Annotated in this window: 48 protein-coding genes, 2 tRNA genes and 1 pseudogene; 26 read left to right on the top strand and 25 right to left on the bottom strand. The window is 61.0% G+C overall.

Going from position 1 to position 44,677, the window contains the following annotated elements:
- Nucleotides 1-98: 98 nt before the first annotated feature.
- Complete coding sequence (locus tag AC0L3L_RS15060) at nt 99-221, bottom strand: hypothetical protein (RefSeq protein ID WP_473638155.1); 123 nt, start codon at nt 219-221, stop codon at nt 99-101.
- 432 nt (nt 222-653) lie between these two features.
- Complete coding sequence (locus AC0L3L_RS15055; protein ID WP_473487213.1) at nt 654-1,043, bottom strand: hypothetical protein; 390 nt, start codon at nt 1,041-1,043, stop codon at nt 654-656.
- A gap of 282 nt (nt 1,044-1,325) precedes the next feature.
- Here AC0L3L_RS15055 and AC0L3L_RS15050 point away from each other — a divergent pair.
- The 7 genes and pseudogenes from AC0L3L_RS15050 (at nt 1,326) to AC0L3L_RS15020 (ending at nt 4,118) form a co-directional block, all read left to right on the top strand.
- Nucleotides 1,326-1,415 (top strand) — tRNA-Ser (locus tag AC0L3L_RS15050).
- Nucleotides 1,416-1,620: 205 nt separating this feature from the next.
- A pseudogene (locus AC0L3L_RS15045) lies at nt 1,621-1,752 on the top strand (haloacid dehalogenase-like hydrolase); the annotation flags it as partial.
- An 81-nt stretch (nt 1,753-1,833) separates the two neighbouring features.
- Nucleotides 1,834-2,604 (top strand): hypothetical protein, encoded by a 771-nt coding sequence (locus AC0L3L_RS15040; protein ID WP_473638154.1) that lies wholly within the window; start codon nt 1,834-1,836, stop codon nt 2,602-2,604.
- Between the two features lie 79 nt (nt 2,605-2,683).
- Nucleotides 2,684-3,160 carry a DUF992 domain-containing protein gene (locus AC0L3L_RS15035; protein WP_473638153.1) on the top strand — a complete coding sequence of 159 codons (477 nt, stop codon included), beginning with the start codon at nt 2,684-2,686 and terminating at the stop codon, nt 3,158-3,160.
- Between the two features lie 134 nt (nt 3,161-3,294).
- Nucleotides 3,295-3,465 (top strand): hypothetical protein, encoded by a 171-nt coding sequence (locus AC0L3L_RS15030; protein ID WP_473638152.1) that lies wholly within the window; start codon nt 3,295-3,297, stop codon nt 3,463-3,465.
- Nucleotides 3,455-3,670 (top strand): hypothetical protein, encoded by a 216-nt coding sequence (locus AC0L3L_RS15025; RefSeq protein ID WP_473487210.1) that lies wholly within the window; start codon nt 3,455-3,457, stop codon nt 3,668-3,670. The genes AC0L3L_RS15030 and AC0L3L_RS15025 overlap by 11 nt, the downstream gene beginning before the upstream one ends.
- Nucleotides 3,671-3,839: 169 nt before the next feature.
- Nucleotides 3,840-4,118, top strand: a complete 279-nt coding sequence (locus tag AC0L3L_RS15020; RefSeq protein ID WP_473638151.1) for a hypothetical protein — start codon at nt 3,840-3,842, stop codon at nt 4,116-4,118.
- Between the two features lie 370 nt (nt 4,119-4,488).
- On the opposite strand, the gene AC0L3L_RS15015 is transcribed toward AC0L3L_RS15020, so the two are convergent.
- Together AC0L3L_RS15015 and AC0L3L_RS15010 are read right to left on the bottom strand one after the other, a co-directional pair.
- Nucleotides 4,489-4,899 carry a DUF1214 domain-containing protein gene (locus AC0L3L_RS15015; protein WP_473638150.1) on the bottom strand — a complete coding sequence of 137 codons (411 nt, stop codon included), beginning with the start codon at nt 4,897-4,899 and terminating at the stop codon, nt 4,489-4,491.
- A gap of 234 nt (nt 4,900-5,133) precedes the next feature.
- Nucleotides 5,134-5,409: a hypothetical protein gene (locus tag AC0L3L_RS15010; RefSeq protein WP_473487207.1), complete on the bottom strand. Its 276-nt coding sequence runs from the start codon at nt 5,407-5,409 to the stop codon at nt 5,134-5,136.
- 83 nt (nt 5,410-5,492) lie between these two features.
- On the opposite strand from AC0L3L_RS15010, the gene AC0L3L_RS15005 reads away from it, so the two are divergent.
- Complete coding sequence (locus AC0L3L_RS15005) at nt 5,493-5,747, top strand: hypothetical protein (protein WP_473487206.1); 255 nt, start codon at nt 5,493-5,495, stop codon at nt 5,745-5,747.
- Between the two features lie 15 nt (nt 5,748-5,762).
- On the opposite strand, the gene AC0L3L_RS15000 is transcribed toward AC0L3L_RS15005, so the two are convergent.
- The 3 genes from AC0L3L_RS15000 to AC0L3L_RS14990 form a co-directional block, all read right to left on the bottom strand.
- Nucleotides 5,763-6,071, bottom strand: a complete 309-nt coding sequence (locus tag AC0L3L_RS15000) for a hypothetical protein (RefSeq protein ID WP_473638149.1) — start codon at nt 6,069-6,071, stop codon at nt 5,763-5,765.
- 1,759 nt (nt 6,072-7,830) lie between these two features.
- Complete coding sequence (locus AC0L3L_RS14995) at nt 7,831-8,490, bottom strand: DUF2161 domain-containing phosphodiesterase (protein ID WP_258116636.1); 660 nt, start codon at nt 8,488-8,490, stop codon at nt 7,831-7,833.
- Between the two features lie 116 nt (nt 8,491-8,606).
- Nucleotides 8,607-8,903 (bottom strand): DUF982 domain-containing protein, encoded by a 297-nt coding sequence (locus AC0L3L_RS14990; RefSeq protein ID WP_473489595.1) that lies wholly within the window; start codon nt 8,901-8,903, stop codon nt 8,607-8,609.
- Nucleotides 8,904-9,190: 287 nt separating this feature from the next.
- Here AC0L3L_RS14990 and map point away from each other — a divergent pair, with 287 nt between their 5' ends.
- Nucleotides 9,191-10,018 (top strand): type I methionyl aminopeptidase, encoded by an 828-nt coding sequence (map, locus tag AC0L3L_RS14985; RefSeq protein ID WP_473638148.1) that lies wholly within the window; start codon nt 9,191-9,193, stop codon nt 10,016-10,018.
- 48 nt (nt 10,019-10,066) lie between these two features.
- The gene (gene radC / locus AC0L3L_RS14980; RefSeq protein WP_473489594.1) at nt 10,067-10,822 is read left to right on the top strand and encodes a RadC family protein; all 756 of its coding nucleotides are present in this window, start codon (nt 10,067-10,069) and stop codon (nt 10,820-10,822) included.
- Nucleotides 10,823-10,873: 51 nt separating this feature from the next.
- Here radC and AC0L3L_RS14975 read toward each other — a convergent pair whose 3' ends face one another.
- Nucleotides 10,874-12,325 carry an MFS transporter gene (locus AC0L3L_RS14975; protein ID WP_473638147.1) on the bottom strand — a complete coding sequence of 484 codons (1,452 nt, stop codon included), beginning with the start codon at nt 12,323-12,325 and terminating at the stop codon, nt 10,874-10,876.
- A gap of 142 nt (nt 12,326-12,467) precedes the next feature.
- On the opposite strand from AC0L3L_RS14975, the gene AC0L3L_RS14970 reads away from it, so the two are divergent.
- The 7 genes from AC0L3L_RS14970 to AC0L3L_RS14940 all read left to right on the top strand — a co-directional run bounded on the left by AC0L3L_RS14970 (nt 12,468) and on the right by AC0L3L_RS14940 (nt 19,093).
- A complete protein-coding gene (locus tag AC0L3L_RS14970) occupies nt 12,468-13,376 on the top strand; it encodes a LysR family transcriptional regulator (protein WP_473638146.1) in 909 nt (302 codons plus the stop codon).
- Nucleotides 13,377-13,907: 531 nt separating this feature from the next.
- Nucleotides 13,908-14,723, top strand: a complete 816-nt coding sequence (gene coxB / locus AC0L3L_RS14965; RefSeq protein WP_473638145.1) for a cytochrome c oxidase subunit II — start codon at nt 13,908-13,910, stop codon at nt 14,721-14,723.
- Between the two features lie 87 nt (nt 14,724-14,810).
- Nucleotides 14,811-16,580: a cytochrome c oxidase subunit I gene (gene ctaD / locus AC0L3L_RS14960; RefSeq protein WP_473638144.1), complete on the top strand. Its 1,770-nt coding sequence runs from the start codon at nt 14,811-14,813 to the stop codon at nt 16,578-16,580.
- Nucleotides 16,577-17,281 (top strand): cytochrome c oxidase subunit 3, encoded by a 705-nt coding sequence (locus tag AC0L3L_RS14955; protein WP_473489588.1) that lies wholly within the window; start codon nt 16,577-16,579, stop codon nt 17,279-17,281. The genes ctaD and AC0L3L_RS14955 overlap by 4 nt, the downstream gene beginning before the upstream one ends.
- A gap of 13 nt (nt 17,282-17,294) precedes the next feature.
- Nucleotides 17,295-18,017: a heme-copper oxidase subunit III family protein gene (locus tag AC0L3L_RS14950; RefSeq protein WP_473489587.1), complete on the top strand. Its 723-nt coding sequence runs from the start codon at nt 17,295-17,297 to the stop codon at nt 18,015-18,017.
- Between the two features lie 9 nt (nt 18,018-18,026).
- Nucleotides 18,027-18,431 (top strand): cytochrome C oxidase subunit IV family protein, encoded by a 405-nt coding sequence (locus AC0L3L_RS14945; protein WP_473638143.1) that lies wholly within the window; start codon nt 18,027-18,029, stop codon nt 18,429-18,431.
- A 188-nt stretch (nt 18,432-18,619) separates the two neighbouring features.
- Nucleotides 18,620-19,093 (top strand): aminoacyl-tRNA deacylase, encoded by a 474-nt coding sequence (locus tag AC0L3L_RS14940; RefSeq protein WP_473638142.1) that lies wholly within the window; start codon nt 18,620-18,622, stop codon nt 19,091-19,093.
- 57 nt (nt 19,094-19,150) lie between these two features.
- On the opposite strand, the gene AC0L3L_RS14935 is transcribed toward AC0L3L_RS14940, so the two are convergent.
- The 3 genes from AC0L3L_RS14935 to AC0L3L_RS14925 form a co-directional block, all read right to left on the bottom strand.
- A complete protein-coding gene (locus tag AC0L3L_RS14935; RefSeq protein ID WP_473638141.1) occupies nt 19,151-19,969 on the bottom strand; it encodes a DUF2189 domain-containing protein in 819 nt (272 codons plus the stop codon).
- Nucleotides 19,970-20,376: 407 nt separating this feature from the next.
- Nucleotides 20,377-21,324, bottom strand: coding sequence for a heme o synthase (locus AC0L3L_RS14930; RefSeq protein ID WP_473638140.1), 948 nt, complete (start codon nt 21,322-21,324; stop codon nt 20,377-20,379).
- Nucleotides 21,325-21,411: 87 nt separating this feature from the next.
- Entirely contained in the window at nt 21,412-21,792 is a 381-nt protein-coding gene (locus tag AC0L3L_RS14925) for a c-type cytochrome (protein WP_473638139.1), read from the bottom strand.
- Nucleotides 21,793-22,095: 303 nt separating this feature from the next.
- On the opposite strand from AC0L3L_RS14925, the gene AC0L3L_RS14920 reads away from it, so the two are divergent.
- Both AC0L3L_RS14920 and AC0L3L_RS14915 read left to right on the top strand, forming a co-directional pair.
- Nucleotides 22,096-23,091 (top strand): alpha/beta fold hydrolase, encoded by a 996-nt coding sequence (locus tag AC0L3L_RS14920; RefSeq protein ID WP_473638138.1) that lies wholly within the window; start codon nt 22,096-22,098, stop codon nt 23,089-23,091.
- Nucleotides 23,039-23,365 carry an antibiotic biosynthesis monooxygenase family protein gene (locus tag AC0L3L_RS14915; RefSeq protein WP_473638137.1) on the top strand — a complete coding sequence of 109 codons (327 nt, stop codon included), beginning with the start codon at nt 23,039-23,041 and terminating at the stop codon, nt 23,363-23,365. Before AC0L3L_RS14920 ends, AC0L3L_RS14915 begins: the two co-directional genes overlap by 53 nt.
- An 81-nt stretch (nt 23,366-23,446) precedes the next feature.
- Here the strand turns inward: AC0L3L_RS14915 and tig are convergent, their stop codons facing one another.
- Both tig and AC0L3L_RS14905 read right to left on the bottom strand, forming a co-directional pair.
- The gene (gene tig, locus AC0L3L_RS14910) at nt 23,447-24,919 is read right to left on the bottom strand and encodes a trigger factor (RefSeq protein ID WP_473638158.1); all 1,473 of its coding nucleotides are present in this window, start codon (nt 24,917-24,919) and stop codon (nt 23,447-23,449) included.
- A 543-nt stretch (nt 24,920-25,462) separates the two neighbouring features.
- The gene (locus AC0L3L_RS14905; protein ID WP_473638136.1) at nt 25,463-26,164 is read right to left on the bottom strand and encodes a hypothetical protein; all 702 of its coding nucleotides are present in this window, start codon (nt 26,162-26,164) and stop codon (nt 25,463-25,465) included.
- Between the two features lie 522 nt (nt 26,165-26,686).
- Between AC0L3L_RS14905 and AC0L3L_RS14900 the strand changes: the two genes are divergently transcribed.
- A tRNA-Leu gene (locus AC0L3L_RS14900) sits at nt 26,687-26,769 on the top strand.
- Between the two features lie 74 nt (nt 26,770-26,843).
- Here the strand turns inward: AC0L3L_RS14900 and AC0L3L_RS14895 are convergent.
- The 3 genes from AC0L3L_RS14895 to AC0L3L_RS14885 are packed head-to-tail and all read right to left on the bottom strand — an operon-like array spanning nt 26,844 to nt 30,046.
- Complete coding sequence (locus tag AC0L3L_RS14895; protein ID WP_473638135.1) at nt 26,844-28,292, bottom strand: aromatic amino acid lyase; 1,449 nt, start codon at nt 28,290-28,292, stop codon at nt 26,844-26,846.
- A gap of 60 nt (nt 28,293-28,352) precedes the next feature.
- Nucleotides 28,353-28,934: a GDYXXLXY domain-containing protein gene (locus AC0L3L_RS14890; protein WP_473638134.1), complete on the bottom strand. Its 582-nt coding sequence runs from the start codon at nt 28,932-28,934 to the stop codon at nt 28,353-28,355.
- Nucleotides 28,931-30,046, bottom strand: a complete 1,116-nt coding sequence (locus AC0L3L_RS14885) for a DUF2157 domain-containing protein (RefSeq protein WP_473638132.1) — start codon at nt 30,044-30,046, stop codon at nt 28,931-28,933. Before AC0L3L_RS14885 ends, AC0L3L_RS14890 begins: the two co-directional genes overlap by 4 nt.
- A gap of 237 nt (nt 30,047-30,283) precedes the next feature.
- Between AC0L3L_RS14885 and AC0L3L_RS14880 the strand changes: the two genes are divergently transcribed.
- Together AC0L3L_RS14880 and AC0L3L_RS14875 are read left to right on the top strand one after the other, a co-directional pair.
- Nucleotides 30,284-30,424, top strand: a complete 141-nt coding sequence (locus AC0L3L_RS14880; RefSeq protein ID WP_091596947.1) for a DUF1127 domain-containing protein — start codon at nt 30,284-30,286, stop codon at nt 30,422-30,424.
- Nucleotides 30,425-30,478: 54 nt separating this feature from the next.
- Entirely contained in the window at nt 30,479-30,619 is a 141-nt protein-coding gene (locus tag AC0L3L_RS14875) for a DUF1127 domain-containing protein (protein ID WP_473638131.1), read from the top strand.
- A 373-nt stretch (nt 30,620-30,992) separates the two neighbouring features.
- On the opposite strand, the gene AC0L3L_RS14870 is transcribed toward AC0L3L_RS14875, so the two are convergent.
- Nucleotides 30,993-31,544, bottom strand: a complete 552-nt coding sequence (locus AC0L3L_RS14870; protein WP_473638130.1) for a hypothetical protein — start codon at nt 31,542-31,544, stop codon at nt 30,993-30,995.
- 150 nt (nt 31,545-31,694) lie between these two features.
- On the opposite strand from AC0L3L_RS14870, the gene trmFO reads away from it, so the two are divergent.
- From trmFO to AC0L3L_RS14855, 3 genes are all read left to right on the top strand, one after another.
- Complete coding sequence (gene trmFO, locus AC0L3L_RS14865) at nt 31,695-33,107, top strand: methylenetetrahydrofolate--tRNA-(uracil(54)-C(5))-methyltransferase (FADH(2)-oxidizing) TrmFO (RefSeq protein WP_473527559.1); 1,413 nt, start codon at nt 31,695-31,697, stop codon at nt 33,105-33,107.
- Between the two features lie 78 nt (nt 33,108-33,185).
- Nucleotides 33,186-33,476 carry a type II toxin-antitoxin system ParD family antitoxin gene (locus AC0L3L_RS14860; protein ID WP_473489573.1) on the top strand — a complete coding sequence of 97 codons (291 nt, stop codon included), beginning with the start codon at nt 33,186-33,188 and terminating at the stop codon, nt 33,474-33,476.
- On the top strand, nt 33,460-33,792 hold the full coding sequence (locus AC0L3L_RS14855; protein ID WP_473638129.1) for a type II toxin-antitoxin system RelE/ParE family toxin: 333 nt from the start codon (nt 33,460-33,462) through the stop codon (nt 33,790-33,792). Before AC0L3L_RS14860 ends, AC0L3L_RS14855 begins: the two co-directional genes overlap by 17 nt.
- A gap of 52 nt (nt 33,793-33,844) precedes the next feature.
- Here AC0L3L_RS14855 and AC0L3L_RS14850 read toward each other — a convergent pair whose 3' ends face one another.
- From AC0L3L_RS14850 to yajC, 4 genes are all read right to left on the bottom strand, one after another.
- Nucleotides 33,845-34,702, bottom strand: coding sequence for a phytoene/squalene synthase family protein (locus AC0L3L_RS14850; RefSeq protein WP_473638128.1), 858 nt, complete (start codon nt 34,700-34,702; stop codon nt 33,845-33,847).
- A gap of 1 nt (nt 34,703) precedes the next feature.
- On the bottom strand, nt 34,704-35,093 hold the full coding sequence (locus tag AC0L3L_RS14845; RefSeq protein ID WP_473638127.1) for an Mth938-like domain-containing protein: 390 nt from the start codon (nt 35,091-35,093) through the stop codon (nt 34,704-34,706).
- Between the two features lie 104 nt (nt 35,094-35,197).
- Nucleotides 35,198-37,750, bottom strand: coding sequence for a protein translocase subunit SecDF (gene secDF, locus AC0L3L_RS14840; RefSeq protein WP_473638126.1), 2,553 nt, complete (start codon nt 37,748-37,750; stop codon nt 35,198-35,200).
- Between the two features lie 326 nt (nt 37,751-38,076).
- Nucleotides 38,077-38,415: a preprotein translocase subunit YajC gene (gene yajC / locus AC0L3L_RS14835; protein ID WP_065007771.1), complete on the bottom strand. Its 339-nt coding sequence runs from the start codon at nt 38,413-38,415 to the stop codon at nt 38,077-38,079.
- Nucleotides 38,416-38,707: 292 nt separating this feature from the next.
- Between yajC and AC0L3L_RS14830 the strand changes: the two genes are divergently transcribed.
- Nucleotides 38,708-39,583 (top strand): ATP-binding protein, encoded by an 876-nt coding sequence (locus AC0L3L_RS14830; protein WP_473638125.1) that lies wholly within the window; start codon nt 38,708-38,710, stop codon nt 39,581-39,583.
- Between the two features lie 158 nt (nt 39,584-39,741).
- Here AC0L3L_RS14830 and AC0L3L_RS14825 read toward each other — a convergent pair whose 3' ends face one another.
- From AC0L3L_RS14825 to serS, 4 genes are all read right to left on the bottom strand, one after another.
- The gene (locus AC0L3L_RS14825; RefSeq protein ID WP_473638124.1) at nt 39,742-41,235 is read right to left on the bottom strand and encodes a peptidoglycan DD-metalloendopeptidase family protein; all 1,494 of its coding nucleotides are present in this window, start codon (nt 41,233-41,235) and stop codon (nt 39,742-39,744) included.
- Nucleotides 41,236-41,652: 417 nt separating this feature from the next.
- Entirely contained in the window at nt 41,653-42,318 is a 666-nt protein-coding gene (locus AC0L3L_RS14820) for a protein-L-isoaspartate(D-aspartate) O-methyltransferase (RefSeq protein ID WP_208867856.1), read from the bottom strand.
- Nucleotides 42,315-43,073, bottom strand: a complete 759-nt coding sequence (gene surE / locus AC0L3L_RS14815) for a 5'/3'-nucleotidase SurE (RefSeq protein ID WP_473638123.1) — start codon at nt 43,071-43,073, stop codon at nt 42,315-42,317. The genes AC0L3L_RS14820 and surE overlap by 4 nt, the downstream gene beginning before the upstream one ends.
- A complete protein-coding gene (gene serS / locus AC0L3L_RS14810; RefSeq protein ID WP_473638122.1) occupies nt 43,073-44,617 on the bottom strand; it encodes a serine--tRNA ligase in 1,545 nt (514 codons plus the stop codon). The genes surE and serS overlap by 1 nt, the downstream gene beginning before the upstream one ends.
- Nucleotides 44,618-44,677 lie beyond the last annotated feature (60 nt).

Below are 44,677 nucleotides of genomic sequence, written 5' to 3'. Positions count from 1 at the left end.
CAGCAACTCGTCCCATGCATCGCATCTCCAATCGAATCAACGCAATAATCGCACGAATTACGCGATCATGACACTAGGCTGATTTACGAGTACACGGCTTAGCTCTCGTCACTGAAACCGAGCAGCGTCGCATGGCATATGTGGCCGTGCTCGCCACGGAGATGCTTGACGCGCAGCTTCATCCCAGGCCCGACCCATTGCGTCGCCGGTCTCTTCTTCATGGCCTTCGGAGGCGGTCCGGCGTGGACGCGCTCCCACAATCGTTGCCGCATGTCGTGGCCAAGGTGATGAAGGCGGAACCGACATATTTCCCGGTGCCTGGTTCGGCCAGCAGGGCGAATGCTGCCTTGCCCCGCTCGCGCTCGACGCCGAGCAGCTCGAATTCGTCGACCGTGCTGCCGGCAAAGTCGCAACACGACCACGCGGCGACCAGTTCTCGTCCAGGTTTTCACGATCCGCTCAAGGCTCGGGGCTGTGCAGGTCCCGTCCTCGACAACAGCACCAATCCTGGTGCTAAATGTCTGCTAGCTAATGGTCCGTCCCGCCAATAACCGGAAATGGCGCGACCAAGACCGGTTCTGGCAACTGGGCCAAACGGGTGAAAGCCACGTGCGCCGCGAGTAGGACATCAATTCGTGCCAGTCGTTTTGCGGTCATTGTCCTATTCTTAACACCACTTTGCGCCCGTCGGAAAGGGTTCCCGTTCCTGTGCCAACCGGGGGTTGTCTGCTGGTCAGCGAGAACACGAATCGGGTTGAGAGTTGCCCGCAAACCATCGTTCCTTCTCCATGCGAGAAGGTAAGGTTGGCAGTGGTCGTGCCTCGGCATTCGACCCCGGTGTTGGTCTGTCCGCGAATAGTACCGCGCCGTGTAATACTGTTGACGAAAGCCGTCCCGGAAAAGGAGAGCGTCCCGTCAACAGTCTGACCGGAGACTGGTGCCGTGATGGTGAGCAGATTTTGCGCCTGCGTGTAGCCGGCAGCGTCTGCGACACCACAGGCAATCAACATTGTCGCCAAGATTCCCCGGAAAGTACGGTGCATATGGACGGTTCCCTTGAGACCGCTCCTGCGAGGCTAAAGCAAACGCCTTTGGCTCCTCATCTGTTGAGCCGTCTTCAGTTGTCAAGGAATTCAGCAGTCAGACTGCCTTGATTGGCTTCCAGCCGCGCCTTGGACGCGACGTGGTTGCAAATTCACGATGGAGGGATAGCCGCGGTTTAAGGCATCGGTCTTGAAAACCGTTGCTGGAGAGGTAGGAAACGGCAGGAATCCGGTATTTGACAAGGATCGAGGCCGAGAAAATATCAAATAAATATCACATCTGGAGCGATGGCCGAGTGGTTTAAGGCAGAAGTCTTGAAAACTTCCGTACCGGGAACGGTACCGTGGGTTCGAATCCCACTCGCTCCGCCAGACCGCAAACGATTGCAGAGGCAATCCCTAAGTCACGATAGCCGCCGCCTAGGCAATCCGCCTCCAAATCCGCAATGCCGCTTTCCCCAAAGGACAATATCGCCGAGACCGGCCGACAGCTAACGTTGCGTCAGTCCAGAGTGTCTTCTCCCAGTCACAACCGACACTCTGCCTCGGCCGTTCCAATTTGAACAGCTGGCGGGATTTCGAAATCCTTCGGCACCACCGCGACACCGATTTCGGCCGCCTCGACCTCGCACTCGATGCCGCGGCGATCAACCACTGGTCGGTGGTGAGTATGAAGACCGACTGGAAACAGATTTTTCCAGAGAAGTAGAACCATGGTTTCGGGTTTCGATCAGGGTGAAAACCGACGCAAGTACAGTACCGGCAACCTCAAACGCGAAGGATAACTGCAATGAATAGGATTCGCACCACAAGCCTGATGGCTTTTGCTGGAGGTTTGGCCATGGCAGCCACCGGGGCAATGGCCCAGGATGCCACCAAGAAGCCGCATGTGCCGCTCGAGAAGACCATCGGCGAGGTTACGCCGACCGGTCCGGTGCCATCGCTCGCCGTCGTCAACGCGGATGGCGCCAAGCTGGAGGGCGGCAAATTGGTCCTCACAGGCGTCTCCGGGAATGCGATTGTATTCGCCGACCGGCCGGTCCGGGCCGCGGGGCATGTCACCACCGAGCAATTCATCATGCAGTGGGATGAAGGCAAGAACAACTTTGCCATCGACCCGCCGAATGCGACAGTCTCGGTGCTCGGCGGTGACGGATCGGACGTAAGCGATGTTGTCGTGACCCTGAAAACTCCGAAGCTGGAAGGAACAACGCTGACGTTCGACGTCGCCGTCCTGGAGGGAAATCTGGATGGCGCCGCTGGGCCGGCGGCTGTTTTCATCGATAACTTTGGCGGCGGCTTCCACGGCGGCGGCTTCCACGGCGGCTACGCGCATGTCGGTGATGCCACCTTCGCCCATGTCGGCGGATGGCATGGCGGGGGCTATGGCGGGGGCGGCTACTGGCACGCTCCGGTTTACCACGGGGCCTGGTATGGCGGCGCAGGCGTTGCAGCGGGCGTGGTGGCTGGCGCTGCCATCGGTGCCGCGGCGACCGCTCCATACCGCTACGGCTACTATGGGGACCAATGCGGGTACTATCCCTATCCATCGTGCTACTAGGAATGGCACTTCGCACATTTAGGGGCTCGCTCCCCCAAGGAGCGGCCATCGCAACAAGCGACATCAATTCAAGGGAGACATGATAATGGCCTACCTTCGCAGCGCATGTTTTGCGCTCTTCGTACTATCGATCCCCCTCGCTGCGACTGCCCAGAACTCGACACAGGTCGGCACATTGTCGTGCGATGTGTCACGCGGGATCGGCATGTTCGTGGTCGAAAAGCAGAAACTTGCCTGCGTTTTCCAAGACCAGAGCGGTAAGGTCCAAAACTATGCCGGTTCAATTGATCAGTTCGGCTTAGAACTCGGCGAGGTGAAAGATGGGCATTTGATCTGGGGCGTGGCTGCGGCGACAAGCGGCCTTCCGGCGGGTGCACTGGCGGGCACCTATACCGGTGTGGGCGCCAACGCATCTTTCGGCGCCGGCGCTGGCGCCAATATTCTTGTCGGCGGCAGCGACCGTTCGCTCTCCTTGCAGCCGATCTCGGTCGAGGGTCAGCAAGGCATCAACATCGCGGGTGGTGTCACCACCGTCACGTTGACGGCGACTGATTGAAGAACGACTGGTCGCACAACGCTGGAGGCTGCAGAGGGCGCGGGTCCTAGGGTGAGCGCGCCCATTGAAGCATGAGATTTTCGCGAAGGGCCTCGCGCACGCACTGCGAGCGGACCCTTATTGCTAACTTACCCATGGCTGAAAAAGTACCAGGCTGGCTGGTTGAAGAAGTCGCAGAGCGGTTCTGTTCAGAATATTTTGCCCCAAAGGGCAATACCGCCAACACTTTTTTGATGCCAGCTTTGACAGTACCGCTTGGCATGGCAGGCGTGAACAAGAGATGGGAAGCTCGTCATGAGTGGTAATCATGGTAGTGATCGCCGGCACGGAGTGCAGCAAACGGGCGGACGGATGAAACGGCGCGACCTATTGCTCAGCGGCTGTTCGTTGCTGGTAGCATCAATGCTGCCGGCCGTGCCAAAAGCTCTGGCTCAGACTTCGAAAAAGCCCAACATCCTCGTCATCTGGGGCGATGACATCGGCATTGACAATATCAGTGCGAGGGCGTGACGGTGGCGCTTCCGGCTGCCGGTAATTGGGCGACGAGACTCCACCGCAAGTTCCCTAAAGGACAATATCGCGGAGCCAAGTGCTCTCCTATGGTTGACCTAGGGGTAGGCCCGACCCGTGCCGATCCCGCACGAGCACGAAATAAAAGCAACCAAGAGAGGAAATGACCATGAACATCAAGATGCTTTGCATGGGCGCGATGGCGTTTTCGATGATGACCGGCGCCGCACTTGCCGAACACGGTGGCGCCCTCGACGAGCCGACGAAAATGGCGCCCTTCTACACCGCTGCCGACATGAAGACCTTAAAATCGGAAGCCGACTTCAAGGCCGCTTGGGAGGGGTTGAAAGACGAGGATCGCGCCACGATAAAGCAGGAATGCGGCGACATAGCCAGTGATGATGACCAGGGGCATGGCGACTTCTGCACGATGGTTGGCCACCAGTAAACGCTGCCGGTTTGGTGAAGTCGGAGATGGCGGGCAGCGTTGCCTGCCATTTTTCCGTGACCGGACCTTTTCCGTCAGCGCTCATGAGATTACCGGCGGGCGCGTTCATCCATGTCACATTGTGGCTAACTAAAGGACGCTTTCAGATCGGCCCACGAAACTTCCGCTAAGCGCCGATGGGCTGCCGTAAGGCCCGACGCCAACCGAGGGTCAGATCGTGTCATGCGACACTCGCGAACCAAAGGATAGAATGTTGTCATTCGTCTCATCGATTGGAACGAGCAAATAGCGCCAGTCCCGGACCTTTGCAGTAATGCAGCGAAGGTCGCATCTCGACCAATGGTTCACCGCCCGGCATCGGCAGCTGTCGTCAATTCACCTTCTCGATATCGCCGGGCTTCCAACTTTTGTCGATGGCAGCTTCGGTCGGGCCGTAGAGCCTGAGGATGGCGAAATACCCCTTGTTCAGCACAGTCGCGAGCCAGTTGCCGGCCTTGCCCTCTGGGGCTTTGGGGCCGAGGTAAAGGTCCGTGCTGCCGTCGGCGTTCTGCACCGGCTTGTCGCGCGAGCCGAGCGACGGGAATGGTTGCCCGTTGGCCAGGCCCGAGGCGTTCTCGGCTTCGTAGAGCGTCACCGACCAGAAAGTGGCGGCTGGAACGTTCGGCGGCAGGTTGATCTTGTAACTCGAACCGCCCGAGAGCGACGCGCCGGTGCTATCGGTAAAGGCTATGACGCTAACAGGCTTCGTGACTTGATGGCAAAAGTTATCATGGGTGGCCACTGATTTCTGAACGTGAGCTAAGAGCAACTACGACAGGGCCAGGCGCAAGGCGGCCATAATGCCCGCCTCGACATGGCTCCGATACACTCCGCCTTGCCGGCACAATATGACCAAACTCTCAGACTTGGGGCCACACTAGGCCGGCCGCTGGGCAGCCCGTCTGCACATCTGCCGCATGTACCGCGCTCCCAGGCTATGCGCCAGGACGAGCAGTTCTGACGTGCCTCCAGCCCGCTAGTCGGGATACTTCAAAGGCTTGTGGCTTGGCGTAGCGTGGTGAAGAGCCTCGCCAAGATCGCGCATGTCCATTTCTTGCCCGCAGACAGGGCAAATCTGGAAATGCTTCGCTTCGTCCTGCACCGGGCCATCGTGGCGCTCCCCCTTGAAGCCAGTCGCTTCACTATTCGTCCGCGGACGGTTCCGAATGGCCTTCACCGTGTCGGTGAGCGTCGGTCCGCCCCTCGCTTTCGCTCTGATCCGCTCAAACACTTTCTGTCGGTCGTCGGCCATTCCACACCTCCTGACCGCAAAACGGACGGTTTTGTTGCTACCCACGTTGCGCTTGATACGATCGCGCGACCAGGAGCACCAAGATGAGCGGGCCGGAGCAGGATTTTGCCGAGAAGCTCCGCAGCCGCATCAGAGAGAGTGCCGCAAACGAACGCGGTGAACGGGCAGGGCTACAGCTAGTTCGCATGGCTATCGAAATGACGTGCCCCGCTGGTGTGCTGCCGAGCGAAGAAGCTGTCCTGCTGCTCTATGGTCCTGAGCCGGTCCATGAGGGGGAAGCGCTGGCCAAAGCCATCATTGAGACGGTGGAAAAGCTGACCCGGTGCCCACCGCGTTGATTTGTTGCCGGCCGGCTAGGCAGCTTCTGGACTCTCGCCCGCAATGGCGGCAGGCAAGCCGGCGGCATCGACGGCGGCGTGCCCGACTACAGCAAGGAAGCCGACTGCATCGAACGCCAGCTTGATGGCTTTGCCCGCGTTCAGAAACTGCTGCCCCGAAGGAGTGAACCATGACTGACACCAACACCGCCGACATTCTCCGACGTCAGCGGTCGCGAGCTTGAAACGCTTGGTTTTACTTAACTGCCCAGCTAGCTTTTCCATCAGCGCCATTGCGCGACGATCCTGACTTAGTTTACGAGCTAGTTGTTCAATGAGGTTCATTTGCGCAGCCTCCAATTCTGATCGATGGTTTACGCACAAATTCGAGTCTAGGCCCGTCCCATCTGGTGGCTAGGGGAACGGATCATGATCATTTACTAAATTAGCAATTCTGCATGAAACGGCTTATTATTTTTCCCAGCCGGCGGGCACGCCCACACCCCCGCCGGTTAGGCCCGGCGGTTGGTTGCCTACTCCGCAGCGGCTGTCGGGCCGACCATCTCAGCGAGGATGCAGTGGAAGCGCCAGAGACGATCCAAAACGCCTGGGCCGCGCTCAAGCTGGTTCGCATGGCGATCGAACAGACCTGCCCGCCGGCGTGCTGCCAAGCGAGGAAGCTATCCTGCTGCTCTATGGTCCCGAACCGGCCCATGAGGGCGAAGCGCTTGCCAAAGCCATTATCGAAACGGTGGAAAGGCTGAACCGATAACGTCCAAACGGTTCGCCTGGGCGTACCGCTTGAGAAACACACCCGCTAGAAATCTTTATCTGGCCTCGATAGGCGCGAGAATCGCGTCAGGGTCGAGGCCAAGAGCCGTGACTAGCAGGATTGCGTCCGGGTCGTCGCAGTAGACCTCGGGTCGATCGGGAGCAAACCAGCGGGCGAAATAGACCGGGTTTTGCGTTGGAACGGTGGACCGATGCGGATTTTGTCCTTTCCTGCATCCTGAAGGAGCCGCGATTCAATTAGCATGCTCTTAATTAGTTCCGGAAAATTTTAACGAATCGTTGACCGCGCTGTCCCAGAATAGGACGGCGCGGTCAAACCCCCAAACGGGCTGCGCTGGCGGCTCCGGCAATTCGCCTTCCCGCGCTACTGTCGGAGCCGCTACCACACTCCTCCAAAATACCAGTAATCGTTGAAACAACTATTACCGCACGTGCTTTCCAGTGCGTTTTCCCAGTCGTTAGACTTTGATGGAACAGGCCTCGCCTTCACGGTTGACGCTGAGACAGTCCATCTCAGCGAGGAAGCATGGAAGCCCAAGAGAACATCCGCAACGCCTGGGCCGCCCTCAAGCTGGTTCGCATGGCTATTGAACAGACCTGCCCCGCAGGAGGCGGCCCGCTTCCACAAGAAAGGTTGGTTCATCCAGGCTGAGAACGTCTGTCGCCAGATCCTGAACACCGAGCCGACGCATGATCAGGCTCTGTACGGACTCGGTCACGTTTTGGGTACGAAGGGCGATCACCGTCAGGCTGCGGACTGCTTCGGCGCGCTTGCAGCTATGTCGCCGCAATCTGTAAGCGCCTGGCTTTGCCTGGGCATTGCGCAGCAGTCGCTAAACGACCACTCCGCAGCCATCGTGTCGTTTGGGCGAGCCACGGACCTCGATCCAGGCCTCACCCTAGCGCGTTATGCCCCGGGGCCGCAGCCTTCTCGCCCTTCAGCGGACGGATGAGGCGGCCCAGGCTTTCACGCTGGTGCTTGAGAATGGATCGCCCGCGCCGGCGGAAACCGCCCTGCGCGCCAAGGCCCGGCGACAATTGCAGCAGTTGAGGACAGCCAAGCCGCTCTACATAAAGAAACCTGAGCGCGAGACGCCCGTCATCCAGCCGTCGGTGCCGCTGGGGCTGACAAATCTGCTTAAGGTTGCGCGGCGGCAACCACGAGCCGCTCCATCTCTTCTGTTGCTTGACGAGGGGCTTGCCTTAGGATCAGCACGCGATTGGCCCGTCCAGAGCGGCCAAACGCAACGGCAATCAAGTCGGGAGAGGTCCCTGCCGCTCCAAGCCGCTCAAACAACTCGGCGCCGCCTCGTCATGGAGCCGGTTGGGGCCAGCGCTGTAACGCAGCACGGCCAACGTCCGTAAGCGCATAGACGCCGCGCTCGGCCCTGGCGAACCAGCCATAGACGTTGTGAAGCAGGATCTTGGCAGCGCGTGGTGAAATGGTTTTCAAGTCGCGCGGGCGCTTCGGGCCGTCGATCATCGCAGCGGCGCAGGCCAGCGCATCCTGGCGGTAAGCGGTCATTATCGGCGTACGCGAGCCACCGCCGACTACAGGGTCGCCGCGCCGGCGCCGATGCTCGTCCACCAGGCGCGATCTTCGCCTCGGATCTCGCCGGGGCGGCAAGGCGGCCGGGCTGAGCAGCAATTCGACGTTGCCGGCGGAACCAACTCCCAAAAGGCCGAAGCCGAGCCGCCTGCAGAGTGCGCGGAACCGGCGATCGCGCTCGCGGCCTTTGCCTCGACTTGACATGCGCGCCGCAAGCCAGACCTCATCGCATGACGCAGCACGATCGACACCTTGAAGTATGAGCTCGAGGTTGAACTGCAATTTCAATTCGCAGATGACGACCACGGGCGGCTCGCCGTCGCGCAACCCCACGACGTCGCAACCACCAACTTCGCCTTTGACGGTGAATTCCAGGCCCTCAAGAAACCGCTTCACCGGCATGTAAAGAGACGTTTCCTGCATGCGCGAGGCATAGCCGATTCGTGACTGGCTGGCACAGCATCACCGAAGAGCATGCCGCTCTGGGCCAGATTTGCCGCTCGTCGAACGCATGGAAGTGTGGGATGCCAGCTCGGCCGCTAAGCTCTCAGCCCCCTCGCCTCACCAGAACGCTTGCCCGGAACCATCATATCCCTGGCCAGCAGGCGGCTCACCCGGCAGAACGCCATGAACGCCCGGCAGGCGTCCTCGGTCTCGACCAGGTCGACCGTGGCGCCGAAGCAGGCATTGAATGCGGCCTGATAGACCGGGCCTTGCCGGCGAACCGGCCAGCCTTGCAGGAAATCCAGCGCCTGTTCGACGCTGTAGATTTCCTCGACCGGCAGGCCAGGCGCGGTCGTGATGCGCACCGGCACCTCGAATTGCAATCTGTCCATTCCTGTCTCTCCCGAACGCGTTCCCGCAGCAACACCGTTCGTCGCAAAGTTGCTTTGACCGGCTTTTCGCTCAGGCCCCACTTCTTGCTCAGAAATATGTCGTCAGTGCGGACAAACACCCCGGCACGCGCCGGACAGGCACAAGATGAAGCCGCGAGGTATGAATATCGCCGGCTTAAGCCGATCGCCGGCAGTTCGTCCTTGAACCTGACGCCGTCCGGTGCCAAATCTGGGAGGATTTTCGCGCGGGCTCATTGGAAGCCCTTTCTTCCGGCAAGACGGACACAATGGTCACCTATCTCGACGCCGCCATGGCACCACTCAGAAACACCGGCCAGATCCGCCTCTATGGCGAAGAAGGCTTTGCCGGCATGCGCAAGGCCTGCGATCTCACCGCGCGCTGCCTCGACGAAATGGTGTCGATCGTCGCACCGGGCGTCACCACCGAAACCATCGACCGTTTCGTCTTCGAGTTCGGCATGGATCACGGCGCATTGCCGGCGACGCTCAACTATCGCGGCTACACGAAGTCGTCCTGCACCTCGATCAACCACGTCGTCTGCCATGGCATTCCCGACAACAAGCCGTTGAAGGACGGCGACATCGTCAACATCGACGTCACCTACATCCTCGATGGCTGGCACGGCGATTCCTCGCGCATGTATCCGGTGGGCACGATCAAGCGCGCCGCCGAGCGCCTGCTCGAGGTCACGCATGAATGCCTGATGCGCGGCATCGCGGCGATCAAGCCCGGCGCCCGCACCGGCGCCATCGGCGCCGCCATCCAGACCTATGCCGAAAGCGAGCGCTGCTCGGTGGTGCGCGATTTCTGCGGCCACGGCGTCGGCCAGCTCTTTCACGACGCGCCGAACATCCTGCACTATGGCAGCGCCAGCGAAGGCGTCGAGATGCGGCCGGGCATGATCTTCACCGTCGAGCCGATGATCAATCTCGGCCGGCCGCACGTAAAAGTGCTGTCGGACGGCTGGACGGCGGTGACACGCGACCGCTCGCTGTCGGCGCAGTATGAGCACACGATCGGCGTCACCGAAACCGGATGCGAGATTTTCACGCTGTCGCCAAAAAGCCTCGACCGTCCCGGCCTGCCGGCCTAGTGTTTGTGCGAGGGCCGGATCTTTCCGGTCAAGAAAATGCGGGCGGCCATGGGGACAACCAGCGACGACGACGAGCGGGGTTTCTTTCCCGAGAGACCGACAAAATCGCTCGCGAAAGCCACGTCGGTCGAAAAGCCGCATTATCTCGGTCATCGCGACCGCTTGCGCCAACGGTTCGCGGCCGCGGGTTCCGACGCCCTCCCCGATTACGAATTGCTGGAGCTCTTGCTCTTTCGCCTGATCCCCCGCGCCGACACCAAGCCCGTCGCCAAGGCATTGCTGGCGCGCTTCGGCACGCTGGCCGAGGTGCTTGGCGCGCCGGTCGCGCGGCTTGAGGAGGTCAGGGGTATCGGCCCGGCGGTGGCGCTCGATCTGAAGATCGTTGCCGCGGCCGCCCAACGCGCGGCACGTAGCGAGATCAAAGGCCGCGAGGTCTTGTCGTCCTGGACGCAGGTTCTCGGATACTGCCGGTCGGTCATGGCCTTCGAGGAGCGCGAGCAGTTCCGTATCCTGTTTCTCGACAAGAAGAACGCACTGATCGCCGACGAGGTGCAGCAGGTCGGCACCGTCGACCACACGCCGGTCTATCCGCGCGAAGTGGTCAAGCGCGCGCTCGAACTCTCCGCCACGGCGATCATACTGGCGCATAACCATCCGTCAGGCGATCCGACGCCGTCGCGCGCAGACATCGAGATGACCAAGCTGGTCATCGAGACGGCCAAACCGCTCGGCATCGCCGTCCACGATCACATCATCATCGGCAAGAAGGGTCATGCCAGCATGAAGGGCCTGCTGCTGATCTGACGCCCTGCTTGAACATGCGTCGGCTTCTCGCCGAAAGCGTCCCGTCTCGTGTCATGACACGCCAGGCAGCGAAGGACGTGGCGCGGGAGTACGGCTCCCAACCGCGATGGCGAGCGCGACGACGATCAGTATAGCCGCGACCGCGAACGTGATCCGCATACCGGCGGCAACGGCCTCGGGGCGCGCCGTTGCGATGTCCATCGCCTCTGAGGCGAATGCGAACACAGCGCCCATGACGGATGCGCCGGTGATGAGCCCGAGATTGCGCGACAAATTGAGCAAGCCGGAAACGACGCCCCGCTGGTCCGGGTGGATATCCGACATGACAGCGGTGTTGTTGGCGGTTTGGAACAGCGCATAGCCCGATGTGATGACTGCGATCGGGGCGATGTAGCCGGGGACGCCTGATATTGCCGGCATCACGGATAGACTGAAGCAACCGGCGGCTATCGCGATGAGCCCAATGATGGTCATGCGCCCAGCGCCAAAACGGTCGGCTATGCGACCAGCTGGCACACCGGTCAGCGCGGCGACAAGCGGACCGACCGACATGACGATGCCAACAAGAGCCGCGTCGAGCCCGAGCGCACGAGACAGATAGAACGGCCCGACCACCAGCGTCGCCATCATCACCGTCGCAACGAGCGCGCTCATGGCGAGGCTGGCACTCAGCATCGCATTGCGGAACGCGCCCAATCGGATCAAAGGCGACGCCACTCTCGCCTCCACAAGCGCAAAGAAGCCGGTTCCGAAGACGGCAGCCACCAACAGAGCCATGTTGAGCGGACCAAAACTGCCACGCCCGATCGTCATCGCGAGCGCATACGCGCCAAGCGTCAAGGCAAGCAGCAGCGTGCCGACAACGTCGAAGCCGGCCCGATCCGTCTTCGGCCCCCGGCGATCAGCCGGCAGATAGCGATAGGCGAGAACAAATGCCAGCAACCCCAGTGGCACGTTGACGAGGAAGATCGCCCGCCAACCGGCTCCGGCAATCAGAAGGCCGCCGAGCGAGGGACCCAGAGCGGTGCCGATCGCCGACATCGTTCCGAGCAGCCCCATGGCGCTGCCGGTCCTTGCCTTCGGAACCGTCTCAGCGACAAAGGCCATGGTCAGCGCCATCATGATAGCCGCCCCCAGGCCCTGCGCCGTCCGGGCTGAGATCAGCAGCCAGAGCGTCGGCGCGAAACCACATAGGACTGAGGCCGTCGTGAACAGGAAGAGCCCGGCCAGCAGCAGCAGCCGGCGGCCGGTGATGTCACCGAGCCGTCCGACGCTGACGATCAGCGTGGTGATGGCGAGGAGATAAGCCAGCACGATCCACTGGACGTCCTGGAACGAGGCGTTGAACGCCTGCGCCAACGTCGGCAAGGCAACATTGGCGATGCTGATCCCGAGTGAGGACAGCAACATCGACAACGAAAGGCTGGCGAGTGCCCACCGAACCGAGGGTGCCCCTTCTGGATTTCCAGCGACTGCCCGTCCTGCATCGATTGGCTTCAACATGAACTCCGTTTTCTGGCGACTCCTGAAACGGAGCTGTCAGAGACGTAGTCCTTTGCCTAATATGGCGGAAGATGCATCATTCGCACTTAATCATTGCGTTTGACGCTATGGCAGATCGTGCTGACCGTGCTACGCTCAGCACATGTCGCATCCCGACCTCAATCTGCTTGTCACCCTTGATGTGCTGCTGACGGAAGGCAGCGTTGCGCGCGCCGCCAAGAGGCTGCGGCTGAGCCCGTCGGCGATGAGCCGGGCGCTGGCGCGATTGCGTGAGACGACCGGCGATCCGCTGCTGGTCAGGGCTGGACGCGGCCTCGTGCCCACACCCCGAGCCATCGAGCTCCGCGAGCGCGTCGGTCAGCTTGTGGAGAACGCCGAATCCGTTCTGCGTCCTGTTGAGACGCTCGACCTGAAACGGCTCGTGCGAACCTTCACGCTTCGAAACAGGGATGGCTTTGTCGAGAATTTCGGACCGGATCTCATTGCGCGCGTCGGCCAACAAGCACCGGGCGTGCGGCTGCGTTTTGTGTTGAAGCCAGACAAGGACAGCACGCCCCTTCGCGACGGCAGCGTGGATCTTGAAACCGGCGTCGTCGGAAAGGCCACGGGGCCGGAGGTGCGCGCGCAAGCGCTGTTCCGTGATCGTTTCGTCGGCGTCGTGCGGATGGGGCATCCGTTATGCGAGCTGACGATCACCCCTGCCCGTTACGCAGCCTGCCGGCACATCCTCATCTCCCGTCGCGGGCTCGACAGGGGGCCGATCGACGACGCCTTTGAGCCGTTGGGGTTGAAACGAGAGATCGTGACGGTCGTCGGCGGCTTTTCGGAAGCTCTGGCCCTGGCGCGTGCCTCGGACCTGATCGCCAGCGTTCCCGAACGCTATACGGGGAACCTGCGCGACGGGATGTTCTGTTTCCCTCTGCCGGTTCCCCTGCCGGAAATCACGGTTTCACTTTTGTGGCATCCGCGGCTCGATGCCGATCCGGCGCATCGCTGGCTGCGCGGTTGCGTTCGAGACGTTTGCGCCGGAACAACTCACTGGATTTCTTAGTGGTTGAGGCGAGCATCGTTCAACTGCAGCCATTCGCTCCAGCGCGAGGAGGAACGCCGTGGCGACCGCGCCTCCAATGCCGACGAATAGCTTCAACGACCCCTCCGGCGCAGACAGTGATCAAAACCTCGTATCGCCAGCCGCCAACCGCTGCTTGGGCACAAATCTGTCGCCTGCCGCATCGGCACTAATCGGAATCGATTCGCGGACAGCACGATGGCGCAGATAGTAAGAGTGCAGAGTGTACTTTGTCCGTCTAAGTGGCCGCACGTCGCCCTACGGTCACAACGAAAAAGGCCGCACATGGGGCGGCTTTCACAATTCGGCGGAAACCCCGTGTTGTTCGGCGCTTTTGGCGGGGCTTTTTCTTCGCCGCAGCCTTCTTCTTCTTAGGTTTTTCCACATCACCGCCACTGCGGTTTCGGCTGGCCGGAAGACCGCACTAGAATTTCGATCAGAAATCGAGCTATGATGCATTTGGCATTTCCTGGGACGGCCTCGCGCCCTTGGAATGCCGGGAGGGAACGGGATATGGCCATAGCGCTTGTACTCGTTTTGGTAGTTGTGGGTTCAGTGTTGTTCCACTTCCTGAGCCCATGGTGGTGGACGCCGATTGCCTCTAACTGGGACTATATCGACAACACCATCATCATCACCTTCTGGATTACCGGCGTCGTCTTCGCCGCCGTCGTCCTATTCATGGCCTATTGCGTCTTTCGCTTCCGCCATCGGGAAGGCAATCAGGCGGCATACAAACCCGAGGACAAGCGGCTCGAATGGTGGCTGACGATCGTCACCGCAATCGGGGTCACGGCCATGCTGGTTCCCGGCCTGTTCGTCTGGAACCGGTTCGTCAACGTCCCAAGCGACGCAACTGTGGTCGAGGTCGTCGGCCAGCAATGGCAATGGAGTTTCCGCCTGCCCGGCAAGGACGGCAAGCTCGGCACATCCGACACCCGTAACGTCAGCGCTGAAAATCCCTTGGGCGTGATTGCCGACGATCCCAGTGGCCAGGACGATGTCGTCGTCGAAGCGGCCGATCTGCATCTGCCGGTCGGCAAGCCGGTCAAGATGCTGCTTCGCTCGATCGACGTGCTGCACGATTTCTATGTCCCTGAATTCCGCGCCAAGATGGACATGATCCCAGGCTCGGTCACCTATTTCTGGTTCACCCCTACCAAGACCGGAACCTTCCAGGTCCTGTGCGCCGAACTTTGCGGCCAGGGGCATCCTTTAATGCATGGTGTGGTCATGGTCGACACGCAGGAAGATTATACGGCGTGGCTGGGCGAACAGCAGACTTTTGCGCAATTGTCGGCCCCCCAGCAGGTGGGCTCGGCAGAGTAGACGCCGTGAAAGACGGCGACGTGGGTTGAAATTGCGGCAGGGCTCGAAACTGTCGAGCCTAGCCGAAAAGGGCACGGAGGTGTTCCTATGGTCGATATCACACCTGCAGATACGGTTCCGCCGGCCGAAGTCGCGGAAATGGAGCTCTACCATCCGCACAGCTGGTGGACGAAATACGTGTTTTCGCAGGACGCCAAGGTCATCGCCATTCAGTATTCGGCGACGGCGACGGCAATCGGCATGGTGGCGCTGGTGCTGTCCTGGATGATGCGGCTGCAGCTCGGCTTCCCCGGCACGTTCGATTTCATCACGCCGGAAGCCTACTACCAGTTCATCACCATGCACGGCATGATCATGGTGATCTACCTGCTCACGGCACTCTTCCTGGGTGGCTTCGGCAACTACCTGATCCCACTGATGGTCGGCGCGCGCGACATGGTCTTTCCCTATGTCAACATGCTGAGCTACTGGATTTACCTGCTCGCCGTACTGGTTTTGGTGTCGAGCTTCTTTGCGCCCGGCGGGCCGACGGGTGCCGGCTGGACGCTCTACCCGCCGCAGGCGATCATGACCGGCACACCAGGCGGCCAGGACTGGGGCATCATGCTGATGCTCATCTCGCTGATCCTGTTCATCATCGGCTTCACCATGGGCGGCTTGAACTATGTGGTGACGGTGCTGCAGGCCCGCACACGCGGCATGACGCTGATGCGCCTGCCGCTGACTGTCTGGGGTATCTTCACCGCGACGGTCATGGCGCTGCTCGCCTTTCCGGCGCTGTTTGTCGCCTGCGTGATGATGCTGTTCGACCGTGCGCTCGGCACCAGCTTCTTCATGCCGGCGATCGTCGAGATGGGCGAACAGTTGCAGCATGGCGGCGGCAGCCCGATCCTGTTCCAGCATCTGTTCTGGTTCTTCGGCCACCCCGAGGTCTATATCGTGGCGCTGCCGGCCTTTGGCATCGTATCCGACCTGATCAGCACCCATGCACGCAAGAACATCTTCGGCTACCGGATGATGGTCTGGGCCATCGTCGGCATCGGCGCGCTGAGCTTCGTGGTCTGGGCCCACCACATGTATGTCAGCGGCATGCATCCCTATTTCGGCTTCTTCTTCGCCACCACGACATTGATCATTGCCGTACCGACCGCGATCAAGGTCTACAATTGGGTACTGACGCTGTGGCGCGGCGACATCCACCTCACAATACCGATGCTTTTTGCCCTGGCCTTCATCGTCACCTTCGTCAATGGCGGGCTGACCGGATTGTTTCTCGGCAACGTCGTCGTCGACGTTCCGCTGTCGGACACGATGTTCGTCGTCGCCCATTTCCACATGGTCATGGGCGTCGCCCCGATTCTCGTGATCTTCGGGGCGATTTATCACTGGTACCCGAAGGTCACTGGTCGGATGCTGAACGAGGCAATGGGCCAGTTCCATTTCTGGGTCACCTTCCTCGGTGCCTACCTGATTTTCTTTCCCATGCACTACATCGGCCTGATGGGCGTGCCGCGCCGCTACAACGAACTGACTGACATGACGGTGATGACGGAATCGGCCCACCACCTGAACTCGTTCATCAGCGTCATGGCCTTTATCGTCGGCTTCGCCCAGATAGTATTCCTGTTCAATCTGATCTGGAGCATCCGCCATGGCCGGGAAGCCGGCGGCAATCCGTGGCGCGCCACGACGCTCGAATGGCAGACGCCCGAAACACCGCCCGCCCATGGCAATTTCGGCAAAGAACTGCCGATCGTCTATCGCTGGGCCTATGACTACAGCGTGCCGGGCGCCAAAGAGGACTTTATCCCGCAAAACATGCCGGGCTCCTTCGGATCCTCAAGAGAGCCGTCATGAGCGTCATTCTGGTCTTCCTCCTCGTGATCGCCGGCTTTGCCGGATGGTGGCTCTCCCACCAGCGGCTGATGGCCAAGCCATGGCTCGAGCAAGGTGTGATCGGGGATGTTATCGGCTCGGAAGGATCGGCGCTGCCGACCGCCAAGATCGGCCTCGGCGTCTTCCTCGCCGTCGTCGGCTGCCTGTTCGCGCTTTTCACCAGCGCCTATTTCATGCGCATGGCGCTGTCGGACTGGCAGGCGTTGCCGCTACCGCGCGTGCTCTGGTTCAACACAGGCGTGCTGGTCCTGAGCAGCATCGCGCTGCAATGCGCCTCGGTCGCTGCGCGCCGGGGCCAAATCGACACGGTCAGGCTTGGCCTCGTCACAGCTGGGCTCACCGCACTTGGCTTCCTGATCGGACAGCTTGTGGCATGGCGGGACCTGACCGCCGACGGCTACCTGCTGACCGCCAATCCGGCCAACAGTTTTTTCTACCTGATAACCGGGATGCATGGCCTGCACATACTGGGAGGGCTGGTGGGCCTGAGCAGAACGACTGCCGGCGCCTGGAACGGAGCACCGGCGGAGCGGCTTCGCCTCAGCGTCGAATTGTGCGCCATGTACTGGCATTTCCTGCTTTTCGTCTGGCTCGCCATCTTCGCGCTTCTGGCCGGCTGGGCCGCGACTTTTATCGAGATTTGCCGACAGTTGCTGACCTAGGAGGGCCGGGCGGATGGCAGAGACGACAGTGACACATATCGGCCAAACACAGCCGCGGCCGGCGGGCTTGCAAGGCGTCGCGGCCGACTGGTCCTCGGATCAGCGCGCGTTCAAGAACGTGTCCTGGGGCAAGGCCATGATGTGGATATTCCTGCTCAGCGACACCTTCGTCTTCGGCTGCTTCCTGCTCTCCTACATGACCGCGCGCATGTCTACCCGAGTGCCGTGGCCCAATCCGAGCGAGGTCTTTGCCCTTCACATTGGCGGCTCGGACATTCCGCTGATCCTTATCGCCATCATGACCTTCGTGCTGATCTCGAGCAGCGGAACGATGGCCATGGCGGTCAACTTCGGCTATCGCCGCGACCGCCGCAAAACGGCGATCCTCATGCTTTTGACCGCAGCACTCGGCGCGACCTTCGTCGGCATGCAGGCGTTCGAATGGACCAAGCTGATCACCGAAGGGGTACGGCCCTGGGGCAATCCGTGGGGTGCGGCGCAGTTCGGGTCATCCTTCTTCATGATCACCGGCTTTCACGGCACCCATGTGACGTTTGGGGTGATCTTCCTGATCATCGTGGCGCGAAAGGTCTGGCGCGGCGATTACGACACGGGACGGCCTGGTTTCTTCACCAGCCGCAGGGGTCGCTACGAGAACGTCGAGATCATGGGGCTCTACTGGCATTTCGTCGACCTGGTCTGGGTGTTCATTTTCGCATTCTTCTATCTTTGGTGAGAGGCAGATATGGCTGAGATAACCGCAAACGGCCTGGGGCAACATACGCTGCACGGAGCTCAAGCGCATGATGCGACAGCAACCGGCATCGCCCCCGCGGAGGTTCATCAGGAGCACCCGATCAAGCTCTATCTGGTGGTCTGGGCATGGCTGTTCATCCTCAGCGCCTGCTCCTATATGGTCGATTATCTCGGCATTCACGGCTATCTCAGATGGTCGCTGATCCTGATCTTCATGATGCTCAAGGCCGGGCTGATCGTCGCGGTCTTCATGCACATGGCTTGGGAACGGCTGGCGCTGGCGTATGCGATTATATTGCCGCCGATACTGGTGCTGGTGTTCGTGACAATGATGGTCTTCGAATCGGATTACACGCTTCTCACCCGGACGGTGTTTTTTGGGGCCGGCCCCTGACACGCAATCCGGGCACAGGGTTTGTCGACGGCGTCTCCCGTCAAGAGCTGGGAGCGCCATTTGCGGTCCGCTCCTGTCTGCCTTGAAACAATCGACAGCTGGCCCATTTTTGTCACCACCGGAAACGACAGGAGGAGAACGATTTTCTGTCGTTTCTCCGTCGCGAACTCCAGCAAGGGAGGCTCAAGATGACGATCGCAAACAGATTGAAGAACTTTATCGACGGGAAAGGAATTTCCTATGACACCGTCGAGCACCACCGCACGTCGACAAGCAGGCAGTCCGCCATAGCGGCGCATGTGCCCGGCAGCATAATGGCCAAATCGGTGGTCGTTCACCACGACCGCGGCTATGCGCTGGCCGTGGTCCCCAGCACGCACAGGATCGAGCTCGGCACGTTGCAGGACGTCATGGACCAGCGTATCGGACTCGCCTCCGAAGACGAGGTGGAGTCGATTTTCGAGGATTGCGACACCGGTGCCATCCCGCCGATTGGCGCGGCCTACGATGTGCCGGTGATCCTCGATGAAAGCCTCGGCAATGCCGCCGATATTTATTTCGAGGGTGGCGACCACCGGACGCTTGTGCATGTCAGCGGCAAGGATTTCCGCAACCTGACCAGCGATGCACAGCAAGCCCGCTTTAGCTACCCGGCTTACTGAACACCCTGGCCAACTTGCCGCACCGATGCTCTCGCCGGTGCGGCAGGCAGGATTTTGTCAGTTAACCGGTCTGGTGGAGGCCGGCGATTCCACAACTTTCCGATAGACGTGCCAGGTGGCGTGACCGAGGATCGGCAGCACCACCGCTAGCCCGGCGAACACCGGCAGCGAACCAATGATCAGCGCGACGGCGACAATCAGTCCCCAGACAACCATCACGATCGGGTTCGCCAGGACCACACGCACCGAGGTGTGGATGGCTTCGTAGGCACCGACATCACGATCGAGCAACAACGGGAACGCGACGACCGTGGTGCACAACACCACGGCGGCGAAGACAAAGCCGATAGCGTGGCCAAGGATAATCAGCGTCCAGCCGCGTCCGGTGGCGAATATTTCACTGATGAAGCTGGAGAGCGATTCCGGCGGGGCCGGGCCGAACACTTGCTGGTAAAATATCTGCGCGGTCAAAAGCCAGGCGATGAAGATCGCAAGCAGCATGATCCCGACCGCCGCGATGGCCGGCAGCGCCGGAGAATTCCTGACCCCGAAAGCGTGGCTCCAGGAGGCGTCGAGCCCGGCCTCCCGTCGCCGGCTGATCTCATAGAGGCCGATCGCCGCGAATGGACCGATCAGCGCAAAACCCGACACCAGCGGAAACAACAGCGGCAGCGCATTGTTGCCCGACGTCCAGACGGCGAGCACGACGCCGACAAGCGGATAGATCAGGCACAGGAAAACGATATGCGACGGTTTGACCATGAAATCGTCCACGCCGCGCTTGAGCGCGTCGAAAAGGTCGGAAACGCCTATCTTTCGAATTCTGGTGTGCTCCAGCGTCTCGCTGGCGCCTGCAATCACGTGAAAACTTGCCATGACCATTCCTCCAGACCAGGTCCGGTAAGGTCGCGATTTACGGTGCTGCCGTTCAGCGTGTGACTGGCCACGCAAAACCGCGACCTGCACCATGATCAACATACGCTCTTGCAGGGGATTTGTCGCCGCCCTTTGTCTTGGGAGGACGCTCCGGTGATCCGGCTAGCTCTAGCCGCCTTTCTTCGATATTCTCCAAGCTGGGTTGAAGGGTGAAGGTCATGGATCGAAAGACCATTCTCATGCTCGGCCTTGGCGTAGTTATTCTGCTGTTGCTGGGATTCTGCGCAGTGCCAACGTGAGGTTTGAGCAGGTTCGGGGCGCACCTCGTTCAGCAACCGCCGATTCTCAACCCGACAAGCAATCCGAGAACATCAGGATTTAATGCAGCCACGAGGCAGGTCATGCCGTCAATTTCCGGCTGACATGACGACACGCATTGCAATGGTATCGGCAAGCAGCACGGCAAAGATCGCGAAAAGATAGAGAATCGAATAGGCAAACAGCGCCTTTGCGCGTTTCATCTCCCAACCTTCAACACACCTTTTGTCGATCAGAAGCTTCCAGGCATGCCAGATGAAACCCGCGCCCAATGCGGCCGAAACAATCCCGTACAATCCGCTCGCGAATCCAAAGGCCCAAGGCAGCACGCCGATTGGTGCCAAGATCAGTGAATAGACGAAGATCTGTTTTCTGGTCGAAGCCTGGCCGGCCACGTTCGGCATCATGGGAATGCCGGCAGCAGCATAGTCGCCGATCTTGAACAGCGCGAGCGCCCAGAAATGCGGCGGCGTCCAGAGGAAGATGATCAGAAACAGGATGAGACTTTCAGCCCCGACGGCGCCGGTGGCCGCCGCCCATCCGATGACAGGAGGAAGGGCACCCGCGGCGCCGCCTATGACGATATTCTGCGGCGTCGAGCGTTTCAGCCACATCGTGTAGATAACAACGTAGAAGAAGATGGTGAAGGCCAGCAGCGATGCGGCAAGCCACCCCACCAGCACGCCAAGCGTCATGACCGAAAGTACGGAAAGCACCAGGCCGAAGCCGAGAGCTTCGCCTGGCGTGACCCGGCCTGATGGGACGGGCCGCTTTGACGTGCGTGACATCAACGCGTCAATATCGGCATCGTACCACATGTTGAGTGCCCCGGCCGCTCCTGCTCCAACCGCAATTGCACCGATTGCAATCACGGCGATGACCGGATTCATCATTCCGGGCGCCGCCATCAGGCCGACGAAAGCAGTAAAAACAGCAAGCGCCATGACGCGCGGTTTCAGAAGCGCGAAGAAATCACTGACCGTCGCTTCCGAGATTCGGATACCGGTATCCTCGAGGCCACCTTCCCGAGCCGACATTTCAGGCGACCACCGATGGGGGCAGGCAATCTGGCCGGCTCTTCGGCCGGCGGAAGAACCGGGTTACTTCCTGGCGGAAGAACCGGGTCATTTGGAGAATTGCTTCAGATAGGCGATGACATTGGCGATATCCTCGTCCTTCTTGAGGCCGGGAAACGCCATCTTCGTACCTTTGACCATGGCCTTGGGATCGCGAAGATAGGTCGTCAGCGTGGCTTCGTCCCATTTGACGCCGGATGCGCCCGCCTCGGTCATGGCTTTGGAATACTTGAACCCCGGATGCGTGCCGGCCGTTCGACCGATGATGCCGCTCAACGACGGACCGACTTTGTTCTGGTCCTTGTCCACGACGTGACAGACCTTGCATTTGGTGAAGACCTTCTCGCCCGCGGCGGCATCCTGTGCCTGGGATTGGCTCGTGATAAACGTCGCAACGGACACGACGGCGAAAAACGCGATTGCACGCATGGCATTCCCTCCCCGATCGCCAAATCTGTCTTGGACGATCTGCGTCTGCCGACACTTTCGCCGGCATGCGCCCCTTGCACGACAGAGCGGAACATCCGCGTCTCCCGCATGGAATTGCGGCATCTACATACCACAGAATCTGGCCGGCAGATAGAAGAAGTCGATCAGGATTGCCGCCGAAGCGATGAGGCAGCTCCATCGAGCCGAGCGCAGTCGGAACGCATATCGGCTAATGGCGTTAGACCAGTGTCCACAAGATCAAAGATCAGAGAAGCGTCCATGAACGATAGGAGCGTCCTGGAGGTGCGCCACGGCACCCTCACGATCGACGGCGAGACGGTCTTTTACAGGAAAGCAGGTCCTGAAGCCGCGTCGGTGTTGTTGCTTCCGCATGGCTATCCCTGCTCATCCTTCCAATATCGCCGGCTGATGCCGGCGCTCGCCGATCGCTGGCGAACGGTCGCGCCGGATTTCCCCGGCTTTGGCTACAGTGGAACCCCCGATCCGGCACGGTTCGGTTATGATTTTGACGCCTACGCGACTTTCCTGGAGCGGTTCACTGACGCGCTGGGGCTCGGCAGCTACGCGTTATGGCTGCACGACTACGGCTCGCAGATCGGCCTGCGCCACGCTATAGCGCATCCATCGCGGATCAGGGCCCTGATCATCCAGAATGGCGACATCTACGCGGATGCTCTTGGCCCAAAATACGAAACGATCCGGCGTTTTTGGCGGGATCCTTCACCGGCGAACCGTGCGCCGCTCGAAAACGCGGTGAGCGAGGACGGCTTTCGCGCCGAGTTCGTCGGCGAAGTCGATGGCGACGTCGCTCGACGTGTCCCGCCCGATATGTGGAAGTTGCATTGGCCGCTGATGAATACGCCTGTGCGCCGTGCGCTTTCAGTCGGACTGATGGAGAAACTCAAGGCTAATCTCGACTGGTTCCCTCGTTACCAGGGATACCTGCGCGAGCAGCGGCCGCCGGCAATGATCCTTTGGGGCCCGAAGGACGAATACATGCCCGAGCCGGCAGCGCGCGCCTATCTGCGCGATCTCCCCGAGGCCGAACTGCATTTGCTGGACGACGCAGGGCACTGGCTGCTGGAGAGACCCATTTCGAGGTCGCCCTGCCATTGGTGCGACGGTTTCTCAGCAAGTTCCTGCATTAATCGCCTGCACAACACCGCAGCGGATCCCCCCATAGCTGCCCCATCCTCATCACAACCCATCGAGAGGAGCGCACTTCATGACCGACAACGCCACAATTGCCCGGATCTGGCGGGGAAGGACACGCCGTGATCTGGCAGACGTCTACGAGCCCTATCTACGCCGCGAAGGCATTCGGCCGCTTCAGGAGAAGGCACTTGGCGTGCAGTTGTTTCGCGAAGATCGCGAAGAAGAAACAGAGTTCGTGACGATCTCGTACTGGCCTGACGTCGAAGCCATGGCGAGCTTCACCGGCGGCGACCCGCACAAGATCCATCACCTGCCGCGTGACGAAGAGTTTCTCGTTGAACTGCCCCAACGAGTGACGGTGATGCGGATCCTCGTCAATCAATTACCTGGCAATTAGGGCGGCAGCGGCCTTGCGACGTCGACAGCATCGAAAAAGGCCGCCTCAAGGGCGGCCTTTCGCAATTCGCAGAATGCCGTGTTATTCGGCGTCCTTGGCGGCTTTCTTCTTCGGCGCGGCCTTCTTCTTGGGCTCTTCCGCATCGTCGGCCTTCTTGGTGTCGGCCTTCTTCGCGGCAGCTTTCTTCGCCGGCTTCGCCTTGGCCGTCTCGCTGTCCTCGTCGTCGGCCATCAGCTCTTCCTTGCTTACCTTGACGTCGGTGACCGAAATCTGGCTGAGCAGATGGTCGACCACCTTCTCCTCGAACAGCGGCGCGCGCAGCGTGTTCAGCGCTTCGGGATTGCTGCGGTAGAATTCGAAGGCTTCCTGCTGCTGGGCGGCCGGATAGCGGCGCACCTGCTCGAACAGGCCACGCTGCAATTCCTCGTCCGACACGGTGACGCCGGCCTTCTCGCCGATTTCGGCGAGAACCAGGCCGAGACGCACGCGGCGCTCGGCAAGCCGCATATATTCGGCGCGCGCCTCTTCTTCCGTCGTCTCCTCGTCGGCGAAGGTGCGGCCGGCGGCTTCCAGATCGCGGTTGACCTGGTTCCAGATGTTGTTGAACTCGGCCTCGACGAGCTTCGACGGCGCCTCGAACGAGTAGGCGGCGTCGAGCTGGTCGAGCAGCTGGCGCTTGATCTTCTGGCGCGTCATCGAACCGAACTGGTTCTCGATCTGGCCGCGCACCACTTCACGCAGGCGCTCCAGCGATTCCAGGCCGAGATTCTTGGCCGTTTCGTCGTTGATTTCCAACGCACCGGGCTTGGACACTTCCTTGACGGTGACGTCGAAGGTCGCTTCCTTGCCGGCCAGATGCGCCGCCTGGTAGTTTTCCGGGAACGTGACCGTGACCTGCGTCTCGTCACCGGCCTTGCTGCCGATGAGCTGATCCTCGAAGCCGGGAATGAATTCCTTGGAGCCGAGCACCAGCGGCTGGTCCGTGCCGGCGCCTCCGCTGAAGGCTTCGCCATCGATCTTGCCGACATAGTCGATCGTCACGCGGTCGCCTTCGGCGGCCTTGCCGGTCTTCGGTTCGTAGGTGCGCGCCGATTCGGCGACACGCTGGACCTGCTCGTCGATTTCCGAATCCGGCACGTCGAACACCTGACGTGTCACCTTGATGTCGGAGAAATCCTTGATCTCGATCGGCGGGATGATCTCGTAGTTCAGCCGGAACTCGAAGTCGGCGCCGCCGGCCAGGATCTTCTCGGCCTCCTTCTCGTCCTCGGTCATGATTACTTCGGGCTGCATGGCAGCCTTTTCGCCGCGCCCCGTAATGATCGAACGGGTCGAATCGTTGAGGATCTCGTTGACCACTTCGGCCATGAACGACTTGCCATAGACCTTGCGCAGGTGCTGCACCGGCACCTTGCCGGGACGGAAGCCGTTGATGCGGACCTTGCTCCTGGCATCGGAAAGCCGCGCCATCAGCTTGGCTTCCATGTCACCGGCCGGCACGGTGATCTTGATCTCGCGCTTGAGACCGGAGTTGAGCGTTTCGGTGACCTGCATCATAGAACCTTTGTTTCCACCAATGAGGCAGCCAAACGGCTCCTGCCGTTTACAGCCTGCCGGTATGATCTTGCCGGGAATGGCTTTTGGTGCGGGACTTGGCAATTTGTCCGCCCAACGCGGCTCAAATCCTCCAGAAATACGCTCCAAAATGTGAATAAGTCTTTGTTTTTCCTACTTCTTATCACATTCTGCAGAAGCGGATCGTCGCATCCCGTCACATTCGACACGCCTTTTGTCACAGGCGCGGCTAATTTTCAACCATCTTCGCGTCTACCGCGCCGCGCGTCCTTCTTGGACGCGCAAGGACGCTTGTAGCACCTTGATTTTGGCGCATGATCCCGAAACACGATTTTTCGATTTTCGGGATCATGCGCCGGCGAACGGCCGCTATTTTGACCGCGACATTGACAGAATAATGGCTCAGCGCAGCGATCCTGATGCAGAGAAGCCCGCCACGTTGCGGGTGGCGGGCCGGCCGCGAAGCCAGGAGAGTATTGTCAAAGCCTCCACGGCCGATGCGACGCTCTCGTTTGCGAGTGCTCAGCGACGCGCGATCAGCATGCAAAGCTGCCGCAGGTCACGGTCATAGGTGCCTTCGCTGCTGAGCACGTCGACACAGCGTTTCTTCATGCGCATCAGTTGGCTGCTGGACATCTGCGCGACCACGCTCGGCATGCCGGGAGTCCCCGGTGTTCCAAGAGTGCCAAGTGTCCCGGCAAGCGTTCCGCCGCCGACGCCGACACCGACACCGCTCGTGCGAGCGACATTGGCACCCAGGCCCGCTGTAATGCCGCCGGTGCCGCCTAAATTTGCGCCTGCGCCAGCCGTAATGCCGCCGGTGCCGCCCACGTTTGCGCCTGCACCGGCAGTGCCATCGACATTGGCACCCAGGCCAGCCGTGACGCCCCTACTGCCGCCAATCGATGCACCGGCGCCTGCATTTACCCCGCTCCTGCCGCCGATCGAGGCGCCGGCACCAGCGGTAAAGCGCTTGCTGCCGCCAATCGATGCACCGGCGCCGGCGTTCACCCCGCTCCTGCCGCCGACCGAGGCGCCGGCTCCCGCATTGATGCCGCCACTGCCGCCGACCGAGGCGCCGAGACCGGCGTTTACGCCGCCTCGGCCGCCGACCGATGCGCCGGCGCCGACGCTAATGCCGCCTGCGCTGGAGGGAAAAGATAGAGATAAAACAAGTGCACCACCGGCCAAAGCTGTGGCGAAACTCTTAACGAAATTTGCCATGACACTCTCCTTTGGTAGTTACCCCACAGCAGCAGTTTCAGCGCCTGCTACTTTAGCGATAACGAACTCAGGGAGTTGTTGAATTGCTAACACGAAACAATGTTTGCGATCGTAACTTACGGGTAGCAAAATATTCTGAATCAATTTGAAAGAATTTGGGAATACATCCTCGGCCAGGAAGACCTGACCGCGAACGAGTTCGTTCGCGCCACCTCGCCTATTTTGGACGGAAGGTCCGCGCCGTGGCCGCCGACGGCACTATCTGGTGCTCGTCATGGCAGATAGCTTTGCAAGGAAACCGAATGTCCCGTCACGACTTTGTGCTCCAGCGCTAGACCTATATGACCGCCAGTTTGAGCGCGATGCCGATGCATGGCGCGCGTGGGCCCACGGTCTACGGGCTGGGACTTGCCCAAGCGAACGGCATAGACGGCAACGCGAGGCCCAAAAAACCTCGAAAATCTAAGTCTTGAACTTGTGACATGGCTTGTGACATAGACATGTCACGGTGACACGAAGCCAGCGGGTATGGCGGAATTGGTAGACGCACCAGATTTAGGTTCTGGCGTGAGAACGTGGGGGTTCGAGTCCCTCTACCCGCACCACTGCTCCCCCTCGAACAGTGGATTAAGGTTCCAGTGTCGGAAGGCGAGTCCCTTCATCCGCACCAATTTGGTGCCTACTCCTCAAAGACCTGGCGCGTGAACCATCCGGTCAAAGTCGCAAGTTCAGGCCCCAGCACGCGATCGTCACCGACCGGCGGCACGATGCTTCTGATATCCGCGGCGAACGACTGAAGCGCCAGAGGCGCCACGCGCTCGGTGACATGCAGTGCCTGCGAGGCGATCACCGCCAGCATCGCCATCGCGGCATCGAGGCAGCGGCCGGCGCGTGCTTCCTTCGTCCATGCGAGGAACACCGTCGTGGCGACGTCGTCCTGGCCGGCGCCGGCCGATTCCGTTCCCGGGATGAAGGTTCGCTGGGCCGCGAGTTTCGCCTGCTCCAGATAACCCGTGATCGCCATCGGCACATAGCCGACATTGCCGTGGCCGTCGCTGTCGCTCCAGTCCCGCCCCGTCAAAAGCAGATCGGGCAGGAGCGAGACCTTGCCGTTCAAAAGCTTCGAGGCGTGGCGGTCGCACAACAGGCAGATATCGGCCCATATCGCCGCCAGATCATCCAGGGCGGGTGTTGCCATGGCATTGTGATAGCCGCCCGTGCTGATGCAGCGCCCGAGCGGATGCACGTCGTCAGGCGGGATGTAGACCGGGTTGTCCGAGACCGAGGCGAGCGACACGGTCGCCGCGCCTTCCGCCGATGCCAGCGCGCGATGCGCGTGCCCCAGGATGCGAGGAACGATGCGATAGCTGACCGGCGCCTGATAATTGCGGCGCCCGGTGCCGGCGCCGGCAAGAAACTCCCTCAATCCGCACAGCGCCGCTGCTTCGTGTTCATCGCCCCAAAGCGCGTCGAGCGCCGGGTCGTAATGTTCGAGCGGCGCGCGAAACGCTTCGATCGAAAGCGCAAAGACTTTTTCGGCAAGGCGAATGCGGCGGCGAGCCGCCAAGGCAGCGTCGGCCACAAGTGCGGCAGCGCAGGGCGAGCCATTGATCAATGATCCCCTTTCCTTGACTTCCAGGTCGAAGCGCGTCGAAAGTTCTGCAAAGAGCGGATAGAGGGCGAGGATTTCACCGGCACCGCCCTGGCCGGAGGATGGCACCAGGGGCATAGGTCCGCTATCCAGCATCGAAGCGACGGCGAGCGCCATGCGTGGTGTGGTCGCAGCATTTCCTTCGAGGAAATTCGCCAGGCGGGCGAGCACGATCGCCCTCACCACGCGATCTGGCAAAGGCTCGCCGAACGATGTGGCGGCTGCGAACGCCTTGATGCGCGCGTGGCGATCCCGCTCGCCAAGTTCGAGCCGCCTGCTCGCCAGTTCTCCCATGGCGGTGGTCACGCCATAGATGACCGGTACAGGGTCGGTCTCGATGAGACGCAGGAACGACGCGCGACACTCTGCGATGCGCTGTAAGGCATTGCCGCTGATTTGCACCGTGTCTTTCTTCCAGGCGACGCGGAAAACCGAGTCGAGATTTATGTCTTCTCGTGTCGTCAGGATAATTGTCATGTTTGATGCTGTCCGAGCCGGCCACGCTTTCCAATTCTAATCCGGCCCGGCTTTCCAATTCTAATAAAGCGGTTCCTCGAACAGCGTCTTGTCGCCGTCCATCAGCGCCTTGATCTGCGCGGCGCCATCGGCTGCGATTGCGACGCGGACGCCGAACGGCCGCACCCGCATGTCGTTCTGGATCGCCATCCCCTCGCCTTCCGGCAGATAGAAACGTTCAATGCCGTAATCCGGCGCGATCGTCGTGGCTGCACTGAGATCCCACCCCTCAGCCACTTGCCCGACGATATCGGCTTCGTCGGATGCTGCCGGCGCAGGCGCTTGCCCGAACCAGGCCGCGGTCGCCTCCCAATAGCCGTCGGCGCCCTGCTTCAGCCTGACGACGATCGGCGTGTCGTCGCTCGTGAGCTTACCGGCCGGAATGTTGGCGATCAGCTTCACCGGTATGCGCGAAATCTCATAGCCAAGGCGAATAAAGTCGCCGCGCAGGAGATCGCGCGGATCGATCGGTTCGACCCTCAGCAGCACTTGCCTGCCGTCGCGCAGGATCGCCGCCCGGCCGGCGATGATCCAGCTCAGGAAGCCGATCTGGACGAGCGCCAGCACCACCGCCGAAACGATCAGTCTTTTACCGGTCATCATGCCGCCGCTCCTTCCACGCTCGAGGCCCTCATGCGCTTTTCCACGCGGAGGATGACAAGGGCAAGCAGGCCAAGAAGCACAGCGGCTGCAAGGAAGAAGCCTGCTGTGTCGAGCATCGACTGCAACATCACCACATAGATGATGGCGAGTTCGAGGGCGAAGCCGGCATAGGCAACCCAGCGCAAGCCCCTGCTCTCGCGGCCTCCCAGCACAATCGCCGCGACAATGCCGGCAAGCGCAACGGCCGAGGCAATGCCGAAGCCGCCGTTGTTGCTCTCACCGGCTAGTTCGAACTGGATCATCGCCAGGCCGGTGAGAAACCCGATCAGCGCGTGTAAGGGCAGACGGCCGCCAAGCTGCAATATCCGGTCGACGGGCCCGGCAGCGAAGATCGCAGCCGCGAAAAGCAGCGTCGACACGACAATGAGCGGGACGGCGACCTGCAGCGTTTCGTATTCCGTAAACAACAGCACGAGATAGAAAATGACCGACAGGATGATCAGGTGCCGAGCCGCCTGGCTGCGGGTCCAGAACGAAATGGCGAACAACACGCTCGCCATGACGACGAAGAGATACGGAAATTCCGCGCGCCCGAAATAGTCAAACCCCCTCAGGAACAGCCATGCGTCGGCAATGCCGACAGACGCGACGGTCAGTGGGTTCGAGCGCAGCGCAACCGCCGCTAAGGCCGTGCCAGCGCCCCAGGTGATCAAGGCCGATGTTTCGTCGCCGGATAAATGATACATCTGGCCGATCAGCGCGATCGATCCGCCGAATGCCGCCGCGGCGGCAATCCAGAGTGCCTCGCCGATAGCAGCATGGTCGAGTGTCTTCAGCACCGCGCCGCCGACATAGCCGGCGAGGATGATGGCGAAGAGCGCTGCCACCCGCGCCAGCCGCGGGATGGCTTCCCAATTGGCGGCGACGAAGATAAGGACGGCCGCACCAAAAAGCAGCGCCGCCATCATCGCCAGGATCGAGCCGAAGCTCAGTGATTTGCGCTCATTGGCCTCGACGTCGCGCGTCAACGCGTCGGCCGTCGAGGCGTCGATCAGGCCAGCCTGCAGCCATCGTGCGATATCGGTCCTGACGCGTGACGAATAGCTCGCCATGCCTTTCTCCCCCAGCTTGCTCTTTTTTTCAGCCGATCCGGCCAAACCGTTGACGCTACGGCATTTTCCGATTCGGGCCTATCTATGTCGAAGACGTGATTTGGCGGCGATGGTGCATTGCACAATTTGCATTGCTGCCATGCACCAATAGCGCTTTTAAATCGATATGACCCCACCTATCTTCAGGGCGTACACAAAGACGGAATGATCCGGAAGAAAGACGAAACGAGAAATACCATGAACCTGATCCGCAACTACCGCAACTGGCGCCGCTACCGGGACACCGTTTCCGAGCTGAGCCGCCTGAGCACCCGCGAACTGACCGACCTCGGCATCAGCCGCAGCGACATCCACTACGTCGCCCGCAAGGCGGTCTAATCCTCTTCGGACCGCAAATGGTCCGAACCAGTTTGACTTGAAAAGAGAACGACAATGAACCTGATCCGCAACTATCGTAACTGGCGCGTTTATCGCTCGACGGTTGCCGAGCTGGGTCGCCTTTCGAACCGCCAGCTGCATGATCTCGGCATCGTCCGCGAAGAGATCAAGAGCATCGCCCGCAAGGCGATCTAGTCAAGGAATTTCGCCAGGGTCGACCTCCTCCCCGACCCTGACGAATACGGTCAGCCTTCACCTCCTCCCGAGGGTTGACCACAAAAACGGCGCCCGCCGTACCTCCTCCCGCGGCGGGCGCTGTTTCCCCGGGACGAAATTTCGTCCCAGGGGCGAAAGGAATTTCGTCCCAAAAGGGTTTCGCCCCCTTTCATCAGGCGAACGGAATTTCGTCAAAGCCGACCTCCTCCCCGGCGATGACGAATACGGTCGATCTTCACCTCCTCCCGAGGATCGACCAGCAAAACGACACCCGCCGGACCTCCTCCCCCGGCGGGTGTTGTTTTTTTCAGGGTCGAGGCACTCTGGCAGCCGTTTTGGCGGCATGTCCCTGTCAGTCCAGCGCACCGCTTTCCAGAACGCCCCGTTTCTTCCACTGGCTCAACGGAAAAATGTCCGGTGCGCCGCCCATCGGCGCATACCAGGAATCCACCACCCATTCGGTGCCGCCGCGGTCGCTGATCACCGCCGTCCAATGGGGATAGCGTCCGTCGACAAACAGGCCTCGCGAAGCTTTGTCCTCGACCTTGTGAAACCTGAGCAGTTTTCGCTCGGCAAGATAGACCAGCAGCGCATGCGTATTGGTCGATTCGTCGACACAATCCATCTGGCCCCTGATGCGCGATGCACCGAATTCCGATTGCGGCAGATCGCGAATGCCGGTGGCCCGGAAAATGCGCTGCTCGAAATAGCGGACAGCCTTCGAAATAGCGGAACGCTCGGCCTGGGGCGAACCCGCACCCGCACGCAGGATAGCGCGGAAACGCGCGCCGTCACCGGGGCCAAGCGCCAGCATCGTGCGATAGTTGCAACTGTAGCCGTGACATATGGGGATCCGCCTGGAAGCCGTCGCGGCCAGTTCGCCGGCGGCGGCTGTTTCGCCCACGGCGATCAAGACTGTCAGAAATGCCGCTCTGGCAAAGACCCCGAGACTCCCGTCCATTCTCCGACAGTAGACGATTGCAGCACTTGGCGGCAACAGCGCCGCTAACCGGGGCAATTGCAATCGCAGCTACAAGCGACTATTTCGGCGCTCATGAGCAAGAATCCCATTCACGTCATCGGCGGCGGTCTCGCCGGCTCCGAAGCCGCTTGGCAGGCGGCCGAGGCCGGCGTTCCCGTTGTCCTGCATGAAATGCGTCCCGTCCGCGGCACCGATGCGCACAAGACGAATGGGCTGGCCGAGCTGGTCTGTTCCAATTCCTTCCGCTCCGACGATGCGCAGACCAACGCCGTCGGCCTGCTGCACGCCGAAATGCGGCTGGCCGGTTCGCTGATCATGAGCGCCGGCGACGCCCACCAGGTGCCGGCCGGCGGTGCGCTTGCCGTCGACCGCGACGGATTTTCCGAAGCGGTGACCAAAAAGCTCGAAGCGCATCCGCTCATCACCATCCGGCGCGAGGAAGTACCCGGCCTGCCGCCGGCGGACTGGGACCAGGCGATCATCGCCACGGGCCCGCTGACCTCACCTGGGCTCGCGCAATCGATTGCGGAAGTGACCGGCGCCGACGCGCTCGCCTTCTTCGATGCTATCGCGCCGATCGTCCATTTCGACACAATCGACATGAACATTTGCTGGTTCCAGTCACGCTACGACAAGGTCGGGCCCGGCGGCACCGGCAAGGACTACATCAACTGCCCGATGGATAAGGAGCAATATCTCGCCTTCGTAGGGGCGCTTGTGGCGGGCCAAAAGACCGAATTCAAGCAATGGGAAGGCACGCCCTATTTCGACGGCTGCCTGCCGATCGAGATCATGGCCGAGCGCGGCGTCGAGACGCTGCGCCATGGGCCGATGAAGCCGATGGGGCTTACCAATGCGCACAATCCATCGGTGAAGGCCTATGCCGTCGTGCAACTTCGACAGGACAATGCGCTGGGCACGCTCTACAACATGGTCGGCTTTCAGACCAAGCTGAAGCACGCCGAGCAGGTGCGCGTCTTCCGCACCATCCCGGGCCTCGAAAGCGCCGAATTCGCCCGCCTCGGCGGCCTGCACCGCAACACCTATATCAATTCGCCGACGCTGCTTGACCAATCGCTGCAGCTGAAGTCGCGGCCCGGCCTGCGCTTCGCCGGCCAGATCACCGGCTGCGAAGGCTATGTCGAAAGTGCCGCCATCGGCCTGCTTGCCGGGCGCTTTGCCGCCGCCGAGCGGTTGGGCCACGCGCCGGCGCTGCCGCCGATGACCACAGCTTTTGGGGCGCTGCTCAACCATATTACCGGCGGTCACATCGTTTCCGACGACGAGCCGGGAAAGCGCTCCTTCCAGCCGATGAACATCAATTTCGGCCTGTTTCCCCCTGTGGAAGCGCCGAAAGCCGAGGGAAAGCGCCTGCGCGGCAAGGACAAGACCGTCGCCAAGCGGCGTGCGGTGACGTCACGCGCACTGGCCGACTGCCGCGAATGGCTGGGACTTGCATCATTGGCGACGGAAGCGGCGGAGTAGTCCGCCTGTCTGTTCCTTGTCGATCGGGCGACAGGAGAGTAGGATAGTATCCCACCCTCCATCATAGGGAGCAATTCCATGGAGCCCGCCGAGAAACTGTCAGTCACCGTCACGCCCGCAATGGCGCGCATGATCCGCAAAAAAGTCGAGGACGGCTCCTTCGGATCGGCAAGCGAGGTCATCCGCGCAGCACTTCGCGCCTTCCAGCGCGAGGAGGAAGAGCATGCCGAGCGCATGGCCTCGATCAGGGCGCGCGTGAAGGCATCTATCGAGGACACGAGACCGAACCTTTCTGGGGAGGAGGTTCGCGACCGTCTTAAGGGATTTTTCGCGCAGTATTCGAGCCGCGCCGATGATTCGGCGGCTTGAGGTCGAGTATCGCGAAAGCGCCAGCGGTGATCTGGCAGCAATTTTCAGACACGTCGTCGAGGCTAGCGGAAGTGCTGACATCGCACTGAAATTCGTTCTGCGTATCGAAGACCGCTGCCAAAACATCGGCAATGCCCCTCGCGGTGGCCGCCCGCGCGACGACATCGTGCCAGGATTGCGAACAGTTCCGTTCGAGCATTCTGCCGTCATCGCTTACATGGTCGATCATGATCTCGTACGCATCGTCAACATCTTCTATGGCGGTCGCGACTACGAGACACTGATGCGCGATAGCGGGCCTAGCGAACCATCGTAATGAAAACGATTCTATGATCGCCGCCGCTTCATGGCTCCAGTTCGGCGCCAGATCAGCCGGTTGAAGCAGGCCAGCCTCGAGTCGCCCGGCGCAACAGCAGCCAATGGCGGCGCCAGGCCGAGAGCCGTGCCACGCCGCTCAGAGGTGACTGACGAGAACTTTCCATCTTGCCGAGATAGGCGCGCGACAAGGCCAGCGGCAAAAATGCCGGTCGCAGCGAAACCGGCAACGCCGATGCACCGCTTTCGAATGCTGCAAGATGCTCTTGCGCCAGCGCAATCATCGCCGCCACAGCGCGTTGCGCTCCAGGCCCACCATTGCCCGCAACGAACTCCTCCGGCGACGACCCTGCCGCGGCCAGAATGTCGGCCGGGACAAAGCACTGCCCGCGCTTGCGGTGCAATGGCAGCAGTAGCAAAAGGCCGGTCATCGCTTGTGCGCAACCTGCCCTGCCCGCAAGTTCGGCAAACCGCGGTGCTGCGACCGGATCGAGTACCATCGCTGCAAGCTGGATGAGCGCCGCTGCGGTCTCGCCGCAATAGCCTTCCAGATCGGTGCGCGACGGCATAGGGTCGTCATAGAGATCGAAAATACGGGCTTCGAGCATGTTCTCGAAGGCGGGTTTCGGCAGGTGGTGGGCGGAAATCGTAGCCTTTAACGCGTCCGCGACAGGATGGCCAACCCCGTCCCCATTGTCCTCGGTTGCGATGACATCGCGCCACCATTGCAGCCGCACCTCGCCGGGTAGCGCCTCGCGGATACGGTCGCGAATGCCTGATATCTCGGCATTGAAGGCATAGAGCGAAAAAAGTGCGTCACGCTTGTCCTCGGGCGCATAGAGCGCGCAAACATAGCGGTCATGGTCGGCGGCTCGCACCGTTTGCATGACGATTTTGGCGTTTTCGCTCACGTCACTCGACGGCAATCAGTGCGGCGGCCACCGCACGGTTTTCCGCAAGAAGAACATTGTAGGTCCGCACGGCAGCACCAGTCGACATCGGATCGGCCGCAATGCCCGCCGCCTTCAGCGCGGCACGCAACGCGGCCGGCAACGGCCTGAGGTCCTTGCCGCCGCCGACCAGCAGGATCTCGACCTTGTCAGCCTCGTTGAGCAGCTTGGCGAAATCCGCCGCCGTCAGTGCCAGGGGATCAGCCGGCTCCCAGCCATAGATGCCCGACGGCAGGCACAGGAGCGAGCCGCGATGCGACATGTCGGCGAAACGAAACCCGCCATTGCCATAGGCCTCGATCGGCGCACGGCCGGGGAAATGCGCTTCGCGGATGACGATGCCTTTTGCCACTAGTGGTCCGATTCTAACATTCGCATCCCATTCCAACAGCGTCGTTTGCGAATGTTAGAACGATAGGGACCACCAGCAAATAGATGTTTCTGCCGCGGCAATCGTCAGGTCGCCACGGCTTTGCCGCCGCTCACCGGCTTCTCCTCATCAGCCGTCGCGGCCTGCGGCCGCAGCTTGAACAGGATGAGCAGCGGGGCGGCGATAAAGATCGACGAATAGGTTCCGAAGACGACGCCGAACAGCATCGCCAGCGTGAACGAGCGGATCACCTCGCCGCCGAACAGCACCAGCGCCAGCAGCGCTAGCATCGTCGTCACCGAGGTCAGCGTCGTTCGCGACAGCGTCTCGTTGATGGCGTTGTTCAACAATTGCGGCAGCGGCATTCTCTTGTATTTTCGTAAGTCTTCGCGAACACGGTCATAGACGACGATCGTGTCATTAAGCGAATAGCCGATGATGGTGAGTATCGCTGCAAGCGACGACTGGTTGAATTCGAGACCGGTGATGACGAAAAAGCCGATCGTCATGACCACATCGTGGACTGTGGCGATGATGGCGCCGACCGCAAACTGCCATTCGAAGCGGAACCACACATAGATCAGGATTCCGAGCAGTGCGATGAGCATGGCGATGGTGCCTTGCTTGGCGAGTTCGCCGGAAACTGTCGGTCCCACCACCTCGACGCGGCGGAAATCGTAGTTGTCCTGCAACTCGCCGCGCACTTTGTCGATGACGGTCTGTTCGGCGTTCTCGCCACCCTCCTGCGTGCCGACGCGAATCAAGACGTCGTTCGGGTCGCCGAACTGCTGCACCTGCACTTCGCCGATGTTGAGTTCCGAAAGCCTGCCGCGGATGTCGGCAATATCGGCGGTGCCATCCTTGGCCTGGACCTCGATCAGCGAACCGCCCTTGAAGTCGATGCCGTAATTGATGTCGACTGTCATGAACAGCACGACCGACAGGATCGACAGCATGCTGGACAGCGCGAATGTCCAGCGGCGGATGCCCATGAACGGAATTCTCGTGCCCGGCGGGACGAAGGTCACCGGCGCGCGCGGCAATTCCTTCGGGCGAGCGCGGCGGAGCCAGATCGACACCAGCAGCCGGGTGAAGGTGAAGGCGGTGAAGACGGTGGTCAGAATGCCTATGGCGAAGGTTACAGCAAAGCCCTTTACTGGTCCGGTCCCGAGCCAGAACAGCACCACGGTCGCGATCAGCGAGGTGACGTTCGAATCGACGATGGTGGCCAGCGCTTTCGAAAAGCCCGTGTCGATCGCCTGGATTACCGAGCGACCGTTTCGCCGCTCCTCGCGGATGCGCTCGTAGATGAGAACGTTTGAATCGACCGCCATGCCGATGGTCAACACGATACCGGCGATGCCGGGCAATGTCAGTGTCGCGCCAAGCAACGACAACAACGCGATGATCATCGCCACATGCACCGCCAACGCGATATTGGCAATGAAGCCGAGAAAGCCATAGGCCACGAACATGAACACGACGACGAGGATGGAGCCGATCACGCCGGCGACTTTGCCGGCGTGAATGGAATCCTCGCCGAGCCCAGGGCCTACTGTGCGCTCTTCGATCACCGTCAGCGTCGCCGGCAGCGCGCCGGCACGCAACAACACGGCGAGGTCGTTGGCGCTCTCGGCGGTGAAATTGCCCGAGATCTGGCCGCTGCCGCCAAGGATCGGTTCGCGGATCTGCGGTGCCGAAATCACCTGATTGTCGAGGATAATGGCAAACAGCTTGCCGACATTCTGCGAGGTGGCCTGGCCGAAACGCGCCGCTCCCTTGGAATCGAAGGTGAACGAAACCACCGGCTCGTTGGTCTGGGAATTGTACGTCGCCTGCGCATCGACGAGATTTTCGCCCGAAACGATGACGCGGTTCTCGATCAGATATGGAACCGGCGGATCGTCCTGCGAATACAGAACCGAGGATCCCGCCGGCGGGCGACCGTTGAGCGCGTCCTGCACCGGCATCGACTGGTCGACCATCTGGAAGGTCAGCTTGGCGGTCTGGCCAAGAATTTCCTTCAGCCTTTGCGGATCCTGCAGGCCCGGCACCTGGACCAGAATGCGGTCGTCGCCTTGGCGTTGCACGATCGGCTCGGTGGTGCCGAGTTCGTTGACGCGGCGCTCGACGACCTCGAGCGACTGCGCCAGCGCCGTCGACGTGCGGTATTTGATGCCGGCGTCGGTAACGGTGAATTTGAGCAGGCCGGGCTCGGAATCATCCAGCGACATCTCCTGGACGGAGCCGCCGCTGAACAGGCCGGCGGCCACCGGGTCGGTCAGTGTCTTCAGCGCCGTCTTGGCGGCATCGACCTGACCGGGATCGGTGATGCGGACCTGCACGGTCCGGCCTGATCCGGCAAGGCCGGTGTAACCGATCTTGGCGTCGCGCAGCAGTGTCCTGATTTGGTCGCGCGTCGTCGCCAGCCGATCCTTGGTCAGATCGTTCGGATCCATCCTGAGCAGGATATGCGAGCCGCCCTGCAGATCGAGGCCGAGCGTCATCTGGCGCTTCGGCACCCAGTCGGGAAGCTTGGCCAGCGTGCTGGCTGAGAAAAGATTGGGCGCAGCGAAGATCACGGTGGCGGCCACGGCCAGCCAGATCAGGATCATCTTGAAGCGCGAGAAATAGAGCATATGGCGTCGTCCGTCAGGGCATTCTGGCGGATCGTTCCGCCTGGAATTGGGTTATTTCTTGGCGTTCTGGTTCGCCACCGGCTCGCCTCGGTCAGCATACGGGTGATTGTCGAGCACGAGGCAGTTCACTCTGGTGTTGCCATCGGGCTTTCTTCCACTATTGTCAATCTTGCCGGCAAGAGACCAGCGCGCAATGGCATCACGAGATCGTTGGCGCCCTGGACCGGGTGGCCAGCCAGATCAGAGTCGTCTCAAAGTGCGAAAATACAGCAAATGGCGTCGTCCGTCAGGGGCGTATCCGCGGACCGCTCCCCCAGAAATTTCGGCTATTTCTTGGCGTTCTGGTTCGCCACTGGCTCGCCCTTGACGCGCACATCGGCAATCGTCGAGCGCAGCGCCGTTACCTTGGTGCCACCGCCGAGATCGATCTCGAGCTCGTTGTCGTCAATCACCTTGGTCACCTTGCCGACAAAACCGCCGCCGGTGATGACCGTGTCGCCGCGGCGAACCGCCGCCAGCATCTCGCCGCGCTTCTTCAACTGCGTGCGCTGCGGCCGGATGATCAGAAAATACATGATCACGAAAATCAGGACAAACGGCAAAATGCTGATGAACATATCCGGGGAGGTGCCGACGCCTTGGGCATATGCCGGTGTCACGAACATCGAGGTACTCCTGAATTTTGAAAAACAGCCGCCAAACCGTCCTGGGGAAATTTGGCGGCCCCGTGAAATTTGGCCGGAATATAGTCGGTAAAGTTGCCAATGCAACTGCGGCCAGGCATTTCGGCTGCTTTTCGGGCTGGTTGAGCCGTGTTAGAGCATGATCCCGAAAAATGGAGCGCAGTTTCGGAAAAGATCATGCTCTAACAAAAGGTTGGAGCCGGTTCCGAAACCGCCGGAATCAAATAGGTTCCGTTGTCACGTCTTCCTGAATGCAGAAACAAAAAGACAAGAAATGACCGACAGCACCATCGAAGCCCTGAACAAGAAGCTCGACCGCCTGATCGAGGCGGTCGCCCGCCTCGCTCCGCCGCCGGTGCCGGAAACCGATCTCTGCGGGGCCGATTGCTTCGTCTGGCAGGCTGATCCCGGCTATCTGGAGCCGGTGCTCAAGGTCAACCGCGTCGACATCGGCCTGATCCGCGGCGTCGATCGCGTCCGCGACATACTGGTCGACAACACCGAGCGCTTCGCCGCCGGATACGCAGCCAACAATGTGCTGTTGTGGGGCGCGCGCGGCATGGGCAAGTCCTCGCTGGTCAAGGCCGTACATGCCGCGATCAACGCGTCGGCAAAGCTGGACCTGCCGCTCAAGCTCATCGAGATCCACCGCGAGGACATCGACACGCTGCCGAAGCTGATGAATTTGCTGAAGGCGGCACCTTACCGTTTCATCCTGTTTTGCGACGACCTCTCTTTCGACCACGACGACACGTCCTACAAGTCGCTGAAGGCGGCGCTCGAAGGCGGCGTCGAGGGCCGCCCGGAAAATGTGATCTTCTATGCCACGTCGAACCGGCGGCATCTGTTGCCGCGCGACATGATCGACAATGAGCGCTCGACCGCCATCAACCCGTCAGAGGCGGTCGAGGAAAAAGTCTCGCTGTCCGACCGTTTCGGCCTCTGGCTCGGCTTCCACAAATGCTCGCAAGACGAGTATCTCGATATGATCGACGGTTATATCAGCCATCACGGTCTTGTCATCGCTCCCGAGACGCTGCGCGCCGAGGCGCTGGAATGGGCGACGACGCGTGGCAGCCGTTCGGGCCGCGTTGCCTGGCAATTCACCCAGGATCTGGCAGGCCGGCTCGGCAAATCTCTCAAAGATTAGGGACAAGGACTGAAAAAGCCCGCCCCTGCAGGGGCGGGCTGAGCCGGCGGGCCGGACTGGAGGTCAGGCGGCGCGCAATCGCTTTTCTTGTTCTATTCGAGATAGGTCGAAGGGTCGATTTTCTTTTATACAAGATAGGTCGAAGGATCGACTTTCTTTTATTCAAGATAGGTCGAAGGATCGACTGGCGCCGAATTCTTGCGGACTTCGAAATGCAGTTTCGGCGAGTCGGTGGTGCCGCTCATCCCGGACTGCGCGATTTCCTGGCCGCGCTTGACCTTCTGGCCGCGCTGGACCTCGATCGAGCGGGCGTGGCCATAGACAGTGACCAACCCGTTCTCGTGGCGCACCAGAACCGTATTGCCGAATTCCTTGAGACCATCGCCGGCATAGATGACGACACCGTTCTCGGCCGCCTTGACCGGGGTTCCTTCCGGCACGGCGATGTCGACACCATCCTTGCCGCTGCCAAAGCTGGAGATCACGCGGCCGCGTACCGGCCAGCGCATCTTGCCGATACCGGTGGCGTTTGGCGCCACCGCGTCGTCGTCCTCGGCCTGCTGGATGACCTTCGCGGCCTTTTGGGGCGGCGTGTAGGCGGCGAGCGTCTCCGAAGGCGTGGTCTTTGCCGCAGGCGGGGTGGTGGCAGTCGTTACCGGATCGACCTTTGCCGGCTTGGCGCTGGCAACCGTCGCGGTTCCGCCGGCCGGCACCTTCAGGGTCTGGCCGATCTTGAGCAGACCGTCCTGCAAACCGTTCGCCTGCTTCAACACAACAACGCCGACGCCTGTCTTCCTGGCGATGGCCGACAGCGTATCGCCCTGCTGGACCGTGTAGGTGCCACCGGCACCAGCCGCCTTGGGTGCGGCGTCCTTCGGCTGGCTTGTTGCGGCCGATGCATCCACCTGCGCGGCGGACTTGCCCTCCCTGAGCTTCGGCTGCTGCGGCAGCACGGCCACCATCTCCGGCGCCTTGGCCGGCAAATCGTGCTTGGTGTCGTTCGCAGGCTTGGCGTCCGCAAGCTTCGGCGCCGGTTTCTTGCCTGAATAGGCATAGGCCGGAATGACGAGCTTCTGGCCGGTCTTCAGCCCGTTGGTCGCGCTTAGCCCATTGACCTTCATGAGGGCATCGGCCGGCACGCCGTAGCGCCGCGACAGGCCGGAAATGGTCTCGCCGTCCTTGACGATGATTTCGGTGGCACGCGGTTCGCCGCCTGCCGTCGCCATGCGCGGATCATCAGGCTGTGCGTTCTTGAACGGCTTTGCCGCTGTCCCGGTCGCAGTACGGTCGACCTGTGCGGCGGCGGGCACAGAAGCGGTGCGAGCCGGACTGGCGGCGGGGGCCGGCTGCGACTGGCTGACCGGCGGCAGTTGCTGCGTCGTAACCGGTTCAAGGCTTGAGCGGCTGACCGACTGGGTATGGCTGCCGTCGAGCGGCGCGGCCGACACCGGCGCATCACCCGGATAAGGCTGGGCGGCGTCCTGCTTGTCGATGATGGCGCGCTGGTTGTTGGTCGAGGAGGTGAAGACGTCGTCGACGCTGTTGAACCGCGAGACCTGGGAACTGCATCCCGCCGCGGTGCCCGCAACCATAAGGACAGCGAAACCACGCGCCAGATTGCGTCCGTTTGCCTTCAAAATACTGAATTGCATCGCTTTTACCCGCAGATACCCGGTACAGACTGACCGTGATTAAAGCGCGTTAATGTTACCGGTCGGTTAAACCTTTAGAATCAGACGCAAATTTTCTTAAAATATTTAAGGCTGCCTGTTTGGGGTATGTCGAGATTCAGGTCAGGCCGCGCCGGAGTCGAAGAATTGGCCGAAGGCCTCAGCTTCGTCATCCTAGGGCGGAGCAGGAGCGAAGCTCCGTCGCGGAGACCCTAGGATCCATTCCGTTACCTTAGCCGAAGAATGCAGGGGAACAGCATTCTGCACCGTTGCAACGCCTTGATGGCGCGTCATGGATCCTAGGGTCTGCGCTGCGTCGCTTCGCTCCTTGCTGGGCCCTAGGATGACGACCGAGAGGCTTCGGCTGATCGATCCCCAAGCGCGCGATGCGTCGGATAATCAGATGACCGCGGCTACGCTGCGCAGGATCGGCTGCAGGCGGACGAGACCGATGTCCTCGCGTTCGAAGCGGCTGCCGACCTTGGTCAGTTTGGCCAGCACCTGCTCGCCCTCCTCGGGTCCGATCGGAGCGATGACGATGCCGCCGCTCGACAATTGGTCGAGCAGGAAGCGCGGCAGGCTGTCGAAGGCCGCCCATGCGACGATGCGATCGAACGGCGCTTCATTGGCCAGTCCGTTCGAGCCGTCCGCCTGGCGCACGATGACATTGCCGATGCCGAGCGCGTCGAAGCGCTGCTTGGCCTGCTCGGCCAGCGTCTTGTAGCGGTCGACGGTGACGACCCGCGCAGCAAGCCGCGACATCACCGCCGCCGTGTAGCCCGACCCGGTGCCGATCTCGAGCACGCGGTTGCCCGGTTCGATGGCAAGTGCTGCGATCACCGCAGCTTGCAGATCGGCGCCCTCGATCGCCTCGCCGCATTCGATCGGCAGCATGCGGTCCGACCAGGCGATCGGATGGAACTGCGCGGAAAGGAAGCCGCGCCTCGGCGTCGCCTCGAAGGCGGCGATCAGCGCCTTCGGCACCACGCCCTTGCCACGCAGGCGGAGCAGGAAAGCGGCGAAGCCTTCGCGGTCGTCGACCGTCGGACCATGGTTCAGGTTCATGCGAGCGCCTTGGTCAGTTGATCGCGGATTTCATGAGCGGTGAGATCGAGCTGCAGCGGCGTCACCGATACCTGCTGGTTGCGCATGGCGTGGAGGTCGGTGCCTTGCTTGCCCTCGACCGGCTCGCGGCCGAAGCGCAGCCAATAATAGGGAAGCCCGCGCCCATCGCGGCGCTCATCGACCCACAGGCTGTGGACGAGCTTGCCTTGCGTTGTGACCACCGTGCCGGCGATCTCTTCTGGCGCGCAATTCGGAAAATTGACGTTGAGCAGCACGCCGTCCGGCAGCGGCATGGCGACAAGCTTCTTGAGCAGCGCCGGCGCCAGCGCCTCGGTGGTCTCATAGGGAACGACGCGATCCTCGCCGAGATAGGAATAGGCCTGGCTGAGCGCGATCGAACGCACGCCAAGCAGCGCGCCTTCCATGGCGCCGGCAACGGTGCCCGAATAGGTGACGTCGTCGGCGATGTTGGCGCCGGAATTGACGCCGGACAGGATCAGGTCGGGTGCTGCAGGCAGGATCTTCTTCACGCCCATGATGACGCAGTCGGTCGGCGTGCCGCGCACGGCGAAGTGTTTTTCGCCGATCTTGCGCAGGCGCAGCGGCTCCGAGATCGACAGCGAGTGCGCGTAGCCGGACTGGTCCTGCTCCGGCGCCACCACCCAGACGTCGTCCGACAGCGTGCGGGCGATGCGTTCGAGCGATGCAAGGCCCTCGGCATGGATGCCGTCATCGTTGGTCAGGAGGATGCGCATTATTTTGATTCGATCTTTTCCAGACCGCCCATGTAAGGCCGAAGCGCTTCAGGAATGGTTACGCTGCCATCCTCATTCTGATAGTTTTCGATGACAGCAATCAGAGCGCGGCCGACGGCGGTGCCGGAGCCGTTCAGCGTGTGGACAAAGCGGTTGCCCTTGCCGTCCTTGTCCTTGTAGCGGGCGTCCATGCGCCGCGCCTGGAAATCGCCGCAGACCGAGCATGACGAAATCTCGCGATAGGCGTTCTGGCCCGGCAGCCAGACCTCGATGTCATAGGTCTTGCGCGCGCCGAAGCCCATGTCGCCGGTGCACAGCGTCATGGTGCGGAACGGCAGGCCAAGACGCTTCAGCACTTCCTCGGCGCATTCAGTCATCCGCTCGTGCTCGGCGAGCGAGGAGTCCTGGTCGGTGATCGACACCAGTTCGACCTTGTAGAACTGGTGCTGACGCAGCATGCCGCGCGTATCGCGTCCGGCCGAGCCCGCTTCCGAACGGAAGCACGGCGTCAGCGCGGTATAGCGCAGCGGCAGTTTTTCATGCGGCGTGATTTCTTCGCGCACTAGATTGGTCAGAGGGACTTCGGCGGTGGGGATGAGCCATCGGTCCGAGAGCAAACCGTTGCTGTCTTCCGAGCCATCGACAACTGAGTTCAAAAAATCCGCAAAATACTCGACACTTTCCAAGGTCGTATCGCCGAAGCCGTCAGCAAGAGCTTGATACAGCGCCTCACTTTCTGGATCCGCGCGTCTGGTGCTCAGATATTTTACAAGTTTTGGAAAGAGATCGATTTGGTTCAATATTCCGGGAATGACTGCGGTATGTTCTTCCATACCGTAATGGGCATGGCTGCTTTCGTCGTGAATTCTATACAAATCTAGTGCGAATTTTGGCAGTTGTCCTGTTCCATACATAGTCGCCGAATTCACCATCAGCGGCGGCTGGATCTCCTCATAGCCATGCTCGGTCGTATGCAGGTCCAGCATGAACTGGCCGAGTGCACGTTCCATCCGTGCCAGCCCGTCTTTCAACACGGTGAACCGCGAGCCGGACAGTTTCGCCGCCCGCTCAAAATCCATCATGCCGAGCGCTTCGCCGATCTCGAAATGCTCTCTGACCCAGTTCGGGCGGGTCGGCACCTTGCCGACGATGCGCTTGACGACATTGTCGTGCTCGTCCTTGCCGACCGGCACGTCGTCGAGCGGCACGTTGGGCAGCACCGCCAGCGCATCGGTCAGCGCCTTGTCGAGCTCGCGTTCGCGCGCCTCGCCGTTCTGGATGAAAGCCTTGATCTCGCCGACCTCGGTCTTCAGCCTTTCGGCAAGAGCGGCGTCACCCGAACGCACGGCGTTGCCGATCTCCTTCGAAGCAGCGTTGCGGCGCTCCTGCCTGGTCTGCAGATCGGTCAGATGTTCGCGCCGCGCCTCGTCCCTGGCGATCAGATCATCGACCGTGGACTGCGCGTCCTCGCTGGACCACGAGCGCTTCCTGAGCGCCTCGACAAGGGCCTTCGGGTTGTCGCGAATCCATTTGATGTCAAGCATGGTCCTGAACGCTCCTGAGCTAGGTCAGAGGGCGTAAACCGCATCCTTGACCGATGCAAG

The sequence above is a fragment of the Mesorhizobium sp. WSM4849 genome, assembly GCF_055811385.1.
The sequence above is the reverse complement of the archived record's forward strand: the minus strand, read 5'-3'. Positions and strand labels throughout refer to the sequence as shown.

Coding starts and splice junctions, on each gene's coding strand:
- AC0L3L_RS14905 (WP_473638136.1), bottom strand. CDS start 26,164: ATGGCAAATTTCGTTAAGAGTTTCGCCACAGCTTTGGCCGGTGGTGCA.
- AC0L3L_RS14995 (WP_258116636.1), bottom strand. CDS start 8,490: ATGCAGGAAACGTCTCTTTACATGCCGGTGAAGCGGTTTCTTGAGGGC.
- yajC (WP_065007771.1), bottom strand. CDS start 38,415: ATGTTCGTGACACCGGCATATGCCCAAGGCGTCGGCACCTCCCCGGAT.
- AC0L3L_RS14875 (WP_473638131.1), top strand. CDS start 30,479: ATGAACCTGATCCGCAACTATCGTAACTGGCGCGTTTATCGCTCGACG.
- AC0L3L_RS14975 (WP_473638147.1), bottom strand. CDS start 12,325: ATGTTGAAGCCAATCGATGCAGGACGGGCAGTCGCTGGAAATCCAGAA.
- AC0L3L_RS15030 (WP_473638152.1), top strand. CDS start 3,295: ATGGCTGAAAAAGTACCAGGCTGGCTGGTTGAAGAAGTCGCAGAGCGG.
- AC0L3L_RS14945 (WP_473638143.1), top strand. CDS start 18,027: ATGGCTGAGATAACCGCAAACGGCCTGGGGCAACATACGCTGCACGGA.
- AC0L3L_RS14925 (WP_473638139.1), bottom strand. CDS start 21,792: ATGCGTGCAATCGCGTTTTTCGCCGTCGTGTCCGTTGCGACGTTTATC.
- AC0L3L_RS14970 (WP_473638146.1), top strand. CDS start 12,468: ATGTCGCATCCCGACCTCAATCTGCTTGTCACCCTTGATGTGCTGCTG.
- AC0L3L_RS15005 (WP_473487206.1), top strand. CDS start 5,493: ATGAGCGGGCCGGAGCAGGATTTTGCCGAGAAGCTCCGCAGCCGCATC.
- AC0L3L_RS14860 (WP_473489573.1), top strand. CDS start 33,186: ATGGAGCCCGCCGAGAAACTGTCAGTCACCGTCACGCCCGCAATGGCG.
- trmFO (WP_473527559.1), top strand. CDS start 31,695: ATGAGCAAGAATCCCATTCACGTCATCGGCGGCGGTCTCGCCGGCTCC.
- AC0L3L_RS14855 (WP_473638129.1), top strand. CDS start 33,460: ATGATTCGGCGGCTTGAGGTCGAGTATCGCGAAAGCGCCAGCGGTGAT.
- AC0L3L_RS15060 (WP_473638155.1), bottom strand. CDS start 221: ATGAAGAAGAGACCGGCGACGCAATGGGTCGGGCCTGGGATGAAGCTG.
- AC0L3L_RS14935 (WP_473638141.1), bottom strand. CDS start 19,969: ATGGCAAGTTTTCACGTGATTGCAGGCGCCAGCGAGACGCTGGAGCAC.
- AC0L3L_RS14830 (WP_473638125.1), top strand. CDS start 38,708: ATGACCGACAGCACCATCGAAGCCCTGAACAAGAAGCTCGACCGCCTG.
- AC0L3L_RS14825 (WP_473638124.1), bottom strand. CDS start 41,235: ATGCAATTCAGTATTTTGAAGGCAAACGGACGCAATCTGGCGCGTGGT.
- AC0L3L_RS15040 (WP_473638154.1), top strand. CDS start 1,834: ATGAATAGGATTCGCACCACAAGCCTGATGGCTTTTGCTGGAGGTTTG.
- AC0L3L_RS14950 (WP_473489587.1), top strand. CDS start 17,295: ATGGCAGAGACGACAGTGACACATATCGGCCAAACACAGCCGCGGCCG.
- AC0L3L_RS14915 (WP_473638137.1), top strand. CDS start 23,039: ATGACCGACAACGCCACAATTGCCCGGATCTGGCGGGGAAGGACACGC.
- AC0L3L_RS14895 (WP_473638135.1), bottom strand. CDS start 28,292: ATGACAATTATCCTGACGACACGAGAAGACATAAATCTCGACTCGGTT.
- coxB (WP_473638145.1), top strand. CDS start 13,908: ATGGCCATAGCGCTTGTACTCGTTTTGGTAGTTGTGGGTTCAGTGTTG.
- AC0L3L_RS14955 (WP_473489588.1), top strand. CDS start 16,577: ATGAGCGTCATTCTGGTCTTCCTCCTCGTGATCGCCGGCTTTGCCGGA.
- AC0L3L_RS15055 (WP_473487213.1), bottom strand. CDS start 1,043: ATGCACCGTACTTTCCGGGGAATCTTGGCGACAATGTTGATTGCCTGT.
- AC0L3L_RS14990 (WP_473489595.1), bottom strand. CDS start 8,903: ATGGACAGATTGCAATTCGAGGTGCCGGTGCGCATCACGACCGCGCCT.
- tig (WP_473638158.1), bottom strand. CDS start 24,919: ATGCAGGTCACCGAAACGCTCAACTCCGGTCTCAAGCGCGAGATCAAG.
- AC0L3L_RS14890 (WP_473638134.1), bottom strand. CDS start 28,934: ATGATGACCGGTAAAAGACTGATCGTTTCGGCGGTGGTGCTGGCGCTC.
- surE (WP_473638123.1), bottom strand. CDS start 43,073: ATGCGCATCCTCCTGACCAACGATGACGGCATCCATGCCGAGGGCCTT.
- radC (WP_473489594.1), top strand. CDS start 10,067: ATGGGGACAACCAGCGACGACGACGAGCGGGGTTTCTTTCCCGAGAGA.
- AC0L3L_RS15020 (WP_473638151.1), top strand. CDS start 3,840: ATGAACATCAAGATGCTTTGCATGGGCGCGATGGCGTTTTCGATGATG.
- AC0L3L_RS14930 (WP_473638140.1), bottom strand. CDS start 21,324: ATGTCGGCTCGGGAAGGTGGCCTCGAGGATACCGGTATCCGAATCTCG.
- AC0L3L_RS14820 (WP_208867856.1), bottom strand. CDS start 42,318: ATGAACCTGAACCATGGTCCGACGGTCGACGACCGCGAAGGCTTCGCC.
- AC0L3L_RS15000 (WP_473638149.1), bottom strand. CDS start 6,071: ATGAACCTCATTGAACAACTAGCTCGTAAACTAAGTCAGGATCGTCGC.
- AC0L3L_RS15010 (WP_473487207.1), bottom strand. CDS start 5,409: ATGGCCGACGACCGACAGAAAGTGTTTGAGCGGATCAGAGCGAAAGCG.
- serS (WP_473638122.1), bottom strand. CDS start 44,617: ATGCTTGACATCAAATGGATTCGCGACAACCCGAAGGCCCTTGTCGAG.
- AC0L3L_RS15035 (WP_473638153.1), top strand. CDS start 2,684: ATGATAATGGCCTACCTTCGCAGCGCATGTTTTGCGCTCTTCGTACTA.
- AC0L3L_RS15025 (WP_473487210.1), top strand. CDS start 3,455: ATGAGTGGTAATCATGGTAGTGATCGCCGGCACGGAGTGCAGCAAACG.
- secDF (WP_473638126.1), bottom strand. CDS start 37,750: ATGCTCTATTTCTCGCGCTTCAAGATGATCCTGATCTGGCTGGCCGTG.
- AC0L3L_RS14880 (WP_091596947.1), top strand. CDS start 30,284: ATGAACCTGATCCGCAACTACCGCAACTGGCGCCGCTACCGGGACACC.
- map (WP_473638148.1), top strand. CDS start 9,191: ATGGTCACCTATCTCGACGCCGCCATGGCACCACTCAGAAACACCGGC.
- AC0L3L_RS14885 (WP_473638132.1), bottom strand. CDS start 30,046: ATGGCGAGCTATTCGTCACGCGTCAGGACCGATATCGCACGATGGCTG.
- ctaD (WP_473638144.1), top strand. CDS start 14,811: ATGGTCGATATCACACCTGCAGATACGGTTCCGCCGGCCGAAGTCGCG.
- AC0L3L_RS14940 (WP_473638142.1), top strand. CDS start 18,620: ATGACGATCGCAAACAGATTGAAGAACTTTATCGACGGGAAAGGAATT.